At 72.1% G+C, this 56688-nt stretch carries 47 protein-coding genes and 3 pseudogenes (1 of these 50 cut by a window edge); 21 read left to right on the forward strand and 29 right to left on the reverse strand.

Translation table 11 applies throughout. The features are described from left to right. The 5 genes from ACQEVS_RS21055 to ACQEVS_RS21075 form a co-directional block, all read right to left on the reverse strand. Nucleotides 1-367: the 5' portion of a Maf family protein gene (locus tag ACQEVS_RS21055; protein WP_433022585.1), read on the reverse strand. The gene continues 275 nt to the left of window position 1, outside the view; only the first 367 of its 642 coding nucleotides appear in the window; the start codon lies at nt 365-367; its stop codon lies off the left edge, out of view. Nucleotides 368-433: 66 nt separating this feature from the next. Then, entirely contained in the window at nt 434-1897 is a 1464-nt protein-coding gene (locus ACQEVS_RS21060) for a peptidoglycan D,D-transpeptidase FtsI family protein (RefSeq protein WP_433022587.1), read from the reverse strand. 244 nt (nt 1898-2141) lie between these two features. Continuing rightward, nucleotides 2142-2270 (reverse strand): morphogenic membrane protein MmpB, encoded by a 129-nt coding sequence (gene mmpB, locus ACQEVS_RS21065; protein ID WP_004949086.1) that lies wholly within the window; start codon nt 2268-2270, stop codon nt 2142-2144. Between the two features lie 132 nt (nt 2271-2402). Further along, nucleotides 2403-2612 (reverse strand): acyl-CoA carboxylase epsilon subunit, encoded by a 210-nt coding sequence (locus ACQEVS_RS21070; RefSeq protein WP_004949088.1) that lies wholly within the window; start codon nt 2610-2612, stop codon nt 2403-2405. Between the two features lie 108 nt (nt 2613-2720). Continuing rightward, the gene (locus ACQEVS_RS21075) at nt 2721-4382 is read right to left on the reverse strand and encodes an acyl-CoA carboxylase subunit beta (protein ID WP_433022590.1); all 1662 of its coding nucleotides are present in this window, start codon (nt 4380-4382) and stop codon (nt 2721-2723) included. A gap of 372 nt (nt 4383-4754) precedes the next feature. On the opposite strand from ACQEVS_RS21075, the gene ACQEVS_RS21080 reads away from it, so the two are divergent. The 7 genes and pseudogenes from ACQEVS_RS21080 to hutH all read left to right on the forward strand — a co-directional run bounded on the left by ACQEVS_RS21080 (nt 4755) and on the right by hutH (nt 13503). Then, entirely contained in the window at nt 4755-5612 is an 858-nt protein-coding gene (locus ACQEVS_RS21080) for a biotin--[acetyl-CoA-carboxylase] ligase (RefSeq protein WP_433022592.1), read from the forward strand. Between the two features lie 91 nt (nt 5613-5703). Then, nucleotides 5704-6918 (forward strand): adenylate/guanylate cyclase domain-containing protein, encoded by a 1215-nt coding sequence (locus ACQEVS_RS21085; RefSeq protein ID WP_433022594.1) that lies wholly within the window; start codon nt 5704-5706, stop codon nt 6916-6918. A gap of 219 nt (nt 6919-7137) precedes the next feature. Next, a complete protein-coding gene (locus tag ACQEVS_RS21090) occupies nt 7138-8661 on the forward strand; it encodes a hypothetical protein (RefSeq protein WP_433022596.1) in 1524 nt (507 codons plus the stop codon). Further along, nucleotides 8580-9245 carry a ribonuclease H family protein gene (locus tag ACQEVS_RS21095; protein ID WP_433022598.1) on the forward strand — a complete coding sequence of 222 codons (666 nt, stop codon included), beginning with the start codon at nt 8580-8582 and terminating at the stop codon, nt 9243-9245. The genes ACQEVS_RS21090 and ACQEVS_RS21095 overlap by 82 nt, the downstream gene beginning before the upstream one ends. Nucleotides 9246-9453: 208 nt before the next feature. Further along, complete coding sequence (locus tag ACQEVS_RS21100; RefSeq protein WP_433022600.1) at nt 9454-10254, forward strand: enoyl-CoA hydratase/isomerase family protein; 801 nt, start codon at nt 9454-9456, stop codon at nt 10252-10254. 227 nt (nt 10255-10481) lie between these two features. Beyond that, nucleotides 10482-11590, forward strand: a pseudogene (locus tag ACQEVS_RS21105) (diguanylate cyclase domain-containing protein). Between the two features lie 359 nt (nt 11591-11949). Beyond that, nucleotides 11950-13503 carry a histidine ammonia-lyase gene (hutH, locus tag ACQEVS_RS21110; protein ID WP_433027770.1) on the forward strand — a complete coding sequence of 518 codons (1554 nt, stop codon included), beginning with the start codon at nt 11950-11952 and terminating at the stop codon, nt 13501-13503. Nucleotides 13504-13651: 148 nt separating this feature from the next. Here hutH and ACQEVS_RS21115 read toward each other — a convergent pair whose 3' ends face one another. Continuing rightward, nucleotides 13652-13945, reverse strand: a complete 294-nt coding sequence (locus ACQEVS_RS21115; protein ID WP_433022602.1) for a hypothetical protein — start codon at nt 13943-13945, stop codon at nt 13652-13654. A 316-nt stretch (nt 13946-14261) separates the two neighbouring features. Here ACQEVS_RS21115 and ACQEVS_RS21120 point away from each other — a divergent pair, with 316 nt between their 5' ends. Both ACQEVS_RS21120 and ACQEVS_RS21125 read left to right on the forward strand, forming a co-directional pair. Continuing rightward, nucleotides 14262-15551, forward strand: a complete 1290-nt coding sequence (locus ACQEVS_RS21120; RefSeq protein ID WP_433022604.1) for a L,D-transpeptidase — start codon at nt 14262-14264, stop codon at nt 15549-15551. An 85-nt stretch (nt 15552-15636) separates the two neighbouring features. After that, the gene (locus ACQEVS_RS21125; protein WP_433022606.1) at nt 15637-16959 is read left to right on the forward strand and encodes a DUF2786 domain-containing protein; all 1323 of its coding nucleotides are present in this window, start codon (nt 15637-15639) and stop codon (nt 16957-16959) included. 141 nt (nt 16960-17100) lie between these two features. Here ACQEVS_RS21125 and ACQEVS_RS21130 read toward each other — a convergent pair whose 3' ends face one another. The 5 genes from ACQEVS_RS21130 to ACQEVS_RS21150 all read right to left on the reverse strand — a co-directional run bounded on the left by ACQEVS_RS21130 (nt 17101) and on the right by ACQEVS_RS21150 (nt 23209). Next, entirely contained in the window at nt 17101-18477 is a 1377-nt protein-coding gene (locus tag ACQEVS_RS21130; protein WP_433022608.1) for a glutamine synthetase family protein, read from the reverse strand. Continuing rightward, a complete protein-coding gene (locus ACQEVS_RS21135) occupies nt 18477-19958 on the reverse strand; it encodes an amino acid permease (protein ID WP_433027773.1) in 1482 nt (493 codons plus the stop codon). Before ACQEVS_RS21135 ends, ACQEVS_RS21130 begins: the two co-directional genes overlap by 1 nt. 303 nt (nt 19959-20261) lie before the next feature. Next, nucleotides 20262-21338 (reverse strand): hypothetical protein, encoded by a 1077-nt coding sequence (locus ACQEVS_RS21140; RefSeq protein WP_433022610.1) that lies wholly within the window; start codon nt 21336-21338, stop codon nt 20262-20264. Further along, nucleotides 21338-21763, reverse strand: a complete 426-nt coding sequence (locus ACQEVS_RS21145; RefSeq protein WP_433022612.1) for a hypothetical protein — start codon at nt 21761-21763, stop codon at nt 21338-21340. The genes ACQEVS_RS21140 and ACQEVS_RS21145 overlap by 1 nt, the downstream gene beginning before the upstream one ends. A 168-nt stretch (nt 21764-21931) precedes the next feature. Beyond that, nucleotides 21932-23209 carry a helix-turn-helix domain-containing protein gene (locus ACQEVS_RS21150; protein ID WP_433022614.1) on the reverse strand — a complete coding sequence of 426 codons (1278 nt, stop codon included), beginning with the start codon at nt 23207-23209 and terminating at the stop codon, nt 21932-21934. A 262-nt stretch (nt 23210-23471) separates the two neighbouring features. On the opposite strand from ACQEVS_RS21150, the gene ACQEVS_RS21155 reads away from it, so the two are divergent. After that, nucleotides 23472-24722, forward strand: coding sequence for a glycosyltransferase (locus tag ACQEVS_RS21155; RefSeq protein ID WP_433022616.1), 1251 nt, complete (start codon nt 23472-23474; stop codon nt 24720-24722). A 133-nt stretch (nt 24723-24855) separates the two neighbouring features. Further along, nucleotides 24856-24981 (forward strand): SapB/AmfS family lanthipeptide, encoded by a 126-nt coding sequence (locus ACQEVS_RS21160; protein ID WP_433022618.1) that lies wholly within the window; start codon nt 24856-24858, stop codon nt 24979-24981. A 63-nt stretch (nt 24982-25044) separates the two neighbouring features. Here ACQEVS_RS21160 and ACQEVS_RS21165 read toward each other — a convergent pair. Next, nucleotides 25045-25149: pseudogene (locus ACQEVS_RS21165) on the reverse strand (peptide-methionine (S)-S-oxide reductase MsrA); the annotation flags it as partial. A 46-nt stretch (nt 25150-25195) separates the two neighbouring features. Between ACQEVS_RS21165 and ACQEVS_RS21170 the strand changes: the two are divergent. Further along, the gene (locus ACQEVS_RS21170) at nt 25196-26671 is read left to right on the forward strand and encodes a recombinase family protein (protein ID WP_433022620.1); all 1476 of its coding nucleotides are present in this window, start codon (nt 25196-25198) and stop codon (nt 26669-26671) included. A 189-nt stretch (nt 26672-26860) separates the two neighbouring features. Here the strand turns inward: ACQEVS_RS21170 and ACQEVS_RS21175 are convergent, their stop codons facing one another. The 4 genes from ACQEVS_RS21175 to ACQEVS_RS21190 all read right to left on the reverse strand — a co-directional run bounded on the left by ACQEVS_RS21175 (nt 26861) and on the right by ACQEVS_RS21190 (nt 30387). Then, nucleotides 26861-28225, reverse strand: coding sequence for a replication initiator (locus ACQEVS_RS21175; protein ID WP_433027775.1), 1365 nt, complete (start codon nt 28223-28225; stop codon nt 26861-26863). 298 nt (nt 28226-28523) lie between these two features. Next, nucleotides 28524-28718: a hypothetical protein gene (locus ACQEVS_RS21180; RefSeq protein ID WP_433022622.1), complete on the reverse strand. Its 195-nt coding sequence runs from the start codon at nt 28716-28718 to the stop codon at nt 28524-28526. After that, on the reverse strand, nt 28715-30022 hold the full coding sequence (locus ACQEVS_RS21185) for an FtsK/SpoIIIE domain-containing protein (protein ID WP_433022624.1): 1308 nt from the start codon (nt 30020-30022) through the stop codon (nt 28715-28717). Before ACQEVS_RS21185 ends, ACQEVS_RS21180 begins: the two co-directional genes overlap by 4 nt. Further along, a complete protein-coding gene (locus ACQEVS_RS21190) occupies nt 30022-30387 on the reverse strand; it encodes a hypothetical protein (RefSeq protein WP_433022626.1) in 366 nt (121 codons plus the stop codon). The genes ACQEVS_RS21185 and ACQEVS_RS21190 overlap by 1 nt, the downstream gene beginning before the upstream one ends. Before the next feature lie 164 nt (nt 30388-30551). Between ACQEVS_RS21190 and ACQEVS_RS21195 the strand changes: the two are divergent. Beyond that, nucleotides 30552-31309 (forward strand): annotated as a pseudogene (locus ACQEVS_RS21195) (GntR family transcriptional regulator). Between the two features lie 377 nt (nt 31310-31686). Here the strand turns inward: ACQEVS_RS21195 and ACQEVS_RS21200 are convergent. The 4 genes from ACQEVS_RS21200 to ACQEVS_RS21215 all read right to left on the reverse strand — a co-directional run bounded on the left by ACQEVS_RS21200 (nt 31687) and on the right by ACQEVS_RS21215 (nt 34467). Continuing rightward, on the reverse strand, nt 31687-32574 hold the full coding sequence (locus tag ACQEVS_RS21200; protein ID WP_433022628.1) for a Scr1 family TA system antitoxin-like transcriptional regulator: 888 nt from the start codon (nt 32572-32574) through the stop codon (nt 31687-31689). Between the two features lie 516 nt (nt 32575-33090). Beyond that, a complete protein-coding gene (locus tag ACQEVS_RS21205; protein WP_433022630.1) occupies nt 33091-33321 on the reverse strand; it encodes a hypothetical protein in 231 nt (76 codons plus the stop codon). Between the two features lie 232 nt (nt 33322-33553). Beyond that, on the reverse strand, nt 33554-33694 hold the full coding sequence (locus tag ACQEVS_RS21210) for a hypothetical protein (RefSeq protein ID WP_433022632.1): 141 nt from the start codon (nt 33692-33694) through the stop codon (nt 33554-33556). 266 nt (nt 33695-33960) lie between these two features. Further along, the gene (locus ACQEVS_RS21215) at nt 33961-34467 is read right to left on the reverse strand and encodes an ATP-binding protein (protein WP_433022634.1); all 507 of its coding nucleotides are present in this window, start codon (nt 34465-34467) and stop codon (nt 33961-33963) included. Nucleotides 34468-34715: 248 nt separating this feature from the next. Between ACQEVS_RS21215 and ACQEVS_RS21220 the strand changes: the two genes are divergently transcribed. Continuing rightward, nucleotides 34716-36086 carry a sporulation protein gene (locus ACQEVS_RS21220; protein WP_433022636.1) on the forward strand — a complete coding sequence of 457 codons (1371 nt, stop codon included), beginning with the start codon at nt 34716-34718 and terminating at the stop codon, nt 36084-36086. A gap of 3 nt (nt 36087-36089) precedes the next feature. Here the strand turns inward: ACQEVS_RS21220 and ACQEVS_RS21225 are convergent, their stop codons facing one another. The 3 genes from ACQEVS_RS21225 to ACQEVS_RS21235 form a co-directional block, all read right to left on the reverse strand. Further along, nucleotides 36090-36947, reverse strand: a complete 858-nt coding sequence (locus ACQEVS_RS21225; RefSeq protein WP_433022638.1) for a phosphotransferase enzyme family protein — start codon at nt 36945-36947, stop codon at nt 36090-36092. Between the two features lie 642 nt (nt 36948-37589). Then, the gene (gene msrA, locus ACQEVS_RS21230; RefSeq protein ID WP_433022640.1) at nt 37590-38264 is read right to left on the reverse strand and encodes a peptide-methionine (S)-S-oxide reductase MsrA; all 675 of its coding nucleotides are present in this window, start codon (nt 38262-38264) and stop codon (nt 37590-37592) included. A 119-nt stretch (nt 38265-38383) separates the two neighbouring features. After that, nucleotides 38384-39454 (reverse strand): hypothetical protein, encoded by a 1071-nt coding sequence (locus ACQEVS_RS21235; RefSeq protein ID WP_433022642.1) that lies wholly within the window; start codon nt 39452-39454, stop codon nt 38384-38386. Between the two features lie 165 nt (nt 39455-39619). Here ACQEVS_RS21235 and ACQEVS_RS21240 point away from each other — a divergent pair, with 165 nt between their 5' ends. Then, nucleotides 39620-40771, forward strand: coding sequence for a cystathionine gamma-synthase (locus ACQEVS_RS21240; protein WP_433022644.1), 1152 nt, complete (start codon nt 39620-39622; stop codon nt 40769-40771). Nucleotides 40772-41069: 298 nt separating this feature from the next. Here the strand turns inward: ACQEVS_RS21240 and ACQEVS_RS21245 are convergent, their stop codons facing one another. Continuing rightward, the gene (locus ACQEVS_RS21245; RefSeq protein ID WP_004949133.1) at nt 41070-41570 is read right to left on the reverse strand and encodes a MarR family winged helix-turn-helix transcriptional regulator; all 501 of its coding nucleotides are present in this window, start codon (nt 41568-41570) and stop codon (nt 41070-41072) included. A gap of 188 nt (nt 41571-41758) precedes the next feature. Between ACQEVS_RS21245 and ilvA the strand changes: the two genes are divergently transcribed. From ilvA to ACQEVS_RS21260, 3 genes are all read left to right on the forward strand, one after another. Further along, nucleotides 41759-43180 carry a threonine ammonia-lyase gene (gene ilvA / locus ACQEVS_RS21250; protein WP_433027778.1) on the forward strand — a complete coding sequence of 474 codons (1422 nt, stop codon included), beginning with the start codon at nt 41759-41761 and terminating at the stop codon, nt 43178-43180. Nucleotides 43181-43402: 222 nt separating this feature from the next. After that, nucleotides 43403-44482: an ATP-binding cassette domain-containing protein gene (locus tag ACQEVS_RS21255; RefSeq protein ID WP_433022647.1), complete on the forward strand. Its 1080-nt coding sequence runs from the start codon at nt 43403-43405 to the stop codon at nt 44480-44482. Then, nucleotides 44479-45336, forward strand: a complete 858-nt coding sequence (locus ACQEVS_RS21260) for an ABC transporter permease (RefSeq protein WP_433022649.1) — start codon at nt 44479-44481, stop codon at nt 45334-45336. The genes ACQEVS_RS21255 and ACQEVS_RS21260 overlap by 4 nt, the downstream gene beginning before the upstream one ends. 246 nt (nt 45337-45582) lie before the next feature. Here ACQEVS_RS21260 and greA read toward each other — a convergent pair whose 3' ends face one another. Continuing rightward, the gene (gene greA / locus ACQEVS_RS21265; protein WP_004947986.1) at nt 45583-46080 is read right to left on the reverse strand and encodes a transcription elongation factor GreA; all 498 of its coding nucleotides are present in this window, start codon (nt 46078-46080) and stop codon (nt 45583-45585) included. 274 nt (nt 46081-46354) lie between these two features. Then, entirely contained in the window at nt 46355-46765 is a 411-nt protein-coding gene (locus ACQEVS_RS21270; protein ID WP_433022651.1) for a DUF4307 domain-containing protein, read from the reverse strand. Between the two features lie 104 nt (nt 46766-46869). On the opposite strand from ACQEVS_RS21270, the gene mca reads away from it, so the two are divergent. Both mca and ACQEVS_RS21280 read left to right on the forward strand, forming a co-directional pair. Next, complete coding sequence (gene mca, locus ACQEVS_RS21275; protein WP_398265205.1) at nt 46870-47739, forward strand: mycothiol conjugate amidase Mca; 870 nt, start codon at nt 46870-46872, stop codon at nt 47737-47739. A gap of 7 nt (nt 47740-47746) precedes the next feature. Further along, nucleotides 47747-48040: a hypothetical protein gene (locus ACQEVS_RS21280; protein WP_433027781.1), complete on the forward strand. Its 294-nt coding sequence runs from the start codon at nt 47747-47749 to the stop codon at nt 48038-48040. A gap of 483 nt (nt 48041-48523) precedes the next feature. On the opposite strand, the gene ACQEVS_RS21285 is transcribed toward ACQEVS_RS21280, so the two are convergent. After that, complete coding sequence (locus tag ACQEVS_RS21285; protein WP_433022654.1) at nt 48524-51826, reverse strand: tetratricopeptide repeat protein; 3303 nt, start codon at nt 51824-51826, stop codon at nt 48524-48526. A 217-nt stretch (nt 51827-52043) separates the two neighbouring features. Here ACQEVS_RS21285 and ACQEVS_RS21290 point away from each other — a divergent pair, with 217 nt between their 5' ends. Further along, complete coding sequence (locus ACQEVS_RS21290) at nt 52044-54086, forward strand: thioredoxin domain-containing protein (protein WP_433022656.1); 2043 nt, start codon at nt 52044-52046, stop codon at nt 54084-54086. Nucleotides 54087-54161: 75 nt separating this feature from the next. Here ACQEVS_RS21290 and ACQEVS_RS21295 read toward each other — a convergent pair whose 3' ends face one another. Together ACQEVS_RS21295 and ACQEVS_RS21300 are read right to left on the reverse strand one after the other, a co-directional pair. Further along, nucleotides 54162-54794: a TetR/AcrR family transcriptional regulator gene (locus ACQEVS_RS21295; RefSeq protein WP_433022658.1), complete on the reverse strand. Its 633-nt coding sequence runs from the start codon at nt 54792-54794 to the stop codon at nt 54162-54164. Beyond that, complete coding sequence (locus tag ACQEVS_RS21300) at nt 54791-56353, reverse strand: MFS transporter (protein ID WP_433022660.1); 1563 nt, start codon at nt 56351-56353, stop codon at nt 54791-54793. The genes ACQEVS_RS21295 and ACQEVS_RS21300 overlap by 4 nt, the downstream gene beginning before the upstream one ends. Nucleotides 56354-56688 lie beyond the last annotated feature (335 nt).

The raw sequence follows: 56688 nt of genomic DNA on the forward strand, positions 1-56688 counted from the left end.
CGGTCCGCAGCACGCCGGAGCGCCCCCGCATCGACTTCCAGCGGGCCGTGGCGTCCTCCGCGTCCGCCGGCTTGCCGAGCGCGCGGCCGTCCAGTTCCAGCACGGAGTCGCAGCCGATCACCAGTGCCCCCGCGGCCTCCGGGCGGGCGGCCACCGCCGCGGCCTTGGCCTCGGCCAGCACCAGCGCCAGCGTGCCCGGGTCGGGCGCGGTCAGCGCGTCCTCGTCCACCCCGCTGACGATCACCTCGGGGGCGAGCCCGGCCTGCCGCAGCAGGCCGAGGCGGGCGGGGGACTGGGAGGCCAGGACGAGGCGGCGCGCGGGCGCGGCGGGGGAGCCGGTGGAGGCGGTGGAGGGCGTGGCAGTCATACGGGCCAGGCTAAAGGAGACGCCGGGCGGCCTTCCCCCGTCCGCCCGGGCGGCACTCCGCGGGCCTCACCTTTTGAGCACGGCCTGCATGATCTTCTTCGCGATGGGCCCGGCGAGCCCGCCGCCCGAGACGTCCTCGCGGTCGACCCCCGAGTCCTTCGGGTCGATGAAGACGGCCACCGCGACCGGCGAGCCGTCCGCCTGCTTGGCGTAGGAGACGAACCAGGCGTACGGGATCTCGCTGTTGCCGACGCCGTGCTGCGCGGTGCCCGTCTTGCCGCCGACCGTCACCCCGTCGATCAGCGCGGCCTTGCCGGTGCCCTCCCGCGCGGTGAACTCCATCATCTCCCGCACCTTGCGGGCCGTGTCCGCCGAGACGGCCCGCGACATCTCCTCCGGCTTGTGCCGCTCGACCGTGGACAGGTCGGGCGAGCGCAGGCTCTCGACCAGGTACGGCTTCATCAGCTTGCCGTCGTTGGCGAGGGCGGCGGTCATCATCGCGACCTGGAGCGGGGTGGCGGCGAGGCTGCCCTGGCCGATGCCGGTGAGGGCGGTCTGCGGCCGGTTCATCTCCTTCGGGTAGACGCTCTTGACGGCCGCCACGGGCATGAAGAGGTCCTGGTTGAACCCGAACTTCTCGGCCGTCTCCCGCATCTTGTCCTTGCCCAGCTCGGCGGCGATCTTGGCGAAGACGTTGTTGCACGAGTACTGCATCGCGACCTTCAACGAGGCGTTGCGGCACGGCGCGTTCTCGTTCTCGTTCTTCATCGGCGTGACCGTGTCCGGCAGGTTCCAGGGGTACGGCGAGTCGGTCGGCGAGTCGACGTCGTGGTAGCGGCCGTGGTCGAGGGCGGCCGCGGCGGTGAGGATCTTGAAGGTGGAGCCCGCCGGGTACAGCTCCTTGATCGCCCGGTTGGAGAGCGGCTTGTCCTTGTCCTTCTCCAGCGCCTGCCAGGCCCGCGCGTCCTTGTCGCGCTCGCCGGAGAAGACCGACGGGTCGTACGACGGCGTGGAGACCAGGGCGAGGATCTTCCCGGTGCCGGGCTCGATGGCCACGGCGGCGCCCTTGTACTTCGCCAGCCCCTCGTAGGCGGCCTGCTGCGCCTTGGGGTCGATGGTCGTGACCACGTCGCCGCCCTCGGGCTTCTTCCCGGTCAGCGCCCGGGTGGTGTTCCGGAGGAACAGCCGGTCGTCGTCGCCGGTGAGGAAGCGGTTGTAGACGTGTTCGAGCTGGCTGTTGGCGTAGATCTGCGACGAGTAGCCGGTCACGGGGGCGTACATCGGCCCGTTCTTGTACGTGCGTTTGTACTTCAGATCGCCCGCCGACGTCGGCGTGGAGCCGGTGACCGGACTGCCGCCGACGATGATGTCGCCGCGCGGCTGCGCGTAGGTGGCGATCTTCACCCGCCGGTTCTGGTCGTGGTGCGCGAGCTCGTCGGCCTGGACGAACTGCACCCAGGTGCTGCGCACCAGCAGCGCGAGGACCATCAGGCCGGTGAAGATCGCTATGTGTCGCACGGGCTTGTTCAAGGTGTGACCACTCCCCGGTTCGCGGTGGATCCCCCAGGGGAGGATGCGGAACCGGAGCGGCCTGGTTGCAAAAGGGGTGAAATCTGTGAGGCTCCTGTGAAAGCGGGGCAAGACCGGCGCAATGTCCGCGCACGGCACAGACGCCACTCAGGCCCTGCGCGGGCGCGTCCATGCCCTGTGCACAGGCGGCGCCCGAGCCTCCTCGCAGGGCCCGCGCGGCGCTGTGCAATGCCTCACAGGAGGCTCATGGCGTCCCGAGCAGCACGAACAGCACCACCATCCCGACCGCCAGCAGCAGCCCGGCCCGCCGCAGCATGGCTTGGGCCTCGCGCAGCTCGTCGGGCGGTTCGTCGGACGGGTCGGACCACAGCACACTCCCATGGTCCGGCGCAGGGTCCCGTCCGGCCTGAGTACGGGTACTCAGGCCGCGGTGTGAACCGGGTCTCCCGGGCCCGGACGGCCCGTGACCGGGGCGCGTGAGCGGGACTCGGGCCGGCCGTTGGGCTCAGGCCGGCCAGTACGACGTGCGCCAGGCCCGCGGTCCGGGCGCCGGCGCCCGCCGGGTCCTGGCCAGCCGGGCCGGGCTGGCCCACTCGGGGCGGACGACCTCGTCCGGCGCGGCGGCGTTCGCCCGGGCCGCCGCGCGGGCCTGGACCACCGCCAGTGCGGCGGCCAGCTCCTCCGGCGTGGGATTGCCGCGTACCACCTTGATCACCTGACGCTCCCTTCACGCGCTGCCACCGCTGTCCGCGGCTGCCCGCCGCACGTCCCGCCCACACCCCGTGGGGGCCGGACCGCGGCACCCTCTTCGTACAGCCGACCGCTACAGCGGGATGTTCCCGTGCTTCTTGGGCGGCAACACCTCGCGCTTGTCACGCAGCGTGCGCAGGCCCCGGACGATGTGCCGGCGGGTGTCGGACGGCATGATCACCGCGTCCACGTAGCCGCGCTCGGCCGCCGTGTACGGGTTGAGGAGCGTGTCCTCGTAGTCGGCGATCAGCCGGGCGCGCAGCTCCTCGCGCTCCTCGTCCGACTCGGCGGCCGCCAGCGCCCGGCGGTGCAGGATGTTGACCGCGCCCTGGGCGCCCATGACGGCGATCTGGGCGGTCGGCCAGGCCAGGTTCAGGTCCGCGCCGAGGTGCTTGGAGCCCATCACGTCGTACGCCCCGCCGAACGCCTTGCGGGTGATCACCGTGATCAGCGGGACCGTGGCCTCCGCGTAGGCGTAGATCAGCTTGGCGCCGCGCCGGATGATGCCGTTGTACTCCTGGTCGGTGCCGGGCAGGAAGCCGGGGACGTCCACGAAGGTGAGCACCGGGACGTTGAACGCGTCGCAGGTGCGGACGAAACGTGCCGCCTTCTCGCTGGCGTCGATGTCCAGGCAGCCGGCGAACTGCATCGGCTGGTTGGCGACGATGCCCACCGGGTGGCCCTCGACCCGGCCGAAGCCGGTGATGATGTTCGGCGCGAACAGGGCCTGGGTCTCCAGGAACTCGCCGTCGTCCAGCACGTGCTCGATCGCGGTGTGCATGTCGTACGGCTGGTTCGCCGAGTCGGGGATGAGGGTGTCCAGTTCCCGGTCGGTGTCCGAGACCTCGAGGTCGGCCTCCTCGGGGAAGGCGGGCGGCTCGGAGAGGTTGTTGGACGGCAGGTAGGAGAGCAGCGCCTTGACGTACTCGATGGCCTCCTTCTCGTCGCCCGCCATGTGGTGGGCCACGCCGGAGGTCGCGTTGTGGGTGCGCGCGCCGCCCAGTTCCTCGAAGCCGACGTCCTCGCCGGTGACGGTCTTGATGACGTCGGGGCCGGTGATGAACATGTGCGAGGTCTGGTCCACCATCACCGTGAAGTCGGTGATCGCCGGGGAGTAGACCGCGCCGCCCGCGCAGGGGCCGACGATCAGGGAGATCTGCGGGATCACCCCGGAACCGTGCACGTTGCGGCGGAAGATCTCGGCGAACAGGCCGAGCGCGACCACGCCTTCCTGGATCCGGGCGCCGCCGCCGTCGTTGATGCCGACGACCGGGCAGCCGGTCTTCAGGGCGAAGTCCATGACCTTGACGATCTTCTCGCCGTAGACCTCGCCCAGCGAGCCGCCGAAGATGGTGAAGTCCTGCGAGTACACGCAGACCGTGCGGCCGTCGACGGTGCCGTAGCCGGTGACGACGCCGTCGCCGTAGGGGCGGTTCCGCTCGATGCCGAAGTTGGTGGAGCGGTGCCGCGCGAACTCGTCGAGCTCGACGAACGACCCCTCGTCCAGCAGCAACTCGATCCGCTCCCGGGCGGTCAGCTTGCCCTTGGCGTGCTGCTTCTCCACCGCCCGCGCGGACCCGGCGTGCGTCGCCTCGTCGATCCTGCGCCGGAGGTCGGCGAGTTTGCCCGCGGTGGTGTGGATGTCGATCCCCTCGGTGCCCGCGGCACCTTCCGCGCCGGACGAGCCGGCGGCGTCGGGACGGCGGGCGGCGGGCTGGGCGGCTGACTCGGACATCGGGCTGCGGCTCCTGTGTGTCCTGAGGTGGGCGGGGGTCCGGAGAAACGGGGGCGGGACGGTGGCGGGGCGGGGGACGGAGTGCTGGACGACCTGTTGCGGACGCGCCGGATCCGGCCGCCGGAACGGCCCGGATCAGGGCTACCGGGTCGTAGCGTATCGGCGCGACCGCGTTCCGGGAGTGCGGCGTTGGCCACACCTCGTGGGGCCGGTGAAACATGGGTCATCGGGGGTTTCGGGGTGGCGGTCGGCGGGGTAGACGACGCGGCCGCCGGGACGGTCGTCAGGGGCGCGGGTGTGTGCTGCCCGGGGCGGCCGGTGAGTGACGGAACGTCCGGCCGGGATGTCCGAGGCGATGTCTAAGGTGACGGTATGACTCCCTCCGACGCCCCCGGAAGCCGCTGGTCCGACCTGGACCGGCCCCCGCTGAACGCCCCCGCGCTCCGGCGCGCGCTGCTGCGGCCCGGAGGGCTGTGGACCTCGCTGGACGTGGTCGCGAACACCGGGTCGACCAACACCGACCTCGCCGCGGCCGACGGCCCGGAGGGCGCCGTGCTCGTCGCCGAGGAGCAGTCCGCGGCCCGCGGCCGGCTGGACCGCACCTGGTCCGCGCCCGCCCGGTCCGGACTGTTCCTCTCCGTCCGGCTCACCCCCGGGCCCGGCGTGCCCGTCCACCGCTGGGGCTGGCTGCCGCTGCTGGCCGGCGTCGCCACCGCCTCCGCGCTGTCCCGGGCCGCCGGCGTCGACACCGCCCTGAAGTGGCCCAACGACCTCCTCGTCACCGTCGACGGCAGGGAGCGCAAGGCCGGCGGCATCCTCGCCGAGCGGGCCGGCGACTCCGTCGTCGTCGGCATCGGCGTCAACGTCTCCCTGCGCGCCGACGAACTCCCGGTGCCCACCGCGGGCTCACTCGCCCTCGCCGGCGCCGGGCGGCTGGACCGCGACCCGCTGCTGCGGGCCCTGCTCCGCTCGCTGGAGGACTGGTACACCGCCTGGCGCGGTGCCGGCGGCGACCCGGCGGCCTGCCGGCTCCAGGAGGCGTACGCGGCCGGCTGCGCCACGCTCGGCCGGACCGTACGGGCCGAACTGCCCGGCGACCGGCAGCTGGTCGGGGAGGCCGTGGCCGTCGACGGCGACGGCCGGCTGGTGCTCGCCACCGAGCACGGGATGCAGCGGCCGGTGGACGCGGGCGACATCGTTCATCTGCGTCCGGCGTCGTCAGGAGAGTGAGCTAGGGCACACCTGCCGTATCGTTGTGACCGGAAAGCGAGCGAGCGGCGATCGGCAGGGCAGTGCGCACGGATCGGACAGGGGGCGGGCGGTGACCGCCGAAGGTGGGGGTACCTCCCGTTCCGTAGAGACCGGGGAGGTCTCGGGGGCCGACGGGAAAGGGCAGACCGCGCGGGGGACCGGTGCCCCGGACGGCACGACGGAACGGGCCGACGGGCCCGCGGAGCTCGACTCCGCCGCCGACGAGGGCGGCGACCCGCTCGCGCTCCGGCTGGAGGCCCTGATCCTCGGCGCGGAGCGGCGCTACACCCCGTTCCAGGCCGCCCGCGCGGCCGGCGTCTCCATGGACCTCGCGGCCCGCTTCTGGCGGGCCATGGGCTTCGCCGACATCGGCCAGGCCAAGGCGCTGACGGAGGCGGACGTCCTCGCCCTGCGGCGGCTGGCCGGCCTGGTCGAGGCGGGGCTGCTGAGCGAGCCCATGGCCGTCCAGGTGGCCCGTTCCACCGGCCAGACCACGGCCCGGCTCGCCGACTGGCAGATCGACTCCTTCCTGGAGGGCCTGACCGAGCCTCAGGAACCGGGCCTCACCCGGGCGGAGATCACCTACCCGCTCGTCGAACTGCTCCTGCCGGAGCTGGAGGAGTTCCTCATCTACGTCTGGCGGCGCCAGCTCGCCGCCGCGACCGGCCGCGTGGTGCAGGCCCAGGACGACGCCGAGATGGTCGACCGGCGGCTGGCCGTCGGCTTCGCCGACCTGGTGGGCTTCACCCGGCTCACCCGGCGGCTGGAGGAGGAGGAGCTCGGCGAGCTCGTCGAGGCGTTCGAGACCACGGCCGCCGACCTGGTGGCCGCGCACGGCGGCCGCCTGATCAAGACCCTCGGCGACGAGGTCCTCTACGCGGCCGACGACGCGGGCACGGCCGCCGAGATCGGCATCCGGCTGATCGAGACCCTCAGCCACGACGAGACCATGCCCGAACTCCGCGTCGGCATGGCCTTCGGCACGGTGACGACGCGCATGGGCGACGTCTTCGGCACGACGGTCAACCTGGCCAGCCGGCTGACGTCGATAGCGCCGAAGGACGCGGTGCTGGTGGACGGCGCCCTGGCGGAGGAACTGCTGCGCAGCGGGGACGCCCCGAAGTCCGAGGCCGAGGTGGCGGCGGCCATGGCCGCGGCGGAGGCGGAGGGCAGGCCCGCCGAGGCGGTCAAGTACCGATTCGCGCTCCAGCCGATGTGGCAGCGGCCGGTGCGGGGGCTGGGCGTCGTGGAACCGTGGCTGCTCACTCGACGGGAGCAGGGATGAACGGGGCCTGACGGCCCGGCCCTTGGCGAACGGGGTCTGTCCCTGCGGTCCTTGGCGAATGGGGTCCTCCCCTCCGGTCGTTGGCGAACGGGGTCTCCCCTCCGGTCCTTGGCGAACAGGCGGCGGAACGGGCGCGCGGATGGGGTCGCTTGCGGCCGCTTGAGCAGACGATCCCCAGGTCAGGGGCGATTGTCAGTGGCGGGTGCCATCATCGCCGGTGTGAAGGGAAACGTTGAGGACCTGCTGGAGCCCGGCCACGCCTGGGCCGAGCGCGTGCGCGGCCGGCTCGCCGGCCTGACGCCCGAGCTGACCGACCTGGTGCTGCACCTCGCCGCCTGCGACGAGTTCTGGACCTGGCGCTGCAAGAACGACGGCGTCTGGAAGCGCCGCACGAAGGCGCTGCTGAAAGTCGACGGCGCCCCGGAGCTCGTGCGCGCGGCGATACGGGAGATGACGGCCTGCGGATCGCTGTACGGCACGGTGGGTTTCGCCCCCGGGGCGGGGCTGTCGCGCGTCGCACCCACCCGTAGCCTGGCCTGCGGATTCGTCCTGGCCGCCGGCTGCCTGGGCGGCCGGCGCGGGCCGGGCGAGGAGAACGCCGGGCTGGTCGCGGACCTGGCGGTCGTCGGGCGCCGGAACTCCCATGCCGCGGGCGGCAACCCCCTGCGGGACGACGAGCTCGCCGGTGCCGCGTTCACCGCCCTCGGCGACCTGTACGCGCTGGACGCACTGTACGACCTGCACCGCGTCGTCCCGGGGCCCTCGCACTGCCACGCGGCGCTGGTCCGGGCGTTGAAGAAGACCGCCAAGCGGTTCGACGTCCCGCCGCACCGCCTGGCCGAGCGGATGGTGCCCACGCACGGGCTGGGGGCCGACCGCACGATGCGGCTGGGCCCGCCGGGGGTCGGGGCGATATGGCTCAACCTGCCGTTCGAGGCGGTCGTCGGTGTCGACGACGACGGGCGGGTGACGCTGGACTGGATCGACGAGGACGGCACCACGACCCGCTCGACCTGGCCGTTCCGCTCGCCGAGCGGCTTCAACACCCGTTATCTGCCGCACAACGTGGAGGGTGCCCGGCTGGTCGCGCAGGGGATCGGGAAGACGCTGGTCGGGGAACGGGCGCGCCTGCTGGCGCTGTCGGACGGGCCGGGCGGCGAATCCTGGCCTGCCGCCGAGTGGGCCCGGTACTACCGCGACCACCCGGTGACGGGGGTGCTCGTCCGGGGACTGGTGTGGGAGTGCGGGGAGGGGACGGCAGGAGAAGGAGCGGCAGGAGAAGGGGCGGCAGGAGAAGGGGCGGTCGGGGAAGAGGCGGCCGGAGAGGCGGGCACGGTCTGGACGGCCGGGGTCCCGGCGCCCGGCGGGGGCTGGCCGCGCCCGACGGCACGGTCCACGCGATACCGGAGGACGGGGTCGTCCGGCTGTGGCGTCCCGAGGGGGCACCGGAGGAGCAGGTCCGCGCGCTACGGGCGCTGCTGGAGGCACGCGGGGTGCGGCAGCCGTTCGCCCAGGTGCCCGCGGCCGCCGGGGAGGCGGTTCCGGTGTGAGGGCGGGGACGGGCCGCGTCTCCTGACATCATCGGGGGCATGCTCGATCGCATCATCGCCGCTTGTGACGGCGCTTCGAAGGGGAACCCCGGGCCGGCCGCCTGGGCGTGGGTGGCGGCCGACGCCGAGGGACGGCCGGAGCGCTGGGAGGCCGGCCCGCTGGGCCGGGCGACCAACAACATCGCCGAGCTGACCGCTCTGCGAAGGCTGTTGGAGGCCACCGACCCGGCCGTCCCGGTGGAGGTCCGGCTCGACTCGCAGTACGCGATGAACGCGGTCACCAAGTGGCTGCCGGGGTGGAAGCGGAACGGCTGGAAGACGGCGGCCGGGAAGCCGGTCGCGAACCAGGACCTGGTCCGGAGCATCGACGAGCTGCTCGCCGGGCGCACGGTCGAGTTCCGGTACGTGCCGGCGCACCAGCAGGGCGGCGACCCGCTCAACGCGATCGCCGACCAGGCCGCCAGCGACGCCGCGGTCGCCCAGTGCGCGGCGGGCACGGCCCACGGCGACGCCGGGTTCCCCGTCCCGGACGCGTCCCGCGCGACGGCCCCGCCACGCCCCCGGCGGACCGGCGGCACGTCCGGCGGTTCCGGTGGGTCCGGCGGTTCCGGTGGCTCCGCCGCGAAGGGCTCCCGCTCCCGGGGCACCCTCAAGGCGAAGTTCCCGGGCCGGTGCGTCTGCGGCAAGTCCTACGCGGCGGGCGAGCCGATCGCGAAGAACCAGCAGGGCTGGGGCCATGTGGCGTGCCGGACGGATTCCAGCCCGTCCGGCGTCTGAGGACGCGTGCCGCGGGCGTGCTCGGGGTGTGCGGGGGCGGCAGCCCCCGCAGGAAACGGTGCGAGGGCGGAGGCCCCGGCGGTCGTCGGCCCGCAGGCGGGGGCACGCCCCGGCGGCCGCCGGCCCGCGAGGCAAGCCCCCCACGGGTATGGCACCGCCACAGCGGTGCGTGCATGATCGTGGCCACAGCCGAGAGAGGGTGAACCGCGTGAGCGAACAACGCTTTGGTGAGTGGGTCGCAATCCGCCCGCACGAAGACGGCCGAGTAGCCGAGCTCGTACTCGACCGCCCGAAGGCCATGAACGCCGTCTCCACCGAACTGGGCCGCTCGATCGCCGAGGCGACCGCCGCCCTCTCCGCCGACCGGACCGTCCGCGCGGTCGTTCTGACGAGCACGCACGAGCGGGCGTTCTGCGTCGGCGCGGACCTCAAGGAGCGCAACTCCTTCACCGACGCCGACCTCTCGCGCCAGCGACCGCACGCCCGCGCCGCCTACACCGGCGTCCTGGAGCTGCCGGTGCCCGCCATCGCCGCCGTGCACGGCTTCGCCCTCGGCGGCGGCTTCGAACTCGCCCTGTCCTGCGACATCATCGTCGCGGACGAGACCGCCGTGGTGGGGCTCCCCGAGGTGTCCGTCGGCGTGATCCCGGGCGGGGGCGGCACACAGCTGCTGCCGCGCCGGGTCGGCGCGGCCCGCGCGGCCGAACTGATCTTCAGCGCGCGGCGGGTGGCGGCGGCGGAGGCCCGGGAGCTGGGCCTCGTCGACCAGTTGGTGCCCGCGGGGCAGGACCGCGACGAGGCGCTGGCCCTCGCCGCCCGGATCGCCGCCAACTCACCCGTCGGCCTGCGGGCGGCCAAGCGCGCCCTGCGCCTCGGGCACGGTCTGGACCTGCGGGCCGGGCTGGAGGTCGAGGACGCGGCCTGGCGCACGGTGGCCTTCTCCGGGGACCGCGCGGAGGGCGTGGCGGCGTTCAACGAGAAGCGGACGCCGGACTGGCCGGGCGAGTGACGGCACCGGGGGCCGGCCGGCCCCCGGCCACGGGCGGATCGTCGTCGACGAAACGGGATGACCTGGGATGAAGCGGGAAGTCCCGGGCCCCTCATAAGGCGGAATGAGCGCACCATTCCTACGCTGGAGTGCGAGGGCTGCGCGCAGCGGTGGAATGTGAGGCTCTGGTGGCTGGTGACGCGGATCGTGACGACCGCCTGTCCGCCGTGGTGGAGCTGGCGCAGGCGATGGCGGCGGCGCAGTCCCCCTCGACGGGGTGGCCGCCGCCGCGGAGGGCGCCCTGCGCGCCCTGAACGGTTCCTTCGCCGCGGTCTCCGTCTGGGAGCGCGAGAGCGGCCGGCTGCGGGTCCTCGTCAACGCGGGGGAGCGCGACCCGGACGAGGAGCGGTTCCCCGCCGACGAGACGTACCCGGTGCACAACTTCCCCGAGGTCGCCGAGTTCCTGCACGAGGAGTGGGTGGGCGGCCGGCCGCACGCCTGGGTGGAGAACCTGGAGGACGACGAGGACGGGGACCCCGCGCCGGGCCCGTTCCCCGTGGGCCACCGCGTGGAGGTGCTGCGCCGCCGGCGCCGGGGCAGTTGCGTGATCGCGCCGATCGTGCTGCACGGTCGCGCCTGGGGCGAGCTGTATGTGGCACGGCCCGTGGGGGCTCCCCGTTTCGGCCGCGCCGACGCGGACTTCGCGGCGGTCCTGGCCGCCGTCACCGCCGCCGGCATCGTCCAGACCGAGCGGCTGGAGGAGGCCCGCAGGCTGGCCTACACCGACCCCCTGACCGGCCTGGGGAACCGCCGCGCCGTCGACGCGCGGCTCGACGAGGCCATCGAACGGCATCTGGCGGAGGGCGTCGTCGTCAGCCTCGTCGTCTGCGACCTGAACGGACTGAAACGGGTCAACGACACCCTCGGGCACGCGCAGGGCGACCGGCTGCTGGAACGATTCGGCTCGCTCCTGTCGCTGTGCGGCGCCCGGCTGCCGGGCGCGCTCGCCGCGCGGCTCGGGGGCGACGAGTTCTGCCTGCTCACGGTGGGGGCTCCGGCCGACGAGGTGGTCCGGGCGGCTGAGGAACTGTGCTTGCGCGCGCGGCGGTTGGAGCTCGGTGAGGGGGTCGCCTGCGGCATCGCGTCCACGGGGGATCCGATCGGGCCCGTGCGTACGGCCCGCCGCCTTTTCCGGCTCGCGGACGCGGCTCAGTACCGGGCGAAGGCGGCGGGCGCGGAGAAGCCGGTGGTCGCGGGGCGGGAGGGGGGCCGGGACGATCCGGTCGTGCGGCTCGCGGACCGGCCGCCCGCGCCGCCGCACGCGGAACGCCGCAGGTTCCGGGGCCGAAGGCCGTGATCGGCCCCTCCAGCCCGTCCGGCGTTCGAGCACCGCGCGCGGAGCGCGCTCACCCACCCACCCCGCCGCCCACCCGCCGGCCCGCCCGTTGTCCGAGGTCTGTCGGCCCCCTTCCGGCCCGTCCGGCGCTTGAGGACAACCGCGCGGAGCGCGGTTGCGGGGGTGCGGGGGCGCAGCCCCCGCAGGAAACGGTGAAACGGGGGTGCCCCCTCTGGGGGAGGGGCCGGGGTGCCCCCCCGCGCAGCCCTGCGGCATGCCCGCGCGCCCTGTGGCGTTGCACAGAACAGCCGACGCGCAGCCGGCCCCCGTACACCTAGTGACAGACCGCGATTCAGACCCTAGGGTGCCTGAATATGGATATGCAGATGCGCGTGGACACCGACGTGGTGGTGGGAAGCTCCGGAACGACCGCGAACGACGTGATCGCCGTGGCACGCCACGACGCGCGCGTCGTCGTGTCCCCCGAGGCCCTGGCCGCCGTCGCCGCCTCCCGCCAGGTCATCGAGGACCTGGCGGCCAAGCCGGACCCGGTCTACGGCGTCTCCACCGGCTTCGGCGCTCTCGCCGTCCGCCACATCAGCCCCGAGCTGCGCGCCCGGCTCCAGCGCAACATCGTCCGCTCGCACGCCGCCGGCATGGGGCCGCGCGTGGAGCGCGAGGTCGTGCGCGCGCTGATGTTCCTGCGCCTCAAGACCCTGGCCTCCGGCCGCACCGGCGTCCGGCCCGTCGTCGTCGAGACGATGGCCGCCCTGCTCAACGCGGGGGTCACCCCCGTCGTCCACGAGTACGGCTCCCTCGGCTGCTCCGGCGACCTCGCGCCGCTCTCGCACTGCGCGCTCACGCTCATGGGCGAGGGCGAGGCGGAAGGCCCCGACGGCGTCCTCGCGCCCGCCGCCGAACTGCTCGCCGCACACGGCATCCGGCCCGTCGAACTCCGGGAGAAGGAAGGGCTCGCGCTCCTCAACGGCACCGACGGCATGCTCGGCATGCTCGTCATGGCCTGCGCCGACCTCGCCCGCCTGATCACCTCCGCCGACGTCACCGCCGCGCTCTCCCTGGAGGCCCTGCTCGGCTCCGAGAAGGTCCTCGCCCCCGAGCTGCACGCCATCCGCCCGCACCCCGGCCAGGGGACCAGCGCCGACAACATGCTGCGGGTGCTGGCCGGTTCGGGGATGACCGGGCATCTGCACGACGACGCGCCGCGCGTACAGGACGCGTACTCGATCCGCTGCGCGCCCCAGGTCGCGGGCGCGGGGCGCGACACCCTCGCGCACGCCCGGCTGGTCGCCGACCGCGAGCTGGCCGCCGCCGTCGACAACCCGGTCGTCCTGCCCGACGGGCGCGTCGAGTCCAACGGCAACTTCCATGGCGCGCCCGTCGCGTACGTCCTGGACTTCCTGGCCATCGCCGCCGCCGACCTGGCGTCCATCGCCGAACGGCGCACCGACCGGCTGCTCGACAAGAACCGTTCGCACGGCCTGCCGCCGTTCCTGGCGGACGACCCCGGGGTCGACTCCGGCCTCATGATCGCCCAGTACACGCAGGCCGCCCTGGTCAGTGAGATGAAGCGGCTGGCCGCGCCCGCGTCGGTGGACTCCATCCCGTCCTCCGCCATGCAGGAGGACCACGTCTCGATGGGCTGGTCCGCGGCGCGCAAGCTGCGGACCGCGCTGGACGCCCTCGCCCGTGTCATCGCCGTGGAACTCGTCGCCGCCACGCGGGCCGTCGAGCTGCGGGGCGGGCTGACGCCGTCGCCGGCGACGGCCGCCGTGCTGCGTGCGGTGCGGGAGGCCGGGGTCGAGGGGCCGGGGGCGGATCGCTTCCTCGCGCCGGACCTGGCGGCGGCGGAGGGGTTTGTGCGGTCCGGAGGGCTTGTGGAGGCCGTGGAGGGTGTGGTGGGGGAGCTCGGGTGATCTCGGGCTGACGCCCGGTGGGGGCGCTCCGGCCCCTCCCTTTCACCGTTTCCCGCGGGGGCTCCGCCCCCGCGGCACGCCGCGCGCTCTCCAGGAAAGGGCGTCCCCAGTCCTCAAACGCCGGACGGACTGGAGGGGGCTGCTGTCCTCAAACGCCGGACGGGCCGGAAGCCCGCGAGCGGCGTATCGCCAGGGTGACCAGCGCCCCGCCCGCCGTCACGAAGCCCACGCCGCCGTAGACGTACGGCGTGGTGTCCACGCTGCCCGAATCCGCGAGGCGGCGGCCGTCGTCCGGCCCCGGGGCGGACGAACGAGTGGCGGGCGGTCCGGGGTGGGTCGTCGTCGCGTGGGCCGTCGTCGCGTGTGCTGTCGGTACCAGCCAGCCCACGCACAGCAGCGCCCCGGCGGCGACGGCGGTCAGCAATGGGCGGCGAGCGGTCACGGCGGGGCATCCCCTCGGCGTCGGTGAACGTCGAACTGATGGTAGTGATACGTCTGCACGGTGCGGAAGGCGCGGGTGCCGCCGGCCTGAACGGCGCTCTGACCACCCGGCTTGGGCGCAGGCACCCCGAGGGTCTTTACTGGGTGGTCTTCCCCACACTTTGCGCGTGGGTGGAACGGGCGCGACGGGTCAGGCGTTCCCTAAGCAGTAGCCGGGACGGGTGGGTGCGCGTGGGTCGTCCCGCTGTGCCGGTGAAGGCCGAGGGGCCGGATCGTGCCCTCGTGGCCCGGTCCGGGGATTTTCGGGGTTCAGAGCGATGGAGATGCGTGTGATGAAGGACGGCAAGCGCCGCAAGGGCCTGGTGGCCGCGGCCGCCGTGCTCGGTGGGGTGCTCACCCTCGCCGCCTGCGGCGGAGGCGGCGACGGCGACAACAAGGGCGGCGGCTCCGGCAAGGAGAAGTCCCAGCAGAACGTCGACGCGGCAGCCGCCAAGGACGCCTCCACGGCGCAGATCAAGATCACGCCCAAGGGGGGCACCAGCAACGCCGGTACCGCGGTGGACGCCGTGGCGGTCACGGTCAGCGACGGTGAGCTCACGAGCGTCAAGATGACGGACGAGACGGACGTCTCCAAGGTTCACCCGGTCGAGGGGACCCTCGCCCCGGACAAGAAGAGTTGGAAGCTCAAGAAGCCGCTGGAGCGGTCCTCCAAGTACAAGATCGTCGCCGAGGCGAAGGACGACAAGGGCCGCCGCGCCACGGAGCACTCCTCGTTCTCCACGGTCTCGCCGAACAACAGCTTCATCGGCAGCTTCACCCCCGAGGAGGGCCAGACCGTCGGCGTCGGCATGCCCGTCTCGATCAACTTCGACAAGCCGATCAAGGACCGCAAGGCCGTCCAGTCGCACCTCCAGGTGACGTCCAGCAGCGGCCAGCAGGTCGTCGGCCACTGGTTCAACGACCAGCGCCTCGACTTCCGCCCGCAGGAGTACTGGAAGGCCAACTCCGAGGTCACCCTCAAGATGCAGCTCGGTGACGTCTACGCCGCGCCGGGCATCAAGGGCCTGCAGAACAAGACGGTCACGTTCCGGATCGGCCACTCCCAGGTCTCCACGGTGGACGCCAAGACCCACCAGATGACCGTGGTGCGCGACGGCAAGGTCCTCAAGACCATCCCGATCTCGGCCGGCAGCCCCTCCAACCCCACCTACAACGGCAAGATGGTGATCTCGGAGAAGTTCACCGAGACCCGCATGGACGGCTCCACCGTGGGCTTCTCCAAGGCCGACGGCAAGGGCGAGTACGACATCAAGGACGTCCCGCACGCCATGCGGCTGTCCACGTCGGGCACGTTCATCCACGGCAACTACTGGGGCAGCGGCATCTTCGGCGTCGAGAACACCAGCCACGGCTGCGTCGGCCTGCAGGACAAGCAGGGCGCCGACGACCCGAACACGCCGGGCGCCTGGTTCTTCAAGAACTCCCAGATCGGCGACGTCGTCGTGGTGAAGAACTCCGACGACAGGACGATCTCCCCGGACAACGGCCTCAACGGCTGGAACATGAGCTGGCAGGACTGGATCAAGGGCAGCGCCACCGGCGCCTGATCCCGATCCCGTCCCGCCGCCGGGCGGCGGCCGCCCCGCGCGGCCGCCGCCCGGCGGCTTTGTACGCGGCACGAAGGAGAACCCCGTGGGAAAGCGCCGGGACCGTGAGCGGCCCGAGGAGGCGGCCGGGCCGCGACCCGCCGTCGAGGCGGCCGTACGCCGGCTCCGCGCGCTCCCCGCGGACGCCGCCGAGGACGCGGCCGACGCCGACGCCTCCGTCCTCGCCGCCGCGCCCGCCGGACCCGCGGCCGTCGGACACGCCCTGCTCGCCACCGCCGAGGCGGAGCTCCGGCGCGCCTGGGAACGCGGCTGGCAGCCCGCCGACGTCGTCCGGCTGGCCCGCCGCGACGCGACCGGCCCCGGCCTCCGCTTCATCCTCGCCGCCGTGGCCGCCGAGGCCCGCCGCTACGCCCCCGGCACGGTGCCCCCGCGCTGGGCCGGGCAGCTCCGCGACCTGGACGCGGCGGTGTGGTGGCCGGACGACGACGCGTTCCTGGACGGTTTCGCGCGCCGCGAGCGCCTCAGCCGCTTCGAGACCGTCGCCACCGCGCTCCTCGCCCTGCGCCTCGTCGCCTCCCTGCCGCACATCGGCCTCGCCGGACCGCTTCCCGGGGCCGCCGCCGTGCCCCGGGCCGGAGAGCGAGCCGGAGGGCGAGCCGCCGCCGTCGAGCCGAAGACGCTCGCCCGGATCCGGGCGCTGCTGGCCAAGGCCGAGTCGACGGACTTCCCCGACGAGGCCGAGGCGTTCTCCGCCAAGGCGCAGGAACTCATGGCGCGCCACTCCCTCGACGACGCGCTCCTCGCCGCCGCCGCGGACGCCTCCGCCGCCGAGGGGCCGGGGGTCTGCCGGCTCGGTGTCGAGGGCCCGTACGAGTCGGCGAAGGCCCTGCTGCTCAGCGCCGTCGCCGAGGCCAACCACTGCCACGCGGTGTGGTCCGGCGAGTACGGCTTCTCGACGGTCGTCGGCTTCGAGGCCGATCTGGAGCTCGTCGAGTTGATGTACACCTCGCTGCTGGTACAGGCGGACGCGGCGATGATCCGCGCCGCCGACGCGCACCACCGCGGCCCGAACGAGCGCGGCCCGAACGAGCGCGGCCCGAACGAGCGCGGTGCGCGCGCCCGTTCGGGCCGTCGGACGCGCGACTTCCGCGAGTCCTTCTTCATCGCCTACGCCGCCCGGATCGGCGACCGGCTGTCCGCCGCCGCCCGGGACGTCACCGAGCACGCGGCCCGCCCCGAGGCGCTGCCTGTGCTCGCCGCCCGCGACGTCGCCGTCGGCGAGACGGCCGGGCGCCTCTTCCCCGAGACCACCTCGCACCGGCTCAGGGGCCGCGACGCGGAGGGCTGGGCCCGGGGCACGGAGGCCGCCGACGCGGCCCGGCTGGGGCGGCGGCGCCCGGCGGGGTGAGACCGCCTCCTTCAAGGAGGCGGCACTCAAGGGGACGCGGCAACCTCAAGGGGACACGACAACCTCAAGAAGGCGGCAACCCCAAGAGGGCGGAAGCCTCAAGGGGACGGCAACCTGCAACCAAGCGGCCTCACCCACCACTTACGCGTACTCCCACCACCGCCGCACCTCCTCGTCGGTGACCTCCTCGGCCTCCGCCACCGCGCCCAGCGCCTCCACCTCGACCTCGGCCGCCCGGGCGTAGTGCGTGGCGACCTCGTCCGTGAGCAGCTCCCGGGCCAGGGCGCCGGCCCGGAACCGGTCCAGGGCCTCCGCCAGACCGGCCGGAACCGGGGGCGCGTCCTGCCCGTAGGCGCTGCCGGTGACGGCGGGCGGGGGTTCGAGGGTGTGGTCGAGGCCGTGCCGGATCGCGGCCAGCGCGGCGGTGAGCGCGAGGTACGGGTTGGCGTCCGCGCCGGGCAGCCGGATCTCCAGGTGGAGGCCCCTGCCCCGGCCGACGACCCGGACCGCGCACGTCCGGTTGTCGAATCCCCAGGTGAAGGCGGTCGGCGCGAAGCTCTCCGACACATAGCGGCGGTAGGAGTTGACGTTCGGCGCGTACAGGGGCGTCAGCTCCGGCAGCGCGGCGAGCAGCCCCGCCACGGCGTGCCGGCCCGTCGCCGACAGTCCGCCGTCCGCGTCCGGCACCACCGGTGCGTCGCCCGACCACAGCGACAGGTGCAGGTGCAGCCCGCTGCCCACCCCCGGCGCCGGCACCGCCATGAACGTCGGCGCCAGGCCCGCCCGCGTCCCCAAGTGCCGTACGGCGTGCTTGAAGAGGACGTGCCCGTCGCACGCCGCCAGTGCCTCGCCGTACGGGAAGGTGATCTCCACCTGTCCGGGGCCGGCCTCCGTCTTGGCCGCCTCCAGGGGCAGCCCCGCGCCGCGCATCGCGGACCCGAGCCCGCGCAGGAACGTGTCCGTCCGGTCGTCGTGGTCGAGGGCGAGGTCCCGGTTCCGGCCCGTGACGGGCCGCAGCCCCGCGCGTCCGTCCGCCACCGCGTCGTACGTCCCCTCGTAGAGGGCGAACTCGGTCTCCAGTCCCGTCCGGACGGACAGCCCGCGTTCCGCGAGCAGGGCCAGCTCCCGTCGGAGCATCTCCCGGGGCGCCACCGCCACCGGCCGCCCGTCGATCGTCGCGTCCGCGTGCACCAGCGCGGTCCCCGGCCACCAGGGGAGCACCCGGACGGTCTCCGGGTCTGGGGACAGGTGCAGGTCGCCGTAGCCGGTGTCCCAGGAGGAGAGGGCGTAGCCGGGCAGCGGGCGCATGTCGACGTCGGTGGCGAGCGCGTAGGCGCACATCTGCGAGCCGCCGTCGACGACCTTCTCGACGAAGTGCCCGGCGTCGTAGCGCTTGCCCTTCAGCCGCCCCTGCATGTCGACCAGGGCCAGCGCCACGGTCTCGACGCGGCCGAGCCGGACCTCCGCGCGCAGTTCGTCCAGGGTGAGCCGGCCGTTCCGGGGGGTCGAGGCGTCCATCAGACGATGTCCTCCATGAGCTGGGTGCCGCGGGACGAGGTGTCGTACGTGGGCGTGGTGAGGGAGCTCTTGGCGAACGGCCACCAGGCGGTGGCCAGCAGCAGCGCGGCGGCCAGGGCGATGGCGGCGTAGTTCATCGTCTCCGCGTTGACCGGGCTGGTCTGCGGCAGGCAGAACAGGACGGTCGCGAAGGACACCCAGCCGACGGCTATCCAGCCGACCGGCCGGCTCCAGCGGCCCAGGGTCCACGGCCCCGGGGTGAACCGCTCGGGGTGGCGCAGCCGCAGGAACACGGGGATGACGTACGAGGGCGTGATGCCGATGACGTTGATGGCCGTGACGGCGTTGTAGGCGGTGGTGGAGTACAGCGACGGCAGGGCGAGGACGAAGGGGCCGACGACCGCCAGCCACACGGCCGGGTACGGGGTCTGCGTCTTGCTGCTGACCCGCCGCCACAGCCGGGAGCCCGGCAGCGCGCCGTCGCGGCTGAACGCGAACGTCATCCGGCTCGCCGACGCGATGCCCGCGTTGGCGCAGAACAGCTGCGCGCCGATGACGATCAGCAGCAGGAAGGTCGCGCCGTTCGTCCCCACGGCGTCGAGGAAGATCTGCGCGGGCGGCACCCCCGCCTCGGCCGTCGTCGCGTAGTCGCTGATGGCGAAGGTCAGACCGGCCAGCAGGACGAAGCCCGCGATCCACGACACCCAGATCGAGCGCACCATTCCGCGGGCGGAGGCCACCGAGGCGTTGGTGGTCTCCTCGGAGAGGTGGGCCGACGCGTCGTAGCCGGTGAACGTGTACTGGGCGAGCAGCAGGCCGAGCGCCGTCACGTACAGCGGGTTGTCCCAGCCGGTGTTGTTCACGAACTTGGTGAAGACGAACGACGGCGACTGGTGGCCGTCCGGCGCGATCCACAGCACGGCGACGATGATCGCCACGCCGAGCAGGTGCCACCAGACGCTGACCGAGTTGAGGAAGCCGACCATCCGCACGCCGAAGAGGTTCAGCACGCCGAAGACCAGGAGGATGACGCCGAAGATCAGCAGGGTGGACTCCGGGGTCGGCGCGTGCCCGAACCGCAGCTCGATGAGCGCGCCGATGAACTGGGCCGCGCCGTAGCCGCTGCCCGCGATGCTGCCCAGCAGGCCCAGCAGGTTGACCCAGCCCGTGTAGTAGCCCCAGCGGCGGCCGCCGAGCCGGTTGGCCATGTAGAACATCGCGCCGGAGGTGGGGTACGCGCTGGTGACCTCGGCCAGCGCCATGCCGATGAAGAGCACCATCAGGCCGACGCCGGCCCAGCCCCACATCATCACCGACGGGCCGCCGGTGTTCAGCCCGAAGCCGTAGAGCGTCATGCAGCCGGACAGCACCGAGATGATGCTGAAACTGATGGCGAAGTTGCCGAAACCGCCCATGCGCCGCGCCAGCACCGGCTGGTAGCCGAGGTCCCGCAGCCGCTCGCTCTCGTCCGGCAGCCGCATGGAGTGGTCCGGTCCCACTCCTGCTCGTGATCTCGACGTAAAGGACACAGGACTTACCTCCGAAGCGCTGAACGGGAAGGTTGACGAGGGGGGTTGTTCGGGGACGGTCTGTCGTGCGACGCGGGAAGCGGTGTGTGACGGGTGTGTGTTGCGGGGTGGGTGCGTGGTGCGGGTGTGAGGTGCGGGTGTGAGGTCAGTGGCAGGCGCGTGGTGCGTGACGGGCGTCCGTTGCGTGACGGGCATGTGTTGCGGGACAGGTGTGCATTGGGGAACGGGTGTGTGGCGCGGTGGCCTGTAGAAAGCTCACCGGCGCGGTCCCCCGCCCTGCCCCTCGGCCGCCGCCTCGCACTGGCCGCGGGCCCGGACGATCCACTCGGCCGCCACCTCCTCGGCCGGCCGGCGGTCGTGGGCGTCGGCGCGGTGGATCCAGGGCCGGGTGGCCGCGCACGGCCCCATCGCCGCGAACACCCGGGCCGCCTCGATGAACCGGTGGGCCGCCCACAAGGCGTGGGCGAGATGGCTCAGGTCGAGGATCGAGAGGTCGGGCGGCCCCGCCGCGCCGTCCCCCGCCCGGTCCGGACCGGACGCGTCGAACCAGCCCCACAGGGCGCGTTCGGCGTCCTGGACGGCGTACTCCCCGGCCCAGTACATGTCCAACTCCCGCCCGGGACCGTGCCGGTCGCGCCACAGCCCCACGCGCACGTACAGCGGCAGGACGAGCAGCGGCGAGCCGTGCGGCGTCCGGTCGAGCACCCACCGGGCGAACTGGTGCGCCTGCCCCCAGGAACCGTCCGCCCGGGTGGCCAGCAGCGTCGTCATCCGGTGGTACGCCTCGCGGTTGCCCGGATCGCGCCGCTCGACCTCGCCCAGCAGGTTCCACGGGCCGGGGGCCAGCAGCGGGTCCGGGGCGGGCACCCGGTGCTCGGGGAGCCGCTGGTGTCCGTCCAGCGGGGCCAGGGCGAGCAGGCAGATCCAGGGCACGGGGTCGTCCGGGGACGCGTACGCCGCCATGCGGCACGCTTCCACCGCCTCGTCCCACAGCCGGGCGGCGTCCGGGTGCCCGACGCGGTGCGCGCGCACGGTCCGCTCCACCGCGACCCGGGCGTGCATCACGGCCGCGGCGACGCTGTCCGGCTCCTCCGCCCGCCACATCCGCACCATGTCCGTTCCGGCGGCGGCCGCGCCCAGGACCTGGGTGCGGCTCGCCCACCGGCTCCAGTCGCGGGCGCGGACGGTCCGGTCCAGCAGTGTCCGCATCGACAGCCAGCGCCCGGCGGGCAGGTCGGGCAGGACCATCCGCAGCTCGTCGTCCAGGCCGGCGGGGTCGAAGCGGGGCCGGTACTCGCCCCGGCCGGCGGTTCCCCGGGTGATCGGCGCCATCAGGAGGCCACTTCCCCGGGCCGCGCCGCCGCCCCGCGCTCCCGGGCCTCTTCCCCCGCGCGGGCCCTGCGCGCCCTGCCGAGCGCCCGCCGCAGCGCGTCCGGGCGCGTCGGCGAGCGGGGCGCGGCGGGGACGACGTGCCAGTGCAGGCCGGGCGGCCGGGTGCGTTCGGCGGACGGGACGAGGACGTGGCAGCGCGGTCCGAGCGGCACCGTGCCCTGCTCCTCCCAGCGGGCCGCCGTGCCCACCGGGACGAGGAAGTACATCCGGGGCTCGGGCCCTTCGGGGTCCAGCACCACCGGGCCGACCGGCTCGCCGGCCTCCCGGAGGTACGCGATCGCCCGCCGGCCGACGGCCTCCCCGACGCGAACGGCGTCCCACCGTTCCCCCGCCGCGCACAGGTGCGGCCCGTCGCCGACGGGCACCCAGCGCGGGGGAGGGGCCGGGCCGCCGGACGGGCGCTGGACATCGAACGGTCTCCTCTTCCACAACGTGCGGCCGACCATTCCATTCACCGGGCGTTCGCGTGCGGACAGATTGTCCGCGCCTCCTCCGGCGCGGCCCCTTGACATCGCCCCGGGCGGACTCCGGCGTCAGGGCGCCGTGAGCCCCGCCCAACTGCCGAAGCTCACCAGCTCGTTGGACGGACTGGCGTCCATCCGCAGCAGCGCCGCCGTCGTCTCACGGACGGACGGGTGGAACCGGGTGTGGTTCGGGGCGATCCGCCGCGCCTGTCTGAGGCAGGAGAACGCGCCGGTCCTGTCACCCGCGGCGAGTTTGGCCGACGCCACGTCGATGTAGTGGTGGCTCGACCGCTCGCCCGCCGTCGTCGCCGGCGGCGCCCACTCGCCGCCGGGCACCGGGGCCCACTCGGCGAGCCACGCCAGGGCGCGCTCGGTGTCGCCCGTGCCGATCACCGTGTGGAGGCGGTGGATCCGGATGTTGGTCGGGCCGAACGACAGCTCGTACGCCGGGAGATCGCGCCCACCCGCCGCCCGCGCCACCTCCTCCGCGTCCCGCAGCCGTGCTTCGGCCCGCTCCGGATCGTTCTCGCGCGCCTCCAGGACGGCGAGTTTCAGCAGCAGTGCCCCGTCCACGGCGTGGGCGTCGGCGGCCGGAACGTCCGATACCAGGCGCTTCAACTCCTCTCGCAGCGCCAGCAGCTTGCGGCGCGCCGGGGCGTGCGCGCCCTGGCGGAGCATCGCTCCGGCGACGAGATAGCCGGCGGTGATCCGCGCCAGCGGGTCGTCGGAGCGGTCCGCGGCCCACCGCACCCGTTCGAGCGCGGTGTGCGAGAGATCGGGGTGGCCGGTCTTGTGTGCGAGGGAGTTCACCGCCCGGTAGGCGCGGACCAGCTGGCGGAACGCCTCCTCCCGCTCCGCGCCGCGGGCGTCGAGCGCGATATGCGTCAACTCGGTGAGCACCGGCGGCAGCAGGGGCCCCATCGGCGCGTACCGCGCGTCCCGCCGCAGCGCCGCCACCTGATCGACCTCCGAGGCGAGCACCGGCAGCGGGCGCGGGGCGACGTCCAGGGCGTCGGGGGAGTCGTAGCAGAGCAGCAGCCTGCGTAGCTCGGGCAGCACGGCCCGGACCCCGTCCTCTCCTTCCGGTTCGCCGTAGTACGGCTCCCCGGTGAGCGCTTCGGGCCCCAGGTGGAGCGCCTTCGCGAGCGCGGCGAGCAGGGTGGGCGACGGCTTCCGCTTCCCCGACTCCAGCTTCTGTACATAGCTGGGGGAGATGGCGACCCGCCGGGCCAGTTGGGCGGCCGACAGATGACGTGCCCGGCGGGCGATGCGGATGCGGTCGCCAGGGGTCAGCCGGTGACCGGGGCGCTGACCCGTCGGTGGACTGATCTCTTCGTGAAGGAGCACCCGCGTCAGGGTACGGAACCTCGGTTCGAATGTGAGGGGGTGAGATGGGGTGGAAATGAACTCCTGTTGTCTGTGGGGTGATTCGGGGTGGGGGTTTGGGGCGGATATTTCGGCGATGAGTCGCGAATTGGTGCGGCTATAGGGAAGGTTGCGTTGGTTGGGGCGGGGCTCGGGTGGTCCCGCGCCCGCCGAACGGGTCACGAAGAGGAAGCAGGCTTTCCGGAGTGGGGACGCCGGTACGGGATCACGGCATACTGCCGCCATGCGAGTGGCGTTGATGACTGCGGGGTCGCGGGGCGACGTGGCGCCCTTCACGGGACTGGGACGCGCCTTGGCCCGCGCCGGGCACGAGGTCACCCTGGTCACCCACGGCTCTTTCGCACCACTGGCCGATGCCGCGGGGCTCCGCCTCCACGCCCTGCCGGTGGATCCGCGGACGGAGATGCACACCGAACGGGGCCGGGCCCTGCAGGAGAGCCCGACGGGCATCGGCCAGCTGATCAGGGTGGGGTCCATGGCCCGGGAGGCCCTGGACCGGATGCTGGACGACCTGCTGCGGGCGGCCGAGGAAGCGGACGTGCTGCTGGTGTCGAGCGGGCTCGGCACGCTGGGGCACACCATCGCCACCGGGCTCGGCCTGCCCAGCATGGGCGTCTATCTGCAACCGCACGCCCCCTCAGCGTCGTTCGCGCCCCCGCTCCTCGTCTCCGGCTCCTGGGGCGCCACCGCGAACCGGCTGGCCGGACGGGCCGTGAACGCCGCCGTGGACAGCATCTTCGCCGACGCCGCGCGGACCGTGCGCGCCCGGCTCGGCCTGCCGCCCCTCGGCTCGCGCGCCGCCCGCCGGATCAGGGAACGCCAGCGCTGGCCCGTACACCACGGCTTCAGCCCCCTCGTCGTACCGCGCCCCGCCGACTGGCATCCGGGCCTCACCGTCGACGGCTACTGGTGGCCGTACACCGCGCCCGACGCGGAACTGCCCGCCCCCGTCCGGGACTTCCTCGCGGCCGGCCCGCCGCCGGTCTTCGTGGGGATGGGCAGCGCGACCGTGCCACACCCCGAGCGCCTCGCCGCGACGTTCGTCCGGGCCCTGCGCGCGGCCGGTCTGCGGGGCATCGTCCAGCGGGGCTGGACCGGGCTGGAGGCCGAGGGCGACGACCTGCTCACCGTCGACGAGCTGCCGCACTCCGTCCTGTTCCCGCGGCTGGCGGCCGTGGTGCACCACGCGGGCGCCGGGACCACGGCCGCCGGGCTGCGCGCGGGCGTACCCGCCGTGCCCGTGCCCGTCCAGTTCGACGCCCACTTCTGGTCCGGCCGGCTGGCCGCCCTCGGCGTCTCCCCCGGCCCCGTCCCCCTCCGCCGCCTCACCGCCCCCACCCTCACCACGGCCCTCCGCAGCGCCACCACCGACCCCGGCTACCGCACCCGCGCCCAGACCCTGGCGGCCCGCCTCCGCGCGGAGGACGGCACGGCCCCGGTGATCACCGCGGTGAACCGGCTCGCGGGGGCGTGAGGGGGCGCGCCACGGCGGGGGCGCCGGGCCACACATCCGGACGACGGGCTTCACGCCTGCCGCCGATCAGCGCCTCCCCGGTACACCTCGAAGCGCAAGGTTCGTCGCGACGCGGAGAGAGTGAGGGACAGTGGTGCTCCTCGATCTTCAGGTGCTGGAAGCCGAGTGGGACGCACGGGCCCGCAGGCCGGGAGAAGAACCGGAGACGGCCTCCATCCTCGGCCCGGACAGCTCGATGAGCCTCCTTCTCTGCGAATAGCACTCCGCCGGTGGCCGAGGACGCGAAGAGACGCGCCGCCGGCCGTGCCCGACGGCCCCGCCGTCACTCCCCGGCGGACGCGACCCCGATCGGGCAGCTCACGCCCGTCCCGCCGATGCCGCAGTAGCCGCCCGGGTTCTTGTCGAGGTACTGCTGGTGGTAGGACTTTCCATGAGGCAACAATTCCCTTGCCTCAGGGGAGGGTTGAGCGTACATGGAAGCGTTGATCCCGGTCGTGAGCTATGCGCGGATCTCTGCGGATACAGCCAAGGACGGCCATGGAGTCACTGATCAGCACAAGGTCAACGGAGAGACGGCCGCCCGCCTTGGGCTGAAGGTCGTGCACGAGTACACGGACAACGATCTCTCCGCCGCGAAAGCAGGTCTCGTCCGTCCGGACTTCGAGGCGATGTTGCACACGCTCAAGGTTGGGCATCTGCCGGACGGCGAGACGGTGAAGGGGGCCGTCGTCGTCGCGGACGACCGGTTGACTCGGCGAGCGGGGGACTACGAACGGTTCGTGGACGCCCTGACGTACGAGGAGGGGCGGGTGTATGCGGACGCCAAGGGACTCAAGAACCTCTACAGCGAGGACGTTGAGTCGATGGGGCTGTTCGGAGTCGTCATCTCGAAGATGGAAGTCCGGAAGATGCAGCGGCGCATGCGCCGCTCGCACAGGTCGAGGGCAGAGGCGGGCATTCCGGTCGGCGGTACGCGCCCCTTCGGCTGGAAGGACGACAAGCTGACCCTGGAGCCGGCGGAGGCAGAGCGGCTGGCAAAGGCCGCGCGCGATGTGATCGCAGGTAAGTCCTTGCACTCTATCTTGCGGGAGTGGCGTGAGGACGGCGTCCGAACCATCCACGGCAACGAGTGGGGGAGCAGGTCACTCAAGCTGGCTTTGTGGAACCCGCGTCTCTGCGGCTGGAGGAAGCTCAACGGTGAGCTGGTGAGAGACGCTGATGGCTTGCCGGTGGTGGGGAAGTGGGAGCCGATCGTGACTCCGAAGGAGTGGATGGCCATTGACGCCCTCTTCTCGGCAAGGGTGGGGCCGAACATCAAGGCCGACGGTTCGATCACCGACTACCGCACACCTTTCTATCTCCTCACCGGAATTCTTCGGTGCGGAAAGCCCGGCAAGGACGGACAAATCTGTAACTGCGCCCTTCGGGCTAACAGTCGCCCCGACCTGTCCGGCGGTTTCGTCTACCAGTGCCCCAGTACAGAGATGGGCGGGTGTGGCGGCACAGGACGCAACGGCGCGAAGGTGGACGAGTACGTGACGGAAGCGGTGCTGGCCAAGCTGGAGGAACGAGCAGTCGTCGCAAGTCGCAGCAACGAGCGGTGGGAAGGGGAGGAAGAGCTGAAACGGTTGGTGACAAAGCAACGTACCTTGCTACAAAAATGGCAGGACGACGAGGTTTCGGACGAACTGTTCTTCCCGCAGAACCAGAAGATGGAGAAGCGAATCAAAGAACTTCGCTCGGAGCGCACGCGTCACGCGCTGAAACAGCAGAGGGCGGCGGACGTCACCGCCGATGTGCGCCAGCGTTGGCACTCTGGGCAACTCGACACGGCCCAAAAGAGAGCGTTGATCCGTGAAGCTCTGCACGCCGTGATTGTTCTACCGGTGGGCGGCGGCGGGCGCCGGCCGTTCAATCCAGATCTGCTCGTCTTGAAGTGGAGGGAGTAAGGGAAGAGGGGCGCCGGGCATGGCGCCCCTCTTATGGAGCCGTCGAGTCCGTCCGGGATCTTTCTCTTTCCGTTACAGGGGTTATCAGCTTGAGGCCGAGGATTCTTGCGACTCGTTCCCATCGTTCCTCGTCCCATATCGGAGAACGTGCCGCTTGCCGCTTTCCCCACTCGCGCGCGCTCGGTGCGTTCACTCGGCGCCCCTAAGCTGTGCCCTTGCTGTTGTCTGGTTTTGCAGCAGGGTGTTAGCTATTTCGGTGGCAAGGAGCGCTTCTCCGGCTGTGTAACCGTTACCGAGGAAGCGCCACGTGCTCTCGGTAATCGCCCGGACTGCGGGAGGTGTGCCCGCGATGGCTTGCTTGTGCGTTGTCCGCACGGCGCGGAGTGCGGCATAGGTAGTCGAGTAGGCACGGGATTTGGTGAGGATGTGGCCCCGGAAGCCGAGGGTGTGGGTCCAGGCGCGGAGGCGGAGGTGGTGGAGTTCGGGGAGGCCGCCGAGGCGCCAGCAGGTGTGCATGAGGGTGCGGACGTGCGGTGTTGCGGGGGTGGCTGCGATGTCGTCGAAGGTTCGGATGGGGTGGTCGGTGCCGGTGGTGGTTTCGGTGGTGCTCTTGGTGACGTACTTGGCGATGTAGGCGGCAACGGCGTCGTCGGCCAGGTCACCGCTGTCGAGGGGGCGGACGTCGAGTTGGACGCCCCAGCGGAGCGTGTGTTCGCCCAGGGCAGGGCTGTAGGGGGTGCGGACGGTGGCGCGGGTGGCCGCGGTTTGCACGGCGTCCGCGAGGAGGGCGGTGGTGGCCCAGGCGGGCGGCGGGGTGCCGGGGCCGGCCGGACCGTCGAGGCGGACGACGGCATGAACGTGGACCGCCGCCCGCCGCTGGTACTCGGCGACCTTGGCGAAGGAGAGCCGGGCGTGGTCAGAAAAGCGGCTCTGCGGGATCCCGGCGGTGGTGGCGAGGTGGCGGCGGAGGGCGCGGGTGAAGCGGGACCAGAGTTCGCCGGCGTGTGCGTGCCACAGGACGTGGCCGATGTAGTCGTAGCAGTCCGGGCAGAGGGGCTGTCCAACAGCCGGGTCATCCGGCCGATGGGTGAGCGAGCAGCCGAGGAGACGGCCGTGTTCGCAGTCCCGGGCTCCGCGTCGAGGACGGCAGCGGGAGCCGCATGTGGTGGTGCGGTGGACGGGGCCGAAGCTGGGGGCGGTCAGGGTGACGAAGAGACGCGGGTGTGTGGTCACCGTCGCGGGGATGGTCTTGCCGCCGGTGAGGCCGGAGCGAACGAGGTGGTAGGTGTCGCCGGCGTGGAGATGGGAGCAGGACGGGCAGAGGGTGCGGCGGCGGTTGCGGCAGCGGACGAGGAGGTGTTCGCCGGGTTCGTCGCGGGTGTCGTAGTGGTGGAGGATCTCGCCGGTTGCCGCGTCCACGGTGGTGGTGTGGCCGGTGAGGTGGACCGGGCGGGCGCAGCCGCCGGTGGCGGTGACCTGTTCGAGCCAGCGGGTGAAGCCGGGGGTGTTGGCGAGGTGGATGATCTCTTGGTCGATGAGGGGGAGCCGGCGCAGGCGCGCCGCGCGGTCGAGGACGGCGCGCCTGTCGGTTGCTGTGGTGGCGGTGGTGATGGTGGTGACCTTCCGGGGTGGGCCGCCGTAGCGGCTCGGGGAATGGGTGGTGGGTTGGTGTCGTCCATGGCGTGGGTCCTTCCGGTGGTGGGTGGGTGGTCGGGTCAGCGGGTGGTGCCGTGTCCTCGGCAGCAGCGGCAGCGGCGCCAGCGGCCGGAGGGGGTGCGAACGCGTCGTTCGCCACGGCAGTAGGGGCAGGGAACGGGTCGCATGGGCATGCGGTCTCCGTGAGGGGTGGTGGTCAGGTGTGGGTGAAGCCGGACAGGAACCACGTCACGAAGCTGTTGATCGTGAAGAGGACGGGGGTCTGTCCGAGGTAGACGCCGAAGAGGGCGATGACGACCGCTTCCCACCAGCGCACATCCCGGGAGCGGATCAGTAGAACGGTGATGAGGCCGAAGACGACGACGAGGGGGATGGCGGTGTTCTCGCTCACTGCGGCACCTCCCCGCCGCCGGCCAGCAGCAGTGCGTGGTGGATCTCGTCGAGTTCGGGTGTCAGGTCGCTGTACTTCTCGGCGGTGCGGCGTGCTTCGTCGGGGGTGGTCAAGTGGGAGCGGGCGCGGTCCCAGCCGCCGTCGGGCCCGGTGCACACGGCTGTGCCCTTTTCCTCCGCCGTGATCGCCTGCGCGACCGCGACGGCGTCCTTGTTCAGGTCGCCCAAGGTCATTTCGGCGGTGCCGGGGTCGTTGACCCGGTGGCAGGCGCGGCCGGAGAGCTGGGCGCGCAGGGCGGTGACGCCGGGGCCGAGGTCGGAGCCGACGCGCTGTCCGGCGACAACCAGGTGCACCCCGAGCGCCGCGCCGAGCTGGGCGATGCGCAGGAGGTAGGTGGAGCACTTCTCCACCTCCGCCTTGCCCTCCCGCGTGCCATCGGAGAGGTAGAGCTCTGCCAGCTCATCGACGATCACCACGACCGCCACGGGCCGTTCCTTGGACGGTAGGTCCCAGATCGAGCGGGCTCCGGCGATCCGGCAGATGCGCATGCGGAGTTGGAGTTCGCTGACGAGGGCGCCGAGGACGGCGACGGCTTCACGCCGGTTGGTGGTCAGGGCGGACAACCGGGGCTCGAACAGGCCCAGTTCCATGCCTCCTTTGCAGTCGATGCCGACCAGCGCCACGTTCTGCGGCGCCAGCTGCGTCACCAGCCGGGCAAGCAGGGTGGACTTCCCGGACTGGGTGGCGCCGGTGATCAACCAGTGCGGCACCTTCCGCAGGTTGATCACCCACGCACCGCCCGATTCGAGAATCCCGACCAGCGCGGACAGGTGCGCAGCCGATGCGTGCGCGAGACCGGGCCGGGCCAGCGGATCACCGGCAGTGGCCAGCAGATGCACCAAGCCCCGTTCGGGCGAGGTGACGCGCACGGCGTGGACCTTCCAGGCGTGCGCCAGGGCGTCAGCGGCAGCGATGAACGCCGCCGGCGTCTGCCCCGGATGCAGGCGCACCATCACCGACAACCCGGTCCGGGTGGCTTTGGGGAAGGAGATGCGCGGCGGGACCGGCCGCAGTGCCTGTCCCTTGACCACCAGGTCCCCGAGCACGCCCCGAGAGGGTCCGCGCGAGACGGCCAGGTCGTGAAGTTCCGCGACCTTCCGCCAGGTGCGCACCACCCGTACGGCGGTGACCGGGTAGCCGGTCAGGTACCAGAACACCGCCGGGTGACGCTCGCGCAGCGCGGCCCCGGCGACGACCAGCCAGGCCAGGGCGGCGAGGAAGAACGCGAGGAGGATCGGACCCACTACCGCTCACCCGCCTTCCCCGACGCTGCCGGGGGCCGGGTGGGCGCGGGCTCGGATGCGGGGGTGATGGCGGAGGCGCGGAAGGAGACGCCGTGCCGGTCACCCATGGCCCAGGCGAACGCCTCCAGACCCGTGATCCGCACCTCCACCCCCTCCACCACACCCGGCTGCTCACCGGGCACGGCCACCTCGATGACGGAGACCCGCCGCGCTTCCTGACGGACCATCACGCCAACGGTGTAGACGGTGTTGCCTTCCTTGTCCTTCTTGACCTCCCCGGTGTCGAAGTTGGCGACCTTCGGTTCCGGCGCGACGGCGCACCGCAGTACGCCGAGCCGGCTGACGTCTACGGGAATGGACTGCATGACAGTGGCCTCCCAGGCCGATCGGGACGACCGATTCCACTCGCCGGTCGTCACTCGTGCTTACGAGTGACGACTATGAAGCCTTGGAAGGGAGCCGCGCAAGTGCTTATGCTGACGAGTGACGTAAGAGATCCAGAGGTCATGACGAGTTGGGGAGCCTGACAGTGGGAGACATCCAGCGCCCCGGCGCCCTGTATCAGCAGGTCGCCGCCGAGATCCGCAACGCCATCGCGGCCGGCGAGTTCCCCCGGGGGCGCCGCTCCCCTCAGAGACCCAGCTCATCGAGCGGTACAAGGTCTCCCGGCCCACCGTCCGCAACGCCGTCGCCGCCCTCCGCTCGGAGGGGTTGATCGAGGTGATCCACGGCAAGGGCAGTTTCGTCCGTGCCACCGCGGCCCCGACGCTCGCCGTCAACCGGGCCATCCACCGCACGGACGACACCTTCGCCCTCGGGCACCACTGGGAAACGGTCGAGGAACCCACGGTCTACCGAACGCAGACCACCACCACGACCGCAGCACTCCTGGAACTGCCCGAGGGCGAAGCGCTGTTCGGAACCGACCGCCTCCTTGCCGACCCTCGCACCGGCACCCGCGCCCTGCACCGCACTCTGATCCCGTTCGCCACCGCCGAGAACACCCCACTCGCCCAAGCCCCCGACACCACTCCCGAAGGCATCTACGCCGTGCTCACCGAGGCCGGACACCAGCTCACATGGAGCGAGACCGTCAGCGCCCGGATGCCCCAGCCCGACGAACGCGCCACCCTCGAACTCCCCAACGCCACCCCGGTCGTGATCTCCACCCGCATCACCCACGGCACCGACCACCAGCCACTGATCCTGGAACAGCTCACCGTCAGCGCCGCCGAGGCCCAGTTCACCTACCGCCTCACCGCCGACACCACGCCCGCCCGAACCTGACGCGACAACGATCGGTCCAAACTTTCTCTACTTCCTCAAGGGCGCGCCGTCGGCGCGCCGGGCGGTCGGGGCGCCCCGGCGGGCTGCGGCCTGACGGCCGGTCCCGCCGGACGCCCACCGCCCGAACCCCTCGGAGCCATCGGCATGCGAGGCGCACCTCACCATCCGACATCGAGACAGCGGCCGGCGGGTGACGCAACTCCCGGCACAGCCCGCTGTCCGGGACGTTCAAGACCGAGCAGCGTGGTTGATCTACGTGGGTGGTTGCTGGAGGCACGCGCGCCTGACCGTTCGACCGCCCCACCGTCGTGGCTGACTTTCTGTGGCGCGCGTCCTTCCACAGGCAGCCACCTTCCGGCCCGGGAAACGGCACACCATCAGCGAGGTAGATGCTTCCGGCAGACGCGCACCGGATATGGGGCGGTGGGCGGTATGTCGTGCGACTGCTCTTGCGCCCTCCAGCGCTCACGCGCCTGCACCAACAATCGATGACTCTGATCCACCGCCAGGGCCACCGTCGCGACCGTTTCGAAGAGCCGGTCGCGCGCAGCGAAGACCGGAACGCCAGGGATGTACACCACCCCCAGGGACTCACGAACGTACAACCAGTTGCCGTGAAGGGTGAGACGGCTGAGAAACGCGTCGCCAACGGGCGCGCCGGCCGCAGTGGGCACCACCCGGATCGCGACCCGCCCTCCCCAGGAGAGGTGAAGGAGGTGATCAAGCTGCTGAGCCATGACACGCGCGCCGCCGACCGGACGTTCCAACAGGGAACTGTCCAGGAAGAGCGTGTACACCTGCCTGTCAGTGAGTTGCCGTGGGATCCGGTGGGGAGCGGAATAGGCGGACGCCCCGGAAGGCACAAGCGCCCGCTCATAGGCCGAGGTCCGCAGCGGGGCGGGGATGACCGTAGCCGTGTATGTGGCGATGGCCGTGGCCTGTTGCTCACATAGGGCCAAGCGGTCGTGCCAGCCGGGGCCGAGGTCGCCTGCTTGCGTCGACAGGTTCGTCACCGACAGGAGATGATCAACAGCCCGAGCGCAATCCTTCGGAACATCGTAATGACGGTGGAACAAAGCGCGAGCGTGACGATGCATGAAAACAGCCCCTTGCTCCAGCCGGCTCACAGTGCTGATGCTGCATCCGAGAGCCAACGCAGCGTGCTTCTGGTGCCACCTCCTTCGGATGCGGAAATGCCGCAAATAGGCTCCCAGAACCAGGGCCACAGCGCGGTCCGCCGCAGGCATCGGATCATCGGTCGTCATCAGTTCCCTCCTGGTGCGCTTCCACCGAACGGGACGCGGGCCAGGAGGGACGGATGATCAAGCCGACAAGCGGAGTGGGTGCCTGAACGAAGGGCTTTCTAACACCCGTCACGGATCAAGCGAGCGACCGCCCGGACTGTCGCCGGACTCCAGACCAGCCGCACGACCCCCGAACCATCACCCCGCGTCCGCGCCGCCGACGTACCCTCCGCCTCAACGCCGACCGCGGCCAACGCCGCCTCAAGCTCCGCCGCAGCCTCCCGGGCCTCCCGCCAACCGGCCACGTAATCCACACCGCGTACCCACACCACCGCATCAGGGTCGATCTCGGCGCCGATGCCCTCGAACGCTCCGTCATCTGCGCTGTGCATGAACGTGCCTCCCCTCCACGGCCGTTGGCCTGGTACGGCGGGGCACCGCGTGCGAGCGCACGACGAAGCCCCCGGTAGCATCTACTCCGGGGTCTTCGCGATCCCTCCCGGACCACCCCGGCGCAGGGGTGGTCCGGTCTTCTGTCTAGTGCTGCGATCCGTTCCGGGCACGGCGGGGCACAGGCGGGTGGTTGCCCCACCGTTCCTCGAAGTCCCGGCCGGCTTGAACGATCCAGTCGTCCAAGGCCAGGGCCTGGAAGTGATCGCGCTGCGCATCCATGACGCGGAACATCCGCCGGTCGGACACGTGTCGCCACCACCACTCGCACAGGCGGAACGTCACGTCCGCCACCGTCTCGCGGAGAGAAGCCGGCATCCTGATCACCGGTCCGTGCAAGTGGCGACGAGGAAGGACAGAGCGCCGGTGCAGAACCGCTGATGGCCGGTACGCCGCGCGTGCCGGAGACACCAGACTTCCGCCGCCAGCTTCCGAGCGGACGGCTTGGCGATATCTCCGCAGGTCATGCACTTCGCCGTGTGTTGAACCCGGTCGGCATCAGGGTCGACCGTCAGCCACCAGTCCACGTGCCCGTACACCGCCCGGACCGTCACCGCCGGCCCCTGGAACGGGCCTGCCTCCCGGCGCGGCTCACGGTCAGCTCGGCGGAGGCGTCGACCACCAGGGGCCGCCCGTCCTTGAACGTCACGGTGGCCTGGTGCCGCCCTCCCGAACGGCGGTCAAGGCGCACAGCCTTCACCTCATAGTGGCGACCCTTGAGCGTTACTACGTCCCCGCGACGCAGGTCTAACGCCGTCAACTGTCTACCCATGTGCAACACCCCTATCACGAAGCGTGTTTGAGGACACTGGTAATTCGGCACGGCCTCCCGGGTGGAGGGGAAGTCCAGCGCCAAGAGGCCGTGCCTATGCCGGGCGGAGCGGTCAGACTCCGCCCGGCTGCCGGGCCGCCACGTGCCCGGATCGCTGAGGCACGCGCATACGGGGCCCGGAGTTTCTAGGGCTTGCCCTCCGAGGAGACGAGATCGAAGCGGCAGTAGACGACCTTGCCGCCCGCCTTCTCCGGCGTCCACCACAGGGCGTCCACCAGGCGGTGCACGAGTTGCAAGCCCCGCCCGTTGTTCGGGAGCAGCGCCTCCGGCAGGTTCAGGGCCCATTCCGGTCCGAAGGTCTCACCGACCGGGTAAGTCGGCGGTGACGAGTCCTCGTCTCCGACGCCGATGAACAGCCACTTGGGCCACCGGCGGAGACTCACCTCGATACGCCGCTGCGCGCCCGGACGAGCCAGCTCCCGATCCGGGACAGCGTGGTTGATCACGTTGCCGACGAGTTCCGAAACCACCACCTTCGCCTCGAAGACGAGGTGTCCCAGCCCCCAGTCGGTCAACGTGCTGCCCGCCATGTTCCGCGCGGTGCTCACGGCGTCGGGCGACTCGGCGAACAGGACGAACGACCTGAAGCGCTCTGCCGCCGGCTGTTGCTCCGGCAGTCGTGACGTGGCCATGGCACAGACGCCAGACGGACGGATGTTCCTGCGGTCATTCACTTTCCCCTCCAGCCTGCCGACTGTTACTTGCGGTCGGCATCGCGTGCCGCACAGTCAACGACCAGTGGAGGAACGTCGGGAGCGTTCGCCAGGGGGTTCACGTGAACACCCGCTATAGCCAAGGGGGTTCATCAATGAACCCCCATCGGCCTCACTCACTGTGTCAGGATGGACGCCAGCCGTCATGAGGGATGGCAGGGGGCGGAATGAGTCGAGTGCCGAACGATCGGTTGATCTCCCTCCTGGACGAGGCCGGTGTCTCGAACAAGGGGCTCGCCAAGCGCATGCGGGACATCGCTGCCCGGCGCGGCGAGGACCTGGGCACGACGCATGTGTCCGTCCAGCGGTGGCGCGACGGTGCCGGCATCAAGCCCGGAACAGCGGCGATCATGGCCGAGGCGCTGAGCGCCAAGCTCGGCCGCCCCGTCCGGACCGGCGATCTGGGGTTCTTCCGGGAAGCGGAGCAGCCGGCCCCCGCCGTGATCGACTATCCCGCTTCGTCCGCCGAAGCCCTGGCCAAACTGGACAGCCTTGGCGCGGAGGGCGGCGACCCCGCCGAGGAGAGCCGCCTCCTGGTGGCCGACGGCGACCTGAACGCCGCCGTGCTGTCCTGGATCACCGCGCGACCGGACGGCGTCCAGGCCGACCGTCCCGGTTCTCAGCGGGTGGGGATGCGCGACGTCCGGGCGATCCGTACCGCAGGCAAGATGTTCATGGAGCTGGATTTCCAGTTCGGCGGCGGCCACGGCCACAAGGCGCTCCGGCAGTACTTCCGCCACGAGGTCTTACCGCTGCTCGGCGCGAGCTACAGCGAGAAGGTGGGGACCGCCCTGCACGGCGCGGCCCTGGAAATCGCCCAGTTGCTCGGGTGGACCGCGTACGACTCGGGTAACCACCGGCTCGCTTATCAGTACCTGACGGCAACTCTGCGCCTTACCCAGATCACCGACGACCGGATGTTCGGCGGCCGGATCCTGGCCAACCTCAGCCACCAGGCGAACTACCTCGGTGAGTACACCCGATCCGCCCGGTTGGCCCGCGCCGCCCTCGAAGGCGCACGCGGCCGGGCGACCCCACGCGCCATGTCCATGTTCGCCGCCATGGAAGCCCGCGCCCTATCGAACGCCGGAGACGCGGCAGGAGCCGCCCGGGCGATGAACGAGGCCGAACGCCACCTTGAGCGGGCGGATACGACGACCGATCCGGAGTGGCTGTCCTACTTCACCCCGGCCGAGCTCATGGGCGAGTTCTGCCACTGCTTCCGCGATCTCAAGCACCGCCGGGAAGCCCAGCAGCACGCCCAGCGCGCCGTGGACGTCACCGACCCCAGGTACGCCCGCAGCCTTGGTTTCTGCCGGATGGTTCTCGCCCAGAGCCAGCTTCTCAACGGCGAGCTGGAGGGCGCTCTGACCACCGCCACCCTGGCCGTGGACGCCGGTGACACCCTCCAGTCCGCGCGCTTCCAGCGGTACGTGAACGATTTCCGCGCCGAGGTGAGCGTCTACTCCGGCAACCGTGCCGTCGCAGAGTTCAACGAACATGTCACTCAGGCGCTCGCCCGGCTCGACGAGGAGTGAGCGTCACAGCGGCCGCCAGTCGCGCGGCGCGTTCACGTCCCGCAAGGAGGCGATCCGCCGGGCGTACTCCTCCGCCGGTCGCCCGCCGGTGGACGCGTTCTGCATCAGCCAGGTGGTCATGGTGAATTCCTGGATCCGGCGCAGCGTCGGGTAGCCGGACCACTTGCGCAGGTCCCGGCCGTAGGCGGAGACGAAGGCGGCGAACTGTTCCCGTGTCTGCCAGCGGAGGCTTTGATGTTCGACGGTGGTCACCTTCAGGTCCCACTCCGGGTGGTCGAAGCTGAACGCTTCGAAGTCGATGAAGACCGCCTGTCCCTTGTCGTCCACCATGAGGTTCTGCACGTGCGCGTCACCGTGCACGGGCCCCTTGGGCGATCCGAACCGCAGTTCCGTCACCGCGTCGCGCAGCTCGGCGTGGAGGGTGCGGAGGAAACGTCGGTCGTCCTCGGGTATCCCGGGCGCCCGCTCGATACGCAGGGCCGACCGCCCGAACGCGTCGTACGCCGGTAGATCGAGCCCGGCTGGCGGAGTCAGCCCGTGCAGCTCCCGCAGCAGGGCCCCCAGCTCCCCGTACGTGGGCTTGCGACCATCACTACGGATCAGGTGCCAGAACGTCACCGGATGCCCGTCCACGACGAGGGGCTGTTCCAGATCCTCCACCACCCGGCCGGCGGGGAACCCTTCCCGGTGCAGCCAGCGCGCCACGGCCACTTCCTTGCGCACCGACGGGAGATAGTCCGACGACCGGGCCACCCGGACGATCACCGGCGCCGACGCCAGCCGGAACAGCGCGTTCTCCCCCAGCCGGATCAACTCCGCGCCCTCACCACCCAGCCCCGCCGATCTGCACGCGGCGGCCATGATTCGCCCGGCCTCCGCCGTCGTGAACCCTTCCCCCGGTATCCGAGCAGCATGAGACCCCATGCCGAACCAGCTCCCCTAGTCGCGCGCGATCCGCCGACGCGCACGCACAACGGTGACCAGCCCCGCGCGCGCCGGGCACACCAGGACCGTACCCACCCGCACGCTATGTGCTGCCGCTCGATACGGCTTACGGCTGCGCCGTTGCGCCCCAGTCGTAGACGTAGCGGTTGGCCGAGTGGTCGAAGGCAGCGATGATCGGATGGGGTGGGAGCGCAAATTCTTGCTCGGCCCAGAGGAGCAGGGCCGCCGCCAGGCCCTCGGGCTGGTAGTCCGCCTCAGGGAATCGGACGCCGTGGACGGTGACCAGGGTGTGTTGGTCCGTTGGAAGGGCGGCGGTAAGGGCCGGGGTTGCCAGCATCAGACCGTGGCGGAGCCAGGCCACTTCATCGTGTGAGAGCCGCTTGTACGAGTGATCTTCGGTCGGATGCCTGAGGCGGGGGGGTGGCGTCGAGCCACACCCCGCTCGAAACTCGCTCGCCGTGCGCCGGTGCCACGGCGGTTGTCGCGGCCGAGGCTGTCAGTTCGATCCAGATGCCCCAGGCTGCCCGACGGAGCCGGTACAGGGTCGTGCGCGGTTCCTCAGGCATCCGGGGACGGAGCGTCGGCGACCCCGATCGGGCAGCTCACGCCCGTCCCGCCCAAACCGCAGTAGCCGTTAATGTTGCGCGCAAGATACTGCTGGTGATGTTCCTCGGCCCAGTAGAAGGGGCCCGCCGGGGCGATCTCGGTGGTGATGTCGCCGTGGCCGGAGGCGCGGAGGACGGTCTGGTAGGCGTCGCGGGAGGTCTCGGCGGCGTGCTGTTGGGCGGGGGAGTGGGTGTAGATCGCGGAGCGGTACTGGGTGCCGCGGTCGTTGCCCTGGCGGAAGCCCTGGGTGGGGTCGTGGGACTCCCAGAAGACCTTGAGGAGCGTCTCGTAGGGGACGACGGCCGGGTCGAAGACCACCCGGACCGCCTCCGTGTGCCCGGTCAGGCCGCTGCACACCTCGTCGTACGTCGGGTTCGGCGTGATGCCGCCCTGGTAGCCGACGAGGGTCGTCCACACGCCGGGCGTCTGCCAGAAGCGGCGTTCGGCGCCCCAGAAGCAGCCCAGGCCGAAGTCGGCGACGGCCAGGCCCTCGGGGTAGGGACCGGCCAGCGGGTTGCCGAGGACGGTGTGACGGCCGGCGAGCGGGAAGGCCGGTTCGGGGCGGCCCTCGAGGGCCTCCTGCTCGGTGGGCAGACGGTGGTCGTGGCGGAGGTGGGGGAAGAGCATCACGACTCCAGGGCGGCGGCGGTGGACGATACGGTGCGGTGCCGTACGGATCAGGGAAACGCGCGGCCCGGGCGTCGGAATTCCCGGTTCCCCCCGGCCGCTCCCCGCCCGTCTCCCGCTCAGAACCCCGAGACCGCCCGCGCACGGTACGCGGTGTACACGGCGACCGGGTCCTGTTCGTACGTCCACGGGATCGCGCCGATGTGGCCGTCCACCGCCCGCAGCTGCTCCAGGGCCTCGGGGTACCGTCCCGCGTTGACGAGGAACCAGACCAGCAGGTGCCGCACGTGCGGCAGGACGGGGTGGTCGGCGGGGGCGTGGACGACCGCGTACTGGGCCGCCTCGATCGCGTCCCGGACCACGACGCTCTCGTACAGGCCGCGCACCAGGTTGACGTCGGGCAGGTGGTCGTGGACGGCGAAGAGGGGCAGCGCGGGCAGCAGGCTGCCCTGCGGGGCGGCCGCGGCGGCGCGCCGGGCGAAGGCGTCGGCCTGCTCCTGCGACCCGTGCCATTTCGCGCTCCAGTAGCGCAGCGCCACCAGATGCGCCCCCATGTGCCCCGGTGCGCGGGACAGCACGGTCTCCCAGACGGACTGGAACTCCGCCTCGCTCGCCCCGAGCCCCCGCTCGACGTTCAGCCGCACGATGTACGGGACGGGGTCGCCCGGCGCGAGCAGCGCGGCCTCGGCGCAGACCGTCCGGGCCTCCTCCAGGATCATGCGGTAGTCCTGCGACGCGGGGTCGCGCATCGCCTGCTGGACCAGGAACTCGGCCTGGACGGCCGCGCCGCCCGCGTCCTTGGGGGCCACCACGCGCCAGTGGCGCAGCCACATGCCGCCGGTGCCGGGCGCCTCGGCCAGCTCCCGCGCGGCCGCTCCGGCCAGCGTCTGCACGCGCTGCCAGCGCAGCTCGGCGGAGCCGTCCGCCGGAGTGCGGGCCAGCAGCTCGGCGGCCGGGTTCCAGTCCTGGGTGCGGCGGGCCTCCTCGACGGCGGCCAGCAGCTCGGGATCCGGGCCCGGCAGGCGTACGTCCAGCCGCTCGGGGGGTACGAAGCCGTGCCCGTACGACGGATCGACGGCCGCGCCGGCGCCCCGCAGCGCGTCCTGGGCCGCGCGCCGGCGGCGCAGCGCGGGCGCGACGACGACGCCGCAGACCACGACGAGGGCGAGCAGGATGAACAGAAACTCCATGAGCTGTCCTGGATGGGAGGGGAGTGCGAGGGTGTCGACGACGTAAGGACGAGGCAGTGCGCCCGATCGTTCCTGACCTCCGATTCCATGGTCCGGTCGATCGTTCATCCGCCGGTTACAAGTGAACAGGACTATTCCGGTAAGGCGGGTACTACTCTCGGAACAATGAGCGACCAGCAGCAGCAATCCTTCGAGACCCTCGCCATCCACGCCGGGCAGGAGGCGGACCCGCTGACCGGGGCCGTCGTGCCGCCCATCTACCAAGTCTCCACCTACAAGCAGGACGGCGTGGGGGGCCTGCGCGGCGGGTACGAGTACAGCCGGAGCGCCAACCCGACCCGTACCGCCCTGGAGGAGAACCTGGCGGCGCTGGAGGGCGGCGTCCGGGGCCTGGCCTTCGCCTCCGGCCTGGCCGCCGAGGACTGCCTGCTGCGTACGCTGCTGGCCCCCGGCGACCACGTCGTCATCCCGAACGACGCCTACGGCGGGACGTTCCGGCTGTTCGCCAAGGTCGTCGGCCGCTGGGGCGTCGAGTGGTCCGTCGCCGACACCTCGGACCCCGCCTCCGTCCGGGACGCGATCACCGACCGCACCAAGGCCGTCTGGGTCGAGACCCCCTCGAACCCGCTGCTCGGCATCACGGACATCGCCGCCGTCGCCCAGGTGGCCCACGAGGGCGGGGCCAAGCTGGTGGTGGACAACACCTTCGCCAGCCCCTACCTCCAGCAGCCGCTGGCGCTCGGCGCGGACGTCGTCGTGCACTCGACCACCAAGTACATGGGCGGCCACTCCGACGTTGTCGGCGGCGCCCTGATCACCAACGACGCCGCGCTGGGCGACGAGCTCGCCTACCACCAGAACGCGATGGGCGCCGTCGCCGGCCCCTTCGACTCCTGGCTGACGCTGCGCGGCATCAAGACCCTCGCCGTCCGCATGGACCGGCACAGCGCCAACGCCGAGCGCGTCGCCGACCTGCTGCTCTCCCACCCCAAGGTCACCCGGGTCTACTACCCCGGCCTGCCCGAGCACCCGCTGCACGAGGTCGCCGCCAAGCAGATGCGCGCCTTCGGCGGCATGGTCTCGTTCCGCGTCGAGGGCGGCGAGGAGGCGGCGGTCGAGGTCTGCAACCGCGCCAAGCTGTTCACCCTCGGTGAGTCCCTCGGCGGCGTCGAGTCGCTGATCGAGCACCCGGGCCGGATGACCCACGCCTCGGTGGCCGGCTCGGCCCTGGAGGTCCCGGCGGACCTCGTCCGCCTGTCCGTGGGCATCGAGTCGGTGGACGACCTGCTGGCGGACATCAAGCAGGCGCTGGGCTGAGCCTTTTCAGCCTGGGCGCGCACTTCAGCCCGTCCGGCGTTTGAGGACAACCGCGCGGAGCGCGGTTTCGGGGTCCGGGGCGGCAGCCCCGGGAAACTGGGGGCACCTCCCAGCGGTAGCTGGGGGAGAAAGGGAGGGGCCGGGGCAACCACCACCCACGGCCCCCCCACACCGGACAGCCGGGCGCCGTACGGCAGATGACGCCGTCGGCGCCCGTCGCGCGGTGCCTACGCGCGAGCGGGCGGAGGAGCGGACTCCGCACCAACCGCGTCGGCACCGCCGAAGGACGGCACCGCCGTCAAGAAGCCGGCGGCACCTGCGGCAAAGAGCTGTGCACCTCGGACAGCGCGGAGTTGAAGCGCGTCAGCAACGTGCAGAACACCGCCCGCTCCTCCTCCGTCCACCCCTCCGTGCACAGCGCCATCAGCTGCCGGCGCGAAGCGCGGACCTCGTCCAACCGCGCCTTGCCGCGCGGCGAGAGCTGGAGGACCACGGCCCGGCCGTCCTCGGGGTGCGAGGTGCGCTTGACCAGGCCCGTGTCGACGAGGGGCGCCACCTGCCGGGTGACGGTCGACGAGTCGATGCCCATGCCCGCGGCGAGCGCCTTGACGCCCATCGGGCCTTCCTGGTCGAGGCGGTTGAGCAGGAGGTAGGCGGCGCGATCCATCGAGTTGTGGACCCGGCCGACGCCACCGAGCCGGGTCTGTTCTGCGCGACGGGCGAAGACGGCAACCTGGTGCTGGAGAGTGTCGAGGACACCTGGTGCGAGGTCGGTCGTCATGTCCGGAGGGGTGGGCATGGCTGGGGACTCACTTCGTGCGGCGGGCTGGAATTGCTCGGGAATGGGGGACAGAGTACGCGGCCGGACGGGCGCGCGTGCCGTCGCCGGGCAAACCGGTCGGTTCGTATGGTCGCGGGGTCCCGTTCGTTCGGATGGCGGCCCCGCGGCGGGGCCGGGGCTGCGAGACTGGCGGTATGGCTGCACGAGTGGGCGGCGGCGACCGTCCGGCGCGCGTTCCGCCCGGTTCGCCGATGTCCTCGGTATCGATGACCGGTCCTTCCGGTTCTTCCGGTCCTCCTGGTCCTCTTGGTCCTTCCGGTCCTCTTGATCCTCCTGGTTCTGCTGACCCTTCCGACCCTGCCGGAGACTCCGGGGCGTCCGGGGAGTTCCTCCCGGAGCTTTCGGGCCCCTCCGATCTCCCTGACCTCTCCGTCACCCTCGACGCCATCCGCCAAGCGCAGAAGACGCTGTCCGGCGTCGCCCGGGTCACCGCGCTGGAGGGCAGCCGGCATCTCTCCGGACTGATCGGTTCACCGGTGCACCTCAAGTGCGAGAACCTCCAGCGGACCGGCTCGTTCAAGGTCCGCGGCGCGTACGTCCGGATCGCGGGCCTCTCCGCGGCGGAGCGTGCGGCCGGCGTGGTCGCGGCCAGCGCGGGCAACCACGCCCAGGGCGTGGCCCTCGCGGCCTCCCTGCTCGGAGTGCGGTCCACGGTCTTCATGCCGGAGGGCGCACCGCTGCCGAAGGTCGTCGCCACCCGTGAGTACGGAGCCGAAGTGCGGTTGCGCGGACAGGTGGTGGACGACGCGCTGCGCGCCGCTCGGGAGCACGCGCGGCGCACGGGCGCGGTCCTCATCCACCCCTTCGACCACCCGGACGTCATCGCCGGCCAGGGAACCGTGGGACTGGAGATCCTGGAGCAGTGTCCCGAGGTGCGCACCGTCGTGGTGGGCATGGGCGGTGGCGGGCTCGCGGCCGGGATCGCCGTGGCGCTCAAGGCGTTGCGGCCGGATGTGAAGGTCGTCGGCGTCCAGGCGGCGGACGCGGCGTCCTATCCGCGGTCGCTGGCCGCCGGCCGTCCGGTGACCGTGGAGGCGCCGGCCACGATGGCCGACGGCATCAAGGTCGGGCGCCCCGGCGACGTACCGTTCGGTATCGTCCGGCGGCTGGTGGACGAGGTCCGCACCGTCTCCGAGGACCAGTTGGCGAGCGCGCTGCTGCTCTGCCTGGAACGGGCGAAGCTGCTGGTGGAACCGGCCGGGGCGAGTCCGGTCGCCGCGTTGCTGGCCGCCCCGCGCTCGTTCGAGGGACCCGTCGTAGCGGTGCTGTCCGGCGGGAACGTCGATCCCCTGCTGTTGCAGGGCGTCCTGCGGCACGGCATGGCCGCCGCCGGCCGCTACCTCTCGCTGCGGCTGCGGATCACCGACCGGCCGGGGGCCCTGGCCGCCCTGCTGGAGGTGCTGTCCGCGGCGGACGTCAACATCCTCGACATCGGACACGTCCGCACCGACCCGCGGCTGCGGCTGACGGAGGCGGAGGTCGAACTGCACCTGGAGACGAAGGGGCACGAGCACTGCGCCGCCGTGCGCACGGTGCTGCGGGAGGCGGGCTATCCGGTGCTGTCCTGAGCTGTCCTGAGCTGTCTCGGGTTGTCCCGAGCAGTCTCGGATGGCTTCGGCCGTCCGTCGACTGTGGTCACGGCAGTATCCGGAAGCCACGGCAGTATCCGGAATCTTCGTTCACAGGGCGGAATGCTCCCCGTGCACGTAAAATCCCCTACTACGTCCCTACATCCCCCATACCCCCAGTCCCACGTCCCTGTATGACGCCACCGAACGGGGAGAAGCCCCATGCCGGGAGCGATTCACGCCAAAGGTCTGGTCAAGGCGTTCGGCGAGGTAAGGGCCCTGGACGGCGTCGACCTCGACGTCCCGGAAGGGACGGTCCTGGGGCTGCTCGGACCCAACGGCGCCGGGAAGACCACGGCCGTACGCGTCCTGACGACTCTCATCAGACCCGATCGCGGCACGGCCTCGGTGGCGGGCGTCGACGTATTGCGGCGGCCCGACGAGGTCCGGCGCAGCATCGGGCTGTCCGGCCAGTTCGCGGCCGTCGACGAGTACCTGACCGGCCGTGAGAACCTGCGGATGGTCGGCAGGCTCTACCAGTTGAGCGGGCGCGAGGCGAAGCGCCGGGCCGGCGAGCTCCTGGACCGCTTCCACCTCGCCGACGCCGCCGACCGCCCCGCCAAGACGTACTCCGGCGGGATGCGCCGCCGCCTCGACCTCGCGGCGGCCCTGGTCGTCAGACCGCCCGTGATGTTCATGGACGAACCGACGACCGGCCTCGACCCGCGCAACAGGCAGCAGTTGTGGGAGGTCATCCAGGAACTGGTCGCCGGGGGAACGACGTTGCTGCTCACCACGCAGTACCTGGAGGAGGCCGACCACCTGGCGCACGACATCGCCGTCGTCGACCACGGCCGGGTGATCGCGCGCGGTACGTCCGACCAGCTCAAGGCGCGGATCGGCGGGGAGCGCGTCGAGGTCGTCGTGCACCGGCCCGAGCACATCCCCGTCGCCGATGCCGTCCTGCGGGGCTTCGGCGACGGCGGCTCCGCCGTCGAACCGCACACCCGGCGGATCACCGTCCCGGTCTCCGGCGGCGCCCGGCTGCTCGCCGAGATCATCCGCGAACTCGACGCCCGGGACGTCGGCATCGACGACATCGGGCTGCGCCGCCCCACCCTGGACGACGTGTTCATCTCGCTGACCGGGCACGCCGCCGAGGGCACGGGCGAGCCGGAGGGACGGCGGGAACCGCGACAGGGACGGCAGCGGGGACATCAGCAGGGACCGCGACAAGAGCCTCGACAGGGACCTCACCAGGAACCTCAGCAGGGACCTCAACAGGGAGGGGCCTCGCCATGACCGCCGTCGACCACACCGCGCCCGGGCGGCCGGCGTTCCGGCGGGGCCGCGTCGGCCGGTCCGTCCACGACTCTCTGGTCATCGCGCAGCGGAACCTGCTGCGCATGCGGCGGATCCCCGAGGTGGTCGTCTTCGGCGTCGTGCAGCCGGTCATGTTCGTGGTGCTGTTCAGCTACGTCTTCGGCGGCTCGATCGCCGTCGGCGGCAGCACGGCGCCGTCGCTCTACCGCGAATACCTCATGGCGGGCATCTTCGCCCAGACGGTCACCTTCGCCACCGCGGGGGCGGGGGCCGGGATCGCCGACGACATGCACAAGGGCCTCATCGACCGCTTCCGTTCCCTGCCGATGGCCCGGGGCGCCGTCCTCACCGGACGGACCCTCGCCGACCTCGTGCAGACCGCGCTGACACTGGTGGTGCTGGCGATCGTCGCCGCCATCGTGGGCTGGCGGATCCACGAAGGAGTGCCGAAGGCACTGGCCGGCTTCGCCCTGCTGCTCCTGCTGGGGTACGCGTTCTCGTGGATCGGCGCGCTGATCGGGCTCTCCGTGCGGACGCCGGAGGCCGCCACCTCGGGCGGACTCGTCTGGCTGTTCCCCCTGACGTTCATCTCGAACGCGTTCGTGCCGTCCGGCAACATGCCGACCGTCCTGCGGGTGATCGCCGAGTGGAACCCCTTCAGCGCCACCGTCCAGGCGGCCCGGGAGCTCTTCGGCAACCTGCCGCCCGGCTATCCCGTGCCGGCTGCCTGGCCGATGCGGCACCCGGTGTGGGCGTCGCTGATCTGGTCGGCCCTGATCATCCTGGTGTTCCGGTGGCTGGCGGTACGGAAGTACCGGTCCGCTACGGGGTGAGGGCGGAGAGGCGGCTATGGGGCGAGGGTGGTTGGGCGGCTGTGGAGTGGATGGTTGGGCGGCTGTGGGGGCTGGGGCGGAGAGGCGCGCCACATGGGGCGAGAGCGGGCACGCGGCCGCGGGGCGAGGATGGGGACGCGACGGGGCCGCCCCGGCAAAGCTCCGGCCCCGGACCGTTGCGGGCGGTCCGGGGCCGGGAAGCGGGATGGTGCGACGCGCCTCCGCGGCGCGCCTCGAGGGGCGGGTTCAGCCCTGGTACGGCGTGGCGTCCATGATGCGGACCTTCGCCTTGCGGCCGTTCGGCAGCTCGTACTCGGCGTCCTCGCCGACCTTCTTGCCATTGACGCCGGTGCCCAGCGGGGACTGGGGGGAGTACGTCTCGATGTCCGAGCTCGCGTACTCGCGGGAGGCGAGCAGGAAGGTCAGGGTGTCGTCCGGGTCGCCGTCGAAGGCGATGGTGACGACCATGCCGGGGGCGACCACGCCCGTGGCGGCCGGGGCCTCGCCGACCTTCGCGTGCTCGAGCAGCTGCGTCAGCTGGCGCACACGGAGCTCCTGCTTGCCCTGCTCCTCCTTGGCCGCGTGGTACCCGCCGTTCTCTCGCAGGTCACCTTCCTCGCGCGCCGCGGCGATCTTGGCCGCGATCTCGGTGCGAGCGGGACCAGACAGGTACTCCAGCTCGGCCTTGAGCTGGTCGTACGCCTCCTGAGTCAGCCAGGTGACGCTGTCGCTGGTCTGGGTCACAGGTGCTCCTCGTCGGTGCTGGGGGAAAAACTTCGGGGTCACGGATACAAATGAACGCCCTACTCAGAAGGGTGCACCTCCAAAGGCGGGCGAAACCACGAGCCTAACAATTACGTCCGGAATGGGGGAAGAAGTCGGGGGACGAAATCCCGCAAGAAGCACGTCACCGCTGGTCAGGAGGGTGATCGACGAGCCTTCCCGGTTGCCGCGCCGATCGTCCGGCCGTTCCCTGTAGGCGTCGGCCGTCCCTGGCCTCCGCCTCCGGCCGCCGCCGTCAGCCCCGGTCGGTGGTGCGGCAGCCCTCCAGCTCCGTGATGCGGGCGGGAGCGGTGGTACGGAGGGTGACGAGCTCGGTGAAGTGCGTCTCACGGCGGTCGAGGGAGACGTCCTTACGGGCCACTTCGGACCCGTCCTCACCCAGCGAGCGAAGGGTGCACACGCCGTTGTCGTTCTTCTCCTTGCGGACCTCGATGACCGCCTGCACCGACGTCGCGGAGATCTTCTTCGACCGGATGAGCTGGCCGCTGACGTCCGACTTGGTGACATAGTGCACACCGGCCCACGCGACGAACCCGAGCAGCAGCGCGAACAGCGCCCCTCCGACGATCTTGAGCTTGCGGTTCGCGCGCTCGTCCGCCGAGCGGCCGTAACGCCCCTCGGGCAGGGCCTCGCGCTGCGCAGCCATGATCATCGCCTCCCGGACGCCGATTTGTGAACGCGGAATGAAACGGCTCCCGCTTCGGTCACTATAGGAGGCGTCTGCCGAGACGAGTGACTGAGGATCGAGCCTTGACTGAGCAGCTGCGAATGATGGCCGTTCACGCCCACCCCGACGATGAGTCGAGCAAGGGCGCGGCCACGATGGCCAAGTACGTGTCCGAGGGGGTGGACGTGCTGGTCGCCACCTGCACGGGTGGGGAGCGCGGTTCCATCCTCAACCCCAAGCTCCAGGGGGACCCCTACATCGAGGAGCACATCCACGAGGTCCGGGCCAAGGAGATGGACGAGGCCCGGGACATCCTGGGCGTCAAACAGGAGTGGCTGGGCTATGTGGACTCCGGCCTTCCCGAGGGCGACCCGCTGCCCCCGCTGCCCGAGGGCTGCTTCGCGCTCCAGGACGTCGACGAGGCGGCCGGTGCGCTGGTCAAGCTGATCCGCGAGTTCAAGCCGCACGTGATCACCACGTACGACGAGAACGGCGGCTACCCGCACCCCGACCACATCATGACCCACAAGATCTCGATGGTGGCCTTCGAGGCGGCAGGCGACCCGTCGCGCTACCCCGAGGCCGGCGAGCCCTGGCAGCCGCTGAAGCTCTACTACAACCAGGGCTTCAACCGGCCGCGCACCCAGGCGCTGCACGACGCGCTGCTGGAGCGCGGCCTGGAATCGCCCTACGGCGAGTGGCTGGAGCGCTGGGACTCCATGGGCCGGGAGCGCAATCTCACCACCTTCGTCCCCTGTGGCGACTTCTTCGAAATCCGTGACAAGGCGCTGATCGCCCACGCCACGCAGATCGATCCGGACGGCGGCTGGTTCAAGGTGCCGCTGGACCTCCAGCGGGAGGTGTGGCCCACCGAGGAGTACGAACTCGCCAAGTCGCTCGTCGGCACGTCCCTCCCCGAGGACGACCTCTTCGCGGGCATCCGCAACAATTGAGTCCATGATGAGCGCGACTGCCTCCTTCGCCGCCACCCACTTGATGCCGCTCGCCGCCGCCGGGGACGACCTCGACAAGAACAAGGTCACCCCCGGTGTCCTGGGCTTCATCGTGTTCGCCGTCATCGGTGCCGCCGTGTGGCTGCTGATGAAGAGCATGACGAAGCACATGAAGCGGGTGTCCTTCGAGGAGGCGCCGGAGGGCGCCGCCCCGGCGCCCGCCGCCGTTTCCGCCACCACTGCCACCACCGTCACCACTGACGAGGCGGCACCGGCGGCGGGCGGCAAGCCCTCCACCTGACCCGAGGCGGGCCCGAACCGCCCGGCCGCCCGCCACGCGGGCATCCGGACGGTCCGGACGACGGCCGGGCGGCCACCGGTGATCCGGCCCGCGCGGCACACAGCACCGGCGCGGCGGGGAACACGCCCCGACGCGGCGACGGCAGAGGCCCGACGCGGTAACGCAGCCCTGTCGCCTTGCGGGCGGCCACCCGACACCATCTGGTTGGCGCGGCCCCGGCCTCGGCAGCCCGGTGCCCACGCGGCAGGTGAGCCCTGTCGCGGCGGCAGCACGCCCCGAAGCGGCGGCACGCCCGAACACGATGGTCCGATCCGGACGCGGCAGCGCACCTTCACGCGATGGTCCGGTCTGGACGCGGCGGCATACCTGCACCCGATGGTCCGCTCTCGGCGCGATGGGCCGCCCTCGACCGCGGCGGTACGCCTGCGCGCGGTGTTTCGGTCTTGACGCGGTGACGCGCCTCCCACGCACGACAGCTCGGCCTCAACGCGGCAGCACGGCCATCACCTCCCGTGCCCGCCTTCCCGGCACCATGCCCAGGCGCCACGCCTGCCAGCCGGTCTCCGGCTCCACCCCGCGCTCCAGCACCAGCGCGTACGCCTCCGCGTACTGCTCCAGTGCCGGGTCCACCGCCCAGTCCGCACCCCGCAGCTCACGCCGCAGGCGGGCCAGGTCCTCCCCGGCCACGGCCGCGCCCACCACCGAGCCGCCCGGCGACACGAACGGCAGCAAGGTGCAGCGCAGGAAACGCGCCCAGCTCTCGCCACGCCGGTCGCCGAACCCCGTGAACAGCCGCTCCGCCTCCTCCGTCAGCTCCAGCGCCTGCTCCAGCCTGCCGTTGCCCGCGTCGACCACCGCCAGCTCCAGGCACGACCACGCCTCACCGTGCGCGACCCCCACCCGCTGGAAGTCCAGCCGGGCGTCCTGGAGCAACTGCCGGGCGAAACCGCTGTTCCGCAGGCTCCCCGTCTGGGCCGCCCGCTGGTCGCGGGTGACCCGTGCCGAGTGGTGGCGGGCACAGGCCAGCCCGTAGACGTCACGCATCCGGTTGAACATCGTCCGAGCACGCTCCAGCTCGCGCAACGCCGCCGGCAGATCACCCAGCTCCTCCAGGGCCTGGCCCAGGTAGAAGAGGGTCCACGCCTCGCCCCGCGCGTCCTCGTGCTCCCGGTGCCGGGAGACGGCCTGCCGGAGCCCCTCCACGGCCGCCGCCGCGTCCCCGGCTATCAGCCGCCCCCGCGCCAGCTGGGTCAGGGCCCAGGCCGCGCCCCGCGCGTCCTGTGTCCGCCCGTACAGCTCCAGCGCCTGGCGCAGCTCGGCCTCCGCCGGTTCGGGGCGGCCCATGCGCAGCCGCACCTGGCCCAGCTGGAAGTGCGCCCACGCCTGCCCGTGCAGGCTCTCGCTCTCCCGGTGCAGCTCCAGCGCGACAGCCAGCAGGTCCAGCGCCTCCGCCAGCCGGCCGCGGTCGCGCTCCACCGCGGCCAGCGCGTGCATCGTCCACGCCCGGTCACCGCTCAGCTCGGGAGCCGCCTGCAACTCCAGCGCCTCCCGCAGCTTCGCCGCCGCCTCCTTCAGATTCCCCTGGTGCTGGAGGGTGATGCCCAGGTCGCGCAGGGCCCGTGCCGCGCCGGCGTGGTGCTGGGAGTCGAGGTACAGGTCCACCACCGACGTCAGCGTCGTCCGGGAGGTGTCCAGCTCGCCGAGCTGCCGGGCCGCCACGCCCGTGCGCCACTGCACCGAGCGGGTCAGCAGCTCCCGGTCGGTGGCCTGCGTCAGCTCGCTCAGCTCGCCGAGCCGGTAGAGGTCCCCGCGGAGCAGGCAGTAGTCGCACAGGGCGCCCAGCAGGTGCAGCACCGCCGACTGGTCGACGCCCTCCGCGTGCCGGAGTGCGGCCGTTATGAAGCTCGACTCGTCGTCCAGCCAGCGCAGGGCCGCGTCCAGTGACGGGAAGCCGTGGCCTCCGGCCGCGCCGTCGGAGAACATGTCCGCGCGCGTCGACGTCTTGCCGTCCACCATGCGGATGACCGTGTCGGCGAGCTCCGCGTAACTGCGGATCAGCCGCTCCTGGGCCGCCCCCCGCTCCCCGGGATCCTCTTCCTCGTGCAGCCGCGCGTGCGCGAAGTCCCGCACCAGATCGTGCATCCGGTAGCGCCCGGGGCGCACCGGCTCGATGAGCCCGGCCCGCGCCAGCTCCGCCAGCCGCTGCGCCGCCTCCTGCCCGTCGGCCGCGAGCAGGGCCGCCGCGGCGGCCGCGCCCAGTGAAGCCCGGCCGGCCAGCGCGAGCCGCCGCAGCAGCCGCCGGGCATCCTCCCCCTGGTCCGTGTAGCGCAGCCACAGGGCCCGTTCCACCGGGCCGTCCTGGCCCGCCGCCTCCAGCTCCACGGCCAGCGCGCGCGGTGTCCGTGCGCCGAGCGAGGACCCGGCCACCCGCAGGGCCAGCGGCAGACCACCGCACAACTCCCTTACCCGGGTGAGCGACTGGGCATCGTAGAGCTCGTCCTCCCGTGCCGTGCCCTCCTCCCGATCCTCGTCCGGCGCGGCGACCGAGCGCAGCAGTTCCTCCGCGCCCGCCTCGTCCAGCGGGCCGACCTCCAGCCGGTGCACCCACGCCTCCAGATCCGGAGGCAGCTCCAGCGGCTCGCGGGAGGTGACCAGTACCAGGCACTCGGACCGGTCGGGCACCAGGGCGCGCACCTGCTCCGCGTCGGACGCGTCGTCCAGCACGATGGCCACCGGCAGCCGGGCGAGGTGCTTGTGGTACACCTCGGACAGCCGTCTGAGGTACTGCTCGCGTGAGGTGCGTTCCCGGAAGAGCAACTGGTCGCGGGGGGCGCCCAGTCGGTTGAGCAGGTGCAGCAGCGCGTCGCGGGTCGGCAGCGGCGGCTCCTCCTGGCTCTCGCCCCGCAGGTCCACCAGACAGGCGCCCCGGAACTGATCCCGCAGCTGATGGGCCGCGCGCAGCGCCAGCGCGGACCGGCCGACGCCCGGTGGGCCGTGCAGCACGACGACCGTCGGCCGCGTCTCGGTGCTCGCCCGGGCCTGGCGCACCCACTGGGCGATCCGCTCCACCTGCGTCTTCCGCCCGGCGAACACCCCGCCGTCCTGCGGGAGATCATCGAAGGAGCGGGCCAGCAGACTGCGCTGCCGGGCCATCGCACTGCGGTCACCACCCCGCAGTTGCGGCCCACGGGACGAGCCGCCCTTGCCCGACTTGCCGGCCGCCGTCCCGTTACCGGTGTGCGCCCCCTGAAGCATCCGCTGCCGGTCGAGGAAGGGCCGTATGCCCCGCACCTCCACCGCCGTCCGCCACTGAAGTCTCAACTGCTCCGCTCCGCCCGGCTGTCCGCGCAGCCCCGCCCGCCGATGGCGGGCCGGCCAGTGACCGGCCGTCAGTTTCGCGAGCGTCGCCACGGAACCCGCGAGGGCCACCGCGACCGCCGTACTGACAGCGGTGCCCGTGGACGTCCCGTACCCCAGGTCGGCCCCGAAGGCCGTCACCGCCGTCACGGCCGTCACCAGCATGGGCGTACCGAGCGCGGCCCCCGACAAGCGCGCGGACAACGGCCCGACGGACGCGCCCTCCTCGTCCAGCGCCCGGACGTACGCCGCGTACTCCTCGGCCGCCGCCCCGGCCACCACGTCCAACTCCTCACGGGCCCGCCGCAGCAGCACATCACCGTCGACACGCCCACCCGACCGCCGCACCTCCTCCCCGACCGCCTGCTCCAGCAGGCCCTCGACTTCCGCGCGGTGATCCTGCCGCAGCGCGGTCAGCGAGCTCTGCATGTGCCGTCCCCCTTCGACCAGCGAATCTCAAGGCGTCCCAGTCTTCCGCTTCGACGGGGATTCCGGCAGGCCTGTGGATAACCACCCTGTGGAAAACCCGGTTGAACGGTCTCAGGGCAGGGCCCGCAGTGCGTCAGGGTTCTGTCAGGGGAAGCCCGGGGGAGAGTCGGGGTGGCGAATGAGACGGCCGGGGCTCCTGCTGGGGAAGGATGGAGGCATGCCGAACCACCTGGCGCACGAGACGTCCCCTTACCTCCTCCAGCACGCCGACAATCCGGTCGACTGGTGGCCCTGGTCACCCGAGGCCTTCGCGGACGCCCGGCGCCGGGACGTTCCCGTGCTGCTGAGCGTCGGCTATTCCAGTTGCCACTGGTGCCACGTGATGGCCGGCGAGAGTTTCGAGGACGAGGAGACCGCCGTCTACCTCAACGAGCACTTCGTCTCCGTCAAGGTCGACCGCGAGGAGCGGCCCGACATCGACGCCGTCTACATGGAGGCGGTGCAGGCCGCCACCGGGCAGGGCGGCTGGCCCATGACCGTCTTTCTGACGCCCGAGGCCGAGCCCTTCTACTTCGGCACCTACTTCCCGCCCGCCCCCCGGCACGGGATGCCGTCCTTCCGGCAGGTGCTGGAGGGGGTGACGGCCGCGTGGCGCGACCGGCGGGACGAGGTGGGGGAGGTGGCCGGGCGGATCGTCGAGGATCTTTCGCGCCGGCCTCTCACCGGCGGCGCCGGGGGGCAGCCGCCCGCCGCCGACGAGCTGCACATGGCGCTGATGGCGCTGACCCGTGAGTTCGACGCGGTGCGCGGTGGTTTCGGCGGGGCGCCGAAGTTCCCGCCGTCCATGGTGCTGGAGTTCCTGCTCCGCCACCACGTCCGGACGGGGTCCGCCGCCGTTCTCGACATGGTGACGGCCACCTGCGAGGCCATGGCCCGCGGTGGGATCCACGACCAGCTGGGCGGCGGTTTCGCCCGGTACTCCGTGGACAACGGGTGGGTCGTGCCGCACTTCGAGAAGATGCTGTACGACAACGCGCTGCTGTGCCGCGTCTACGCGCACCTGTGGCGGGCCACCGGGTCGGACCTCGCCCGGCGGGTGGCCCTGGACACGGCCGACTTCCTGGTCCGGGAGATGCGCACCGACCAGGGCGGTTTCGCTTCCGCGCTGGACGCGGACAGCGACGACGGGCAGGGCCGGCACCGCGAGGGCGCCTACTACGTGTGGACCCCCGACGAGCTCCGGGAGGTGCTGGGGGAGGCGGACGCGGAGCTGGCCGCCGACTACTTCGGCGTCACCGAGGAGGGGACCTTCGAAGAGGGGGCCTCCGTCCTGCGACTGCCCGACAGCGAGCGGCTCGTGGACGCCGAGCGGATCGCGTCGATCCGGGAGCGGCTGCTGGCCGCCCGCGCCCGGCGGCCCCGGCCCGGCCGGGACGACAAGGTCGTGGCGGGATGGAACGGCCTGGCCGTCGCGGCGCTGGCCGAGACCGGCGCCTACTTCGACCGCCTCGACCTGGTCCAGGCCGCGACGGACGCCGCCGACCTGCTCGTCCGCACCCACATGGACTGGAAGGCGCGCCTCTTCCGCACCTCCCTGGACGGTGTCGCCGGTGGCCACGCGGGCGTGCTGGAGGACTACGCGGACGTGGCCGAGGGCTTCCTCGCGCTGTCCGCCGTCACCGGCGAGGGCGTCTGGGTGGACTTCGCGGGACTGCTGCTGGACACCGTCCTGATCCGGTTCCGCGACGAGGAAGGCGCCCTCTTCGACACGGCGGACGACGCCGAGGCCCTCATCCGCCGCCCGCAGGACCCGACGGACAACGCCACCCCGTCGGGGTGGACCGCGGCCGCCGGTGCCCTGCTGACCTACGCGGCGCTCACGGGGAGCGCGCCGCACCGGGAGGCGGCCGAACGGGCGCTCGGCGTGGTGCGGGCCCTCGGGCCCAAGGCGCCGCGCTTCATCGGGTGGGGTCTGGCGGTGGCGGAGGCGCTGCTCGACGGGCCCTACGAGGTCGCCGTCGTCGGGCCGTACGACGACCCGGCCACCCGGGAGTTGCACCGCACCGCCCTGCTCTCCCAGCGGCCCGGGCTGGCCGTCGCCCTGGGAGAACCGGCCTCGGCGACGGCCGCCGAGGTGCCGCTGCTGGCGGACCGGCCGCTGCTGGCCGGCCGCCCGGCCGCGTACGTCTGTCGCGGCTTCACCTGCGACGCGCCGACCTCCGACCCCGAGGAGCTCGCCGCGAAGCTGAGGGGGAGGTGAACCCGCCCGGGGGCTGGGGCGGGACAGCGCTCACCGGGCTGAGCGGGCTGGAAGGGCTCAGAGGGCTCAGAGGGTTCAGAGGGTGAGGCCCCGCTCCAGCACGTCCAGCGCACGCTGCAGGTAGTCGAGCGGATCGCCGGCTTGGCCCTCGTCCACCCACACCATCACGGCCTCCTGCATGGTGACCAGCACGGCGGTCGTCACGACGCGCAGTTCGAAGTCGTCCTCCGGGCGGCCGGTGCGCTCGGCCAGGACGGAGCGCAGGAGGCGCGCCGACTCGCCCACGCCCTCGCTGGCGCGGGCCCGCAGGCTGGGGACGTCCCGGATCAGCCGGTTGCGCATCCGCATCTCGGGGCTGGCGGCGCCGAGGAGGTCCCGCAGGCTCTCCAGGACGGTGTTGCGGATCGCGCGCAGCGGAGGCTCGTCGGCCGGGCGGGATCGGAGCGCCGCCTCCAGGACGGGGTCGTACTCGTCCGTGAGGACGATGTCCTCCTTGGTCGGGAAGTACCGGAAGACGGTGCTGGGCGAGACGTCGGCGGCCTCCGCGATCTGGTCCACCGGCGTCGCGTCGTACCCCTGCTCCTCGAAGAGCCGGTAGGCGGCGGCGCGAATCGCCTGGCGGGTCTGGATCTTCTTCCGTTCGCGCAGCCCGAGCCGGGGGCCCGGCTGGGCGGCGGGGGAGGTTTGTGCGGAGGCCATGACTGTCATTGTCGGGCATTCGGTGTTTCGGCGGCCACAGTGGTGGGCGTGATCGCCGCCCGTGCGCGGATGCCGGGCAGGAAGGTGGCGACCAGGAGCGCCGCCGCGAAGGCGATGCCGCCGGAGGCCAGCAGGGTCAGGTCCATGCCGTGCAGGTAGGCGGCGTCCGCGGAGCGGGTGTCGCCGAGCCCGGCCGCCACTCGGTGGGCCCCCATGACCGACTCCTCGGCCGCCCCCGCGGCGGCGGCCGGCACCCGGGGCGTCTCCAGGTGCGCGCGGTACGCGGAGGTGAGCAGGCTGCCCAGGATCGCGACGCCGATCGCGCTCGCCACCTGGCGCAGGGTCATGAGGAGACCGGAACCCACGCCCACGCGCTCGCGGGGCAGTGCGCCCATGGCGCCGTCCATGGCGGGGATCAAGGCCAGTCCGGTGCCGGCGCCGGCCAGGACCAGCCAGGCCGCGGTGAACGCGTAACCGTCGCCCGCGGCGGTCCGGCTGCCGAGCAGCGCGCCCAGGCCGAGCACGACCAGCCCGGCGGGAACGACGACGCGTGCCCCCGCTCGCCGGGTCAGCGGCGGAGCGAGCCGGGAGGCGATCAGCATGCCGACGGGCAGGGGGATCATGCGCAGGCCGGTGCCGAAGGCGTCGTTGCCGCGCACGGTCTGGATATAGGAGGGCAGGACGAACAGCAGGCCGGTGAAGACGAACATCGCGAGGGAGGCGGCGATGGTGTTCCACAGGAAGCCGCGGTGCCGGAGCAGCGTCAGGTCGAGCATCGGCTGCGTCTGCCGCCGTGACCGCAGGGTCAGCAGGGTGAGCAGGACGACGGCGGCGGCGAGCGTACCGAGGACCGCCGGGGAGGTCCAGCCGCGGCCGGGTCCCTCGGTGACGCCGTAGACGAGGGTGCCGAGGCCGCCGACGGTGAGCACGGTGGCGAGGCCGTCGACGCCGGGAGCCGTGGGGTTCCTCATCTCCGGGAGCAGGAACCGGCAGGCGACGACGGCCACGCCGACGAGCGGCACGTTGATCAGGAAGACCGAGCCCCACCAGAAGTGGTCGAGCAGGAACCCGCCGATGATCGGCCCGAGGGGCAGGCCGAGCGCGGAGGCGCCGGACACCGCCCCGACGGCCTTGCTCCGCTCCTCGGGTGTGAAGAGGGCGGGGAGCACGGACATCGCGAGCGGCATGATGAAGGCCGCGCCGATCCCCATGACCGAGCGGGCCGCGATGGCGGTGCCCGCGTCCTGGGCGAAGGTGCCGATCAGTGAGCCGGCGAGGAAGACGACGAGGCCGGCGACGAGCGTGCGGCGGCGGCCGAAGCGGTCGCCCAGCAGGCCCGCGGGGAGCATCAGCGCGGCGAAGACGACGAGGTACGAGTCGGCTATCCACTGGAGGGCGCCCGCGTCGGCGTCGAGTTCGGTGGCCATGGTCGGCAGGGCCACGTTCAGGATCGTGCCGTCGAAGCCCAGGACGAGCATGCAGGCGACGATCGCCCCCAGGGCCCACCAGCGGCGGGGGTCGGGGCGGGGGTCCGCGCTGGGCGGGGACAGGGTGGGCGTGGTCGTCACGGCGCTCCTCGGGCAGGATCCGACTGTTTCATTCTTTTGATAGTAACTCCCAAAAGATTGAGACAGTCGATTCTTGACGCTCCCCTTGCCGTCTCCTGGCGCGGCGCTGATTGTCAGTGGGGTGTGTCACGCTGTGTACAGGGAAGGGGAACGGTCGGTAAGAGGCCGAACGGGAGGAGTGATCTCTGATGGGTGCCGTGGTGAACGCCGGGGCCGTACTGATCGCGGCGTTGAGTGTGGGGGCGTACCTGGTCGCCGGCGAGGCGGCGGTGGTGGCCGTGGTGCTGGCCGGCGTCACGGGCCTGGCATGGCGAGTGGCCGTGACCTCACGGCCA

This window comes from Streptomyces sp. CA-181903 (assembly GCF_050937075.1).
Lineage (GTDB): Bacteria > Actinomycetota > Actinomycetes > Streptomycetales > Streptomycetaceae > Streptomyces.

What these genes read in the sequence shown, in the direction of transcription:
- ACQEVS_RS21135 (WP_433027773.1), bottom strand. Translation starts at nt 19,958, where the DNA reads ATGCGGCTGCCGGACGAGAGCGAGCGGCTGCGGGACCTCGGCTACCAG.
- ACQEVS_RS21200 (WP_433022628.1), bottom strand. Translation starts at nt 32,574, where the DNA reads ATGACGACCGATGATCCGATGCCTGCGGCGGACCGCGCTGTGGCCCTG.
- ACQEVS_RS21220 (WP_433022636.1), top strand. Translation starts at nt 34,716, where the DNA reads ATGAGTCGAGTGCCGAACGATCGGTTGATCTCCCTCCTGGACGAGGCC.
- ACQEVS_RS21235 (WP_433022642.1), bottom strand. Translation starts at nt 39,454, where the DNA reads ATGGAGTTTCTGTTCATCCTGCTCGCCCTCGTCGTGGTCTGCGGCGTC.
- ACQEVS_RS21295 (WP_433022658.1), bottom strand. Translation starts at nt 54,794, where the DNA reads ATGACAGTCATGGCCTCCGCACAAACCTCCCCCGCCGCCCAGCCGGGC.
- ACQEVS_RS21225 (WP_433022638.1), bottom strand. Translation starts at nt 36,947, where the DNA reads ATGGCCGCCGCGTGCAGATCGGCGGGGCTGGGTGGTGAGGGCGCGGAG.
- ACQEVS_RS21080 (WP_433022592.1), top strand. Translation starts at nt 4,755, where the DNA reads ATGACTCCCTCCGACGCCCCCGGAAGCCGCTGGTCCGACCTGGACCGG.
- ACQEVS_RS21205 (WP_433022630.1), bottom strand. Translation starts at nt 33,321, where the DNA reads ATGCCGGCTTCTCTCCGCGAGACGGTGGCGGACGTGACGTTCCGCCTG.
- ACQEVS_RS21260 (WP_433022649.1), top strand. Translation starts at nt 44,479, where the DNA reads ATGACCGCCGTCGACCACACCGCGCCCGGGCGGCCGGCGTTCCGGCGG.
- ACQEVS_RS21290 (WP_433022656.1), top strand. Translation starts at nt 52,044, where the DNA reads ATGCCGAACCACCTGGCGCACGAGACGTCCCCTTACCTCCTCCAGCAC.
- ACQEVS_RS21130 (WP_433022608.1), bottom strand. Translation starts at nt 18,477, where the DNA reads ATGGACGCCTCGACCCCCCGGAACGGCCGGCTCACCCTGGACGAACTG.
- ACQEVS_RS21255 (WP_433022647.1), top strand. Translation starts at nt 43,403, where the DNA reads ATGCCGGGAGCGATTCACGCCAAAGGTCTGGTCAAGGCGTTCGGCGAG.
- ACQEVS_RS21240 (WP_433022644.1), top strand. Translation starts at nt 39,620, where the DNA reads ATGAGCGACCAGCAGCAGCAATCCTTCGAGACCCTCGCCATCCACGCC.
- ACQEVS_RS21155 (WP_433022616.1), top strand. Translation starts at nt 23,472, where the DNA reads ATGCGAGTGGCGTTGATGACTGCGGGGTCGCGGGGCGACGTGGCGCCC.
- ACQEVS_RS21215 (WP_433022634.1), bottom strand. Translation starts at nt 34,467, where the DNA reads ATGGCCACGTCACGACTGCCGGAGCAACAGCCGGCGGCAGAGCGCTTC.
- hutH (WP_433027770.1), top strand. Translation starts at nt 11,950, where the DNA reads ATGCAGATGCGCGTGGACACCGACGTGGTGGTGGGAAGCTCCGGAACG.
- ACQEVS_RS21245 (WP_004949133.1), bottom strand. Translation starts at nt 41,570, where the DNA reads ATGCCCACCCCTCCGGACATGACGACCGACCTCGCACCAGGTGTCCTC.
- ACQEVS_RS21140 (WP_433022610.1), bottom strand. Translation starts at nt 21,338, where the DNA reads ATGGCGCCGATCACCCGGGGAACCGCCGGCCGGGGCGAGTACCGGCCC.
- ACQEVS_RS21075 (WP_433022590.1), bottom strand. Translation starts at nt 4,382, where the DNA reads ATGTCCGAGTCAGCCGCCCAGCCCGCCGCCCGCCGTCCCGACGCCGCC.
- msrA (WP_433022640.1), bottom strand. Translation starts at nt 38,264, where the DNA reads ATGCTCTTCCCCCACCTCCGCCACGACCACCGTCTGCCCACCGAGCAG.
- ACQEVS_RS21280 (WP_433027781.1), top strand. Translation starts at nt 47,747, where the DNA reads ATGAGCGCGACTGCCTCCTTCGCCGCCACCCACTTGATGCCGCTCGCC.
- ACQEVS_RS21190 (WP_433022626.1), bottom strand. Translation starts at nt 30,387, where the DNA reads ATGCAGTCCATTCCCGTAGACGTCAGCCGGCTCGGCGTACTGCGGTGC.
- ACQEVS_RS21120 (WP_433022604.1), top strand. Translation starts at nt 14,262, where the DNA reads ATGGAGATGCGTGTGATGAAGGACGGCAAGCGCCGCAAGGGCCTGGTG.
- ACQEVS_RS21270 (WP_433022651.1), bottom strand. Translation starts at nt 46,765, where the DNA reads ATGGCTGCGCAGCGCGAGGCCCTGCCCGAGGGGCGTTACGGCCGCTCG.
- ACQEVS_RS21285 (WP_433022654.1), bottom strand. Translation starts at nt 51,826, where the DNA reads ATGCAGAGCTCGCTGACCGCGCTGCGGCAGGATCACCGCGCGGAAGTC.
- ACQEVS_RS21170 (WP_433022620.1), top strand. Translation starts at nt 25,196, where the DNA reads ATGGAAGCGTTGATCCCGGTCGTGAGCTATGCGCGGATCTCTGCGGAT.